This window comes from Acidimicrobiales bacterium (assembly GCA_036378675.1).
In the GTDB taxonomy this organism is placed as follows: Bacteria; Actinomycetota; Acidimicrobiia; order Acidimicrobiales; family Palsa-688; genus DASUWA01.
In genome coordinates, this window is record DASUWA010000014.1 from 1 (window position 1) to 46,575 (window position 46,575).

Sequence of the window (46,575 nt, forward strand, 5' to 3'; positions counted from 1 at the left end):
GACCCTCACAGGGATTGGGTCCTTCACGCCTACCGGCACTGTGTCGTACCAGCTTTTCGATAACGGCACCTGCACGGCTCCCGCCGACACAACCTACGGGACGTCCACGGTCACTATCGCTCAGGACGGGAGCGTGCCCAACTCGGCGACCACTCAGCAATTGGCTTCCGGGAACTACGGGTTCCTCGCCACCTACCATCCCGGCACCGACCCGAACTACACAGCCGGGACTCCCACATGCGAGCCGTTCTCCGTCGGTCGGGTCTCTACCACCACAGCGACCACTATCCGCAACGTCGCCGACAACTCGGTGATCAACAGCGGGTCGTCCGTTCCTCTTGGAACCTCGGTTGACGACACTGCGACGGTTACGCCGGTGGGCGGCCAGACAGCAGTGAGCCCACCCAGCGGAAACGTGGTCTTCAAGCTCTACTCCGGGGTCACCGTCGGTACCGACTGCACCAGTGGCACCCAGATAAATGACGCGACGGTCGGACTAAACGGCGGGTCAGCAACCTGGACGCCGTCGGGACAGCCTTTGAATGCAGGTACCTACGCTTTCCAGGCCACGTACGTGGATGACAGCTCTTATATCGGATCGACCGGTCCTTGCGAATTCTTCACGATCAACAAGGCGAATGCAGCTGCGACGACGACAGTGGTCGACGCATCTACCACTCAGCCTTGGAGCAGCAGTGGTGAGCTCGCCCCCGGATCGGCGTATGACACAGTCTCCGTCACCAAGGCCACCGGAACACTTGCCGGCGCCCCGGCGCCCGCTGGAGCTGTCGTCTTCCAGCTGTTCGCTAGTTCGGACTGCACGACAGGCTTGCTGTCCACAAGCAGCCCGGTGACGTTGGTGAACGGTGCGGCTAAATCGCCGACCACCAGTGGACTTCTCGCTGGCAGTTACGGCTACCTGGCGACCTACCAGGGCAACGTCAACTACAACTCTCAGCCGGCTAGCTGTGAGCCGTTCACGGTTACGCAGCCGAACGTGGCGGCCGTCAAGTCGGTAAGCCCGGATCCGAATCTGGGTCCCGTTTACACGGGTACGGTCCTCACCTACACCATCACGCTGACCAACACGGGCAACGGCCCCGCCAACAACGTCGTGGTCACCGACAAGATCCCCGCTGGTACGACGTACCACAGCGGAGGTACGCCAGTAGGGAGCAACCCGGTAACCGCCGTGACCTTCCATATCTCGTCGATTGCCGCTAACGGTGGCACGGCGAGCGTGAGCTACTCCGTGACGGTGAACAGCAACGACGCCGACGGGCAGACCATCCCCAACTTCGCGACGTTCACCGTTAACGAGGGCTGCGCCGCAATCATGGTCCCCTGCACAACCAACACAGTCATTACCGAGGTCGGCGTCCCGAACATCCAGGTGGGCAAGCAGAACAATCCGACCGGCTCAGTCACAGCCGGCAAGGACACCATCCTCTATACGCTCGTGGTAACCAACTCCGGGTTGCTCGACTCGCCTCCTGTGACTGTCAAGGACACGATCCCGGCCGGCACAACTTACGTCGCTGGCTCGGCAACACCCGCCAGCGAAGCGTCGTACGATGCCGTCACGAACACCATCACGTGGACCATCCCGGTCGTCCATGGGTTGTACCCGAGCGGCATCGCGACACCGGTATCCCTGTCCTTCACGGTGTCGGTGAACGCCAGCGACCCGAACGGATTCAACATTCCTAACTTCGGAGTGTTTGACGGTGCCAACTCGAGCGGTTGCACCCTGGACGTCCACGTCGAGGGCTTCTGCGACACGAACACGGTGAACAACCCGGTTGTGGCTCCGATCGTGTCGGCCCAGAAGTCTTCGAACCCGGCTGATGGATCCACGGTCCCGACGGGCACCGTCGTGACCTACACCATCGCACTGACCAACGCAGGTGGTGCAGCGGCTACCGAGACGGTGACCGATGCGGTTCCTGCAGGCACGACGTTCAAGTCCGCGGCCAACAGCGGTACTTACGACTCGGCGACCAACAGGGTGACGTGGAGCAACGTGACCGTTCCGGCGAACACGCCTGCATCCTCGGCGGTAACCGTGAGTTTCACGGTTACCGTCAACACCAGCGATGCGGGTGGAACGACGATCCCGAACCACGCGATCTTCGACAATGCCAACACGCCGCAGACCAACTGCGTCCAGTCGACGGACACCACGTCGGCAACCTGCGACACCAACACGGTGAGGTTGATCGTGGCGACCCCGCCGCCTGTCGTTACGCAGCCTGCTCCGCAGGTCGCCCCGACGACCACCACGACGGTGGCCAAGCACGCTCTTGCCTTCACCGGCCTGAACGCCAAGACCCTGGCAATCCTGGCCATGGCACTGGTCGGAGGAGGAACGATCCTGGTGCTGATCGGTAGGCGTCGCCGGCCGAACCAGAACTAACAACTAATCGCACGAGGGGGCTAATGACGGTCCGGGCCACGAGGCCCGGACCGTCTCTGTCACGGCGGATTAGTTTCTGGGTCGTGAGGATCCCGACGATCGGGGATGTCGTCAGGTACGGAACCGAACAGGTCGAGGCACTGGTTGCGCTTCCTGACTCCATAGCCTTGCTCAACCGGTCGCTGACCAGCTTCGCCCAGACCGTGGCGCGGCTCGACAAGTTGGTTCAGCGGCTCGACCGTCTCACAGAACCGCTCGAGGAGCCCCTGACCCAGCTGGCTCCGCGCTTGCAGGCGCTGGTACCCCTCCTCGATGAGGAGCTGATGAGCGAGCTGCCGGTCGTGCTCGACTCGGTGCGCCGGAACGCCGTGCCGGCGCTCGAAGTCATCGGCCAGACCCAAGCTCAGGTCGCATCGATCGCCACCTCGGTAGAGCGCCTCATGCACCTGATGGACGATGCGCTCACAAGGCTGCAGGAACTCCCGGGAGCCGCCTTGGTCAACCGGTTGAGAGGTGACCGAACCCCGAAGAAAGCGGCCTCTGCGCCAGAGGACCATTAGCTCAGATAACATTCATTATCTGACTGCGCAGACTCGGACCGCAGGTACCAGGGGGAACCCATGACCACGACGGAAAACGACCTCGTCCAGCCGTACGACCCGGAGGCCACGATCAGAGTCGTGCACGACCACGCCGATCGCCTCTTCAGCTGGCGATACGAACGGGAGCGCCAGCAGCTGGTCACCCTGTACAACAAGGCCGCCTCTTCGCAGTGGAACAGCGTCACCGATCTCGACTGGTCCACCGATGTCGACCCCGAGAAGGTCATCGAGGACGAGGCGCCGGCGCTCCGCCTCGCACGGGTCGCGGCAACGTTGCCGGGCTCACCCATGGCCAGCTGGAAGGACAAGGAGTTCACCGAGCTTGGCGTGGAGCTGTTCAAGGCTCAGCTCAGCCAGTTCATGCACGGCGAACAGGGGGCCATGATGACCGCGGCCAAGCTGGTCGAGACCGTCCCGTGGATCGACGCCAAGTACTACGCAGCCACCCAGACGATGGACGAGGCACGCCACACCGAGGTCTTCGCCCGCTACCTCCATGAGAAGGTCGGAGACCCCTATCCGATGGGGCCGTTCCTTCAAGGCCAGATATTCGGCCTATTAGAAGACAGCCGTTGGGACATCGCGTACCTCGGCATGCAGATCGTCATCGAGAGCCTCGCACTCGCCGCGTTCGGCGATCTGCTCCGCCGAACATCCGAGCCGCTGCTCACGAAGCTGCTCCGTTACGTCATGTCGGACGAGGCCCGCCACGTCGCCTTCGGGATCGTCAGCCTCGGCGAGTACTACCAGGGCCTCACCGCCGACGAACTGAAGGAACGCCAGGAGTTCCTTCTCGAGAACACGCTTCGCAACCGGCTCCGCTCGATCACTCCGGAGGTGTGGGAGAAGATGGGGCTGACGGTCGAGGAAGTTCTCCCCAACCTGTTCGAGGCAGCAGGAAAGATCGGGCACGGCCCGTTCGAAGCGTTCCAGAAGGCCTTCTTCTCCAAGCTGGTTCCGAACGTCCGCAAACTCGGTCTGCTCGACGCCAACAACGGCTACCTCCGCGAGAAGTGGGGCGAGGCCGGACTCCTTCAGTTCGAGCACGCCGACGACACCGCCAGCGACTTCGAGACTTACGACGCGGTCGCGGCCGACCGCGCTTCTGCGAGGCCTGCGTAACGGGCAACAGCTGTCGGGGTACCTACGTCCAGGTCGTCACCGTAGGCTCAGTTCACCATGCGCATAACCGGCAGGGAGTTCGAGGCGCTCGCGTCTCACGCCGGCGAGGCGTACCTGCGCTACTCGTTCACCAAGGGGACCGAACAGGAGGCGAGCTTCCTGGCTGCCGAGCTCGGTCTGGAGCCAGGGATGCGCTTGCTCGACGTCGGTTGCGGGCCCGGGCGCCACTCCCGCGCGCTGGCCGCCAGGGGAATTGATGTCGTGGGCATCGACATCGCCATGGCCTTCCTTCGGGCGGCGGGAGCCGGGATGTGGGTGCGCGCCGACGCGCGGCGGCTGCCTTTTTCCGCGGGGAGCTTCGACGCTGCGATATCCCTATGCCAGGGCGGGTTCGGCTTGCTCGGCGGCCAGGAAGACGCCGGGGTGATCAAAGAGATGGCGGAGGTGGTGAAAAAGGGCGGCCACATCGCGGTGTCCGCCTTCTCGGCATACTTCGCCGTCCGGCACCTCGAAGAGCGGGACACCTTCGACGCGGGCAGCGGCGTCAACCACGAGCTGGCGGAGGTGCTCGATCCGCAGGGGCGGGCCGAGCGGTTCGACCTCTGGACAACTTGCTTCACGCCGCGCGAGCTGCGACTGATGGCAGCCGGCGCGGGTCTGGAAGTTTGCGGTCTGTGGTCCGTCAGGCCAGGTCTGTATGAACGGCGGGTGACGGATCTGGATCACCCGGAGTTTCTGCTGGTAGGCCGGGTGTAGGATGTCTGCCCTGTAGCGAAGGGCTCGCTACGAGCTTCCCCCGCGACCCCCTCAATAATGGGCGGAAGTTTGTCCGGAAAGAAGGCTAACGAGTAGATGTCCGACACCACGACCAGCAGTACCCCTCCTCCGATCGATGCGGAACCGACGGAGATGGGGAGCTTCGACGAGGCGGGTGAGTACCACCCGAGGCAGGTTGTTGTCGACGACCTCGGCGGCACCTCGCTCGAAGATGCCATCGCGGGCACGATCGTGGAGTTCGAGGACGGGGACATCGTCAAGGGGACCGTGGTCAAGGTCGACAAGGACGAGGTCCTTCTCGACATCGGCTTCAAGTCGGAGGGCGTGATACCGGCCCGTGAGCTTTCGATCCGGCACGACGTCGACCCGCACGAGATCGTTTCGCTCGGCGAGCAGATCGAAGCCCTGGTGCTCCAGAAGGAGGACAAAGAAGGGCGACTGATCCTCTCCAAGAAGCGCGCACAATACGAGCGGGCATGGGGGACGATCGAGGGGATCAAGGAGCGCGACGGGGTCGTTACCGGTCCGGTCATCGAGGTGGTCAAGGGTGGCCTGATCCTCGACATCGGGCTGCGCGGCTTCCTGCCGGCGTCTTTGGTCGAGCTTCGCCGGGTGCGCGACCTCCAGCCTTACGTCGGGCGAACTCTCGACGCCAAGATCATCGAGCTCGACAAGAACCGGAACAACGTGGTCCTTTCGCGGCGGGCATGGTTGGAGGAGACCCAGCGCGAGCAGCGCGACGAGTTCCTGACCCACCTGAAGCCAGGCGAGATCCGCCATGGGGTCGTGTCCTCGGTCGTCAACTTCGGAGCCTTCGTCGACCTCGGTGGCATGGATGGTCTCATCCACGTGTCAGAGCTGTCGTGGAAGCACGTCGATCATCCGTCGCAGGTCGTGCAGGTCGGCGACGAGGTGGACGTGCGGGTGCTCGACGTCGATCTCGAGCGCGAGCGCATCAGCCTCTCGCTCAAGGCCACCCAATCGGACCCGTGGCAGGAGTTCGCCAACGCCCACCGCGTCGGCGAACTGGTCTACGGGCGGGTCACCAAACTGGTGCCGTTCGGTGCGTTCGTTCAGGTCGGAGAAGGCATCGAGGGACTGGTTCACATCTCCGAGATGGCCAACCACCACGTCGACCTTCCCGAGCAGGTCGTCACGCCGGGCGAAGAGCTGTGGGTCAAGATCATCGAGATCGACCTCCAGCGCCGGCGGATCAGCCTGTCGATCAAGCAGGCCGCCGAGGGTGGCGAAGTCGCGGCCGAGTACCGCGAGGCTTTCGGAGAGCACGCCTACGACGAGCACGGCAACTACATCGGCGGCGGCTACACCGACTTCGAACCGGAGTCGGAGGCTCAGGCCGCGTGGGCCGAGTACCTCGAAAGCGGCGGCTCGCCCGAGCCGGCAGCGACCGGCGCTCCCGAGCCCGGAACCGCCGAGGCCGGTGCCGCCCCAGCATCTGCGCCAGCGTCAGACGAGGCTGCTAAGGCCGAGTAGGCGTCAATCGCCCGCAGTCCGGGTGTGACTTTTGCGTTTGGGTGTAGGAATCGGCTCTGGAGTGCCGATTTTCACGCCCGAACGCTGAAACTCACACCACAAACGGACGGGGTGCTAGGGGGTAGTCGGCCCCGGACGCCGGAGTTGACCGCCGGCGCTAGACGCGCTTCCAGGCCTCCGTGAACACGTTGCGAAGGATTTCGCCGATCAGATCGAAATGCTCCTGCTCGCAGATCAGAGGCGGGGCCAACTGCACGACCGGGTCCCCGCGGTCGTCCGTGCGGCAGATGAGGCCGGCGTCGAACAGGGCGCCGGAGAGGTAGCCGCGCAGCAGCCGCTCCGACTCGTCGTGGTCGAAGCTCAGACGGGTCTCGCGGTCCTTCACCAATTCGATGCCGTAGAAGAACCCGTCGCCGCGAACGTCGCCGACGATCGGAAGGTCGCGCAACCCGTCGAGGACAGCCGCGAACGCAGCACAACGACGGGTCACCCCGCCGACGAGATCCTCCTTCTCGAACAGATCGAGGTTGGCCAGCGCCACAGCCGCCGACACGGGATGGCCGCCGAAAGTGAATCCGTGCGAGAACGAAGCCGGCCCGTTCCAGAAGGGTTCCATCAGCCTGTCGTCTACGAGCAACGCGCCAAGCGGCGAGTAGCCGCTCGTCAAGCCCTTGGCGCACGTGATCATGTCCGGGACGTAGCCGTAACGGTCCGCACCGAACCAGCTACCGAGACGGCCGAACGCACAGATCACCTCGTCGGACACGAGCAGAACGCCGTAGCGGTCGCATATCTCACGGACTCGCTGGAAGTAACCGGGCGGAGGAGGGAAGCAACCGCCGGCGTTCTGCACCGGCTCGAGGAACACCGCTGCAACCGACTCCGGTCCCTCCATCAGAATGTGACGCTCGATATCGTCCGCGGCCCACCGGCCGAACGCCTCCCAGTCGTCGCCGTGCTCGGACGTCCTGTAGAAGTTTGTGTTCGCGGCCCGGACCGAGCCGGGAACCAGCGGCTCGAACGGAGCCTTGATCGCGGGCAGGCCCGTGATCGACAACGCGCCCATCGTCGTGCCGTGATAGGCGATGTCCCGGGAGATCACCTTGTACCGTCCCGGTTGTCCGGTGAGACGGAAGTACTGGCGCGCGAGCTTCCACGCCGACTCGACCGCTTCACCGCCGCCGGTGGTGAAGAACACGCGGTTCAGGTTCCGCGGGCTTAGCGTCGCGACCCGTTCGGCAAGCTCGATTGCAGACGGGTGCGCGTAGCTCCAGATCGGGAAGTAGGCGAGTTCGCTCGCCTGGCGCGCCGCCGCCTCGGCAAGCTCGCGCCGGCCGTGACCGGCCTGCACGACGAACAAACCCGACAGCCCATCGAGATAACGGCGACCCTTCGAGTCCCAGACCCACGGCCCCTCTCCCCGGACCATGATCGGGACCTCGTGCTCGGCGTAAGAGCTCATCCGGGTGAAATGCATCCACAGATGTCGGTGCGCTGCCTCCTGCAGGTGCTCGTTGTCGAGACCGGTCATCGGGTTCCCCATTGGTAGTTCTCCTTCACGACTTTCAAGTACACGAACGTCTCGGTGTTGCGAACTCCGGGGATGGTGCGCACGCGCTCGTCGAGGGTGCGCAGGAGATGCTCGTCGTTTTCACAGATCAACTCGACGAGTAGGTCGAACTGCCCGGCGCAGATCACGACGTACTCGGCCTCATCGAGAGACCCCAGCTTGTCAGCGACCTGCCGGATGTCACCGTCCACCTTCACTCCGAGGAGGGCCATCCGGTGAAAACCGATCGCCGCCGCATCGGTCACCGTCGTTATCTGGATCACGCCCTCGTCGATCAGGCGCTGCACACGCTGCCGTGTGGCCGCCTCGGATAGACCGACCGCCCTTGCGATCGCAGCGTACGAGCGGCGTCCGTCCTGTTGCAGCTGCTCGATGATCGCCTTGGCCAAGGGATCGAGCCGCCCTCCAACGTCGCGGATAGACGTGTCCGAGAGGGCCATAGCCACGGATTCTATTGAGAAAGGGATCAAAGAGCAACGGATTCCCTTGCACGGAGGTTCCCGGAGGGGCAAGATAGGTCTGTGCCGAGTCGGCTCAGCCCAGCAAGAAGGGGGAGAGTCCAGTGACCGAGCGTTTTCGCAATTTCGTCAACGGCGAGCGGGTCGACGCCAAGAGCGGGAGGTTCAGCACGGTCGTCGATCCGAGCACAGGAGAGCCTTACGGGGAGGCCCCTTTGTCGGGCGCGGAGGACGTCGACGCGGCATGCAATGCCGCGAGGGTCGCGTTCGAGACTTGGCGGGACACCACTCCTTCCGACCGGAGCCTGATGCTGTGGAAGCTGGCCCAGGCAATCGAGGATCGAGCCAACGACTTCGTCCAGGTCGAAGGTCGCAACACTGGCAAACCCCTGGCGCTGACTGCGTCGGAGGAGATCCCCCCGATGCTCGATCAGATCCGTTTCTTCGCCGGCGCGGCCCGTGTCCTAGAAGGCAAGTCGGCCGGTGAGTACATGGCCGGCCACACCTCATGGATCCGTCGCGAGCCGATCGGCGTTGTCGCCCAGGTGACCCCCTGGAACTACCCGCTGATGATGGCGGTCTGGAAGATCGCGCCGGCGCTGGCCGCCGGCAACACCGTCGTGCTGAAGCCGTCGGAGACCACCCCGGTCACGACACTGATGCTGGCGGAGTTGGCCGGCGAGATCTTCCCTCCCGGGGTTCTGAACGTGATTTGCGGCGATCGCGACACCGGAAGGGAGCTCGTCAAGCATCCGGTCCCGCAGATGGTCGCGATTACAGGAAGCGTCCGGGCGGGCAAGGAGGTCGCCGCCGCGGGTGCCGATGACCTCAAGCGGCTTCACTTGGAGCTGGGTGGGAAGGCGCCGGTGCTGATATTCGACGACGCCGATCTTGCGAAGGCCGCGGAAACCATTGCGATCGCCGGCTTTTTCAACGCCGGCCAGGACTGCACGGCGGCGACGCGGGTGCTTGCCGGACCGCGCATATACGGCGATGCCGTGGACGCGCTCGCAGAGGAAGCGAGGAGGGCCACCTACGGAGGGATTGACCGGCCCGACGTCGACTTTGGTCCGCTCAACAACGCGAACCAGCTCGAGCGCGTGGCCGGCATGGTGTCCCGCGCACCCGGCCACGCGAAGGTTGTAGTCGGAGGGGACGCGCCCGGCGGGCGCGGGTTCTTTTATCCGCCGACGGTGATCGCTGGAGTTGAGCAGCAGGACGAGCTGGCCCAGACCGAGATCTTCGGGCCGGTCATCACCGTTCAGCGTTTCGATGACGAGGAAGAGGCATTGCGGTGGGCGAACGGTGTCGAGTACGGGCTCGCTTCCAGCGTCTGGACTACCGATCACTCCCGGGCGATGCGGATGTCGCGGCGGCTCGACTTCGGCTGCGTGTGGATCAACACCCATATCCCCTTGGTCGCCGAGATGCCCCATGGCGGCTTCAAGCACTCCGGGTACGGCAAGGACCTGTCGATGTACGGTCTCGAGGACTACACCCGAGTCAAGCACGTGATGAGCAGCATCGGCTGACGAGCCAGTCGGCAAGATGACCAAAGGCAACATGACCAAAGGCAACATGACCAACGCCAGATGACCAAGAAGAGAGTCGATCGATGAGGATTGGCGTTCCAGCCGAAGTCAAGAACAACGAGTACCGAGTAGCTTGCACACCCGCCGGCGCCCACGAGCTGGTGCGCCACGGTCACACCGTCTACGTCGAGCGGGGCGCGGGCCTCGGGTCGTCGGTGCCCGACGAGGACTTCGCCGGCGCCGGCGCCTTGCTGTTGAACGATGCCGACGACGTGTGGGCGGAAGCCGACATGGTCCTCAAGGTGAAGGAGCCGGTGCCCGAGGAGTACCACCGTCTGCGAAAGGACCTGATCCTCTTCACCTACTTGCATCTCGCCGCGTCACGCGAATGCACGATGGCGTTGCTCGACGCAGGTACCACTGCGATCGCGTACGAGACGGTCCAACTCCCGGACGGGTCGCTTCCTCTGCTTGCACCGATGTCGGAGGTCGCCGGCCGGATGGCCCCCCAAGCGGGTGCCCATCATCTTCAGCGCGACGGCGGTGGCCGGGGCGTCCTGATGGGCGGCGTGTCGGGCGTCTACGCGGCGAAGGTCGTCGTGATGGGCGCCGGCGTCGCTGGGATGAACTCGGCTGCGATCGCGCTCGGCATGCAAGCGGAAGTGCTGCTGCTCGACAAGAACATCGCCAAGCTGCGCGAAGCCGACCGCATCTACCAGGGCCACTGCCAGACGGTCGCTTCGAACGCTTACGAGATAGAGAGAGCGGTGATCGACGCCGACCTGGTTATCGGTGCAGTCCTGGTGCCCGGAGCGAAGGCACCGAAGTTGGTAACCAACTCCTTGGTTGCGCGCATGAAACCGGGATCCGTCCTCGTCGACATCGCCATAGACCAGGGTGGTTGCTTCGAGGATTCACGCCCGACGACTCACGCCGACCCGGTGTACAAGGTGCACGAGTCGTTGTTCTACTGCGTTACCAACATGCCAGGCGCGGTTCCACACACGTCGACCTACGCGCTGACCAACGTCACCTTGCCGTACGCGTTGGAGATCGCCGACAAAGGGTGGCGCGAGGCGATGCGGTCGGACACGGTCCTTGGGCTCGGCCTGAACACCCACGAGGGGCAGGTCGTGTACCCATCCGTCGCCGAGGCGCACGGCCTCGACGCGGTGGCTCTGAGCTCGGTTATTCGCTGAGCTCGATTGTTCGCTAAGCCGGGAATCGACGCTAACGGGCTGTCGCCGCGCCGCGGGTTTCCCGGTCGAGAAGCAGCCGGATCTGGCCCGCGGGGTACCTGCGGTGGCCTCCTGGCGTGCGGACCGACGGGATCTGGCCCCGTTTGGCCCACTCCGAGACAGTTCGTTCGGACACCTCGAACAGGGCCGCGACGTCGGACGTGCGCAGCAGGTGGCCATCGAGGGTCTCGGGGACGTCGGTGCCGAAGAGGATCGACAGAAGACGATGTCGGTTCTGGTCCTGAAGTTCGTCGGGGCCGTCCCGCACGTTTCGCGCCTTTCTTCGCTCTCTTTCAGCGTGTGGTAGGTGCCGTCGTGAAGCCTTTATGCACCCGGCCATTTGAGCAATGACGCGAATGGGTCATCTTTGTGGGAAAAAGGACTAGCCCGCATTCGCTCCATCCCCTTTCCTGACATGTGACTCAGATCTGAATTGGCCGGTGGCAGCGGATTTCTGCTGAGATCGCCGTCAATTCGGAAATTGCGCTTTTACCCAAATAGGGAGAAGCGGATATATGCGGCATCGCTGGCAATCAGGGCGACGCTGCTTTCCGGATTTGCGCGTTGTGCCGATCGGTGAGCCAAGTCCAGAGTGCGTCGAGCTGGGCGGAAAGTGCGTCGCGGTCGCCGCTGTTGTCAACGACGAAGTCCGCGAGACTCGCCCGCTCCTCTCGGCTGATCTGAGAGGCGATGCGAGCCCTGGCGTCAGCCTCGGTGAAGGACCGGTGCTCCACAAGGCGCGCCACCGCAGTCTCCTGAGGAGCGTCGACCACGATGACGGCGTCGAAGTTCATCCGCGCCTTCGTGGCGATGGTCATCAGCGGGATGTCGACCACGACGATCGGGTGGGTTTGCGACGCTTCCACGACACGTTCGGCCATGACCTCGCCGATCGCCGGGTGGGTGAGCTCGTTCAGCGCTGTCAGAGCATCGGGATCGTTGAACGCGATGTCAGCCATCTTCTGCCGGTCCAGTCGCCCGTCGGGGTGCAGCACGACGCTCCCGAATCGCTCGACGAGTCCGGCATAGGCGCGCCCGCCCGGCTCGACGATCTCCCGGGCGATCCGGTCCGCGTCGATCACCGCGGCGCCGCGCGCCTCTAGGTCGGCCGCCACGGTCGACTTCCCGGACCCGATCCCACCGGTTAACCCGACGAGGAACACGGCGGATCAAGCTAGCGGTCGAGTCGGACCGCCGTCGGCTGATGAAGACGGCCGCCGTGGGGTTGGGGTCCCCACGTTGCCTGAGAGGCGAGGGCCAACTGGATGTCACAGGGGCCCCGCCGGGCGATGTGACAGTCCCACCCTCCCGGTACCATCGCTTGAGTGCCCGATTTCAAGGTGGTGTCCGATTTTGACCCCGCCGGCGACCAGCCGACGGCGATCGCGCAGCTCTCCGAGGGGATCAAGCGCGGCGACCGGTTCCAGACCCTCCTTGGCATAACCGGGAGCGGCAAGAGTGCGACGATCGCTTGGACGGTCGAGGCGGTCCAAAAGCCGACCCTGCTCATCGCGCCCAACAAGTCGCTGGCCGCCCAGCTGGCCAGCGAGATGAGGGAGTTCTTCCCGAACAACCGGGTCGAGTACTTCGTCAGCTACTACGACTACTACCAGCCCGAGGCGTACCTACCTTCGAGCGACACTTATATCGAGAAGGACAGCTCGATCAACGACGAGATCGACCGGCTTCGTCATTCGGCCACCTCGGCGCTTCTCACCCGGCGGGACACGATCGTGGTCGCGTCGGTGAGTTGCATCTACGGCCTGGGTTCGCCCGAGGAGTACGCCGAGCGGATTCTGCACGTTCAGCGCGGCACGGAGCAGGACCAGCGGGCGATCCTTCGACGCCTGGTCGATATGCAGTACGAGCGCAACGACACCAACCTCACCAGAGGCAGGTTCCGCGTGCGGGGTGACACCATCGAGGTCCACCCGGCGTACGAAGAGAACGCGGTGCGTATCGAGCTTTTCGGCGACGAGATCGAGCGGATCACCACCGTCGACACCCTGACCGGTGAGCAGCTGGGTGACATCGACGAACTGGTGATCTTCCCTGCGACTCACTACGTGGCCGGCGACGAAAGGATGCAGCGCGCGATCGCCGGGATCGAGGCGGAGCTCCAAAAGCGTCTCGCTTGGTTCGAATCGCAGAACAAGCTTCTCGAGGCGCAGCGACTTCGGATGCGAACCTCGTATGACCTGGAGATGCTCGCAGAGGTAGGAGTGTGCTCCGGCATTGAGAACTACAGCCGCCACATCGACGGCAGGTCACCCGGCGAGCCCCCTTTCACGTTGCTCGACTTTTTCCCGAAGGACTTCCTGCTCGTCGTCGACGAGTCGCACCAGACGGTTCCTCAGCTCCACGGCCAGTACGAGGGCGACCGCTCTCGCAAGGAGACCTTGATCGAGCACGGGTTTCGGCTGCCGTCCGCGGCGGACAACCGACCCTTGCGGTTCGACGAGTTCTACGAGCGGGTCAACCAGTGTGTATTCATGTCGGCCACCCCGTCCCCGTACGAGATCCAGCAGTCGACCCAAGTGGTCGAGCAGATTGTTCGCCCGACCGGTCTTGTCGACCCGGAGGTGATCGTCAAGCCGACCAAGGGTCAGATCGACGATCTGATCAGTCAGATCAAGGAACGGACAGAACGGGGCGACCGAGTCCTGGTCACGACGCTCACCAAGAAAATGGCGGAGGACCTCACCGACTATCTGCTCGAGATGGGTCTCAAGGTCCGGTACCTGCACTCGAATATCGACACCATTCAGCGGATCGAGATTGTCCGGGACCTTCGGCTGGGGGAGTTCGACGTCCTCGTCGGTATCAACCTGTTGAGGGAAGGCCTGGACCTTCCCGAAGTGTCTCTGGTCGCGATCCTCGACGCGGACAAGGAAGGATTTCTGCGCGGAGAGACGTCCCTGATTCAAACGATCGGCCGAGCTGCGCGAAATGTCGACGGTCAGGTGATCATGTACGCGGACCGGATGACCGACTCGATGCAGAAGGCGATCACGGAGACTCATCGCCGGCGGGCTCGCCAGCAGGAGTACAACGAGGAGCACGGGATCAACCCGCAGACGATCCGCAAGGCGATCAGCGACATCCTCGTGCTGCTTGGCTCGCGGGACGGCACCTCTGTGGGCGCCCCGGTGCCGGGTCAGGATCGTCGTAACCGGCGGCGTGACCGGGCCCGCAGCGATCTTGCTGAGCTGCCGCAGTCCGAGCTGTCACGCCTCATCGCAACCCTCGAGGACGAGATGCGCGAGGCCGCCGCGGATCTGCGGTTCGAGTACGCCGCGCGACTTCGCGACGAGATCGCTGACCTGCGCGTCGAGCTGCGGGAGCTTGCTCCGCGCTAGAGCGCCCGGACGTGAGTCAGGCCCGGGGCTGCCCGGTTGGTGTGTGCGAACCGTCGTCGAGGATCACCCTCGACGCCCGGTCCCACGTCAGGTAGTTCCACGCCCAGTTCACCATCACGACCGCACGGTTCCGAAAACCGATGAGGAACACCAAGTGCACCCCCAACCATGCAAACCAGCCGAGGGTGCCTCTGAAACGTAGACCGCCGGGCAGTTCCGCCACCGCCGACCGGCGCCCGATCGTCGCCATGATCCCGTGATTGTGGTAGCGGAAGTGACGGGTGGGTCTGCGCTGGATCCGGCGTAGAACGTTGCCGGCGGCCCGCTTGCCGGCCTGGATCGCGACCTGCGCCAGCTGCGGCCACTGCACGCCGTCGGGACCGCGAGCAGCGGCAAGGTCCCCGATGACGAACACTTCTGGATGACCGACTAGGGAAAGGTCCGGCTCGACAGGGATCGTGCCGGCTTTCGCCTTCTCTCCCGGCAACACCGCTCCGAGCGGGTTGGCCTTGACGCCCGCGGTCCAGATCACCGTACGGGTGGCGATCTCGGTTCCATCCTCGAAGGCGACAGAGTCCTGCGTCACCTTGGCGAGTTTCGTGTTGAGCCTGATGTCGACCCCCTTGGCCAACAGAGTCTCGTAGGCGCGCTTCTGGGACACCTTGGAGAAACCAGGCAAGAGGTGGTCGGTCATCTCGACCAGGACGATGCGCGCCCGGCTCAGGTCCAGGTGCTTGAAGTCCGACGCCAAGTTGTGCGCGATCAACTCGGACAACGCTCCCGCCAGCTCCACCCCGGTGGGTCCTCCGCCGACGAGAACGATCGTCAACTCACCCGACTGCGCCTCGGGGGACTCTTGTGCATCGGCCCTCTCGAACGCGCACAGCACGTGATTGCGGAGTCGCACCGCGTCCGGGAGCGTCTTCAAAGGAAAGGTGTTCTCCGCTACTCCCGGTATGCCGAAGTCCGCACTGGAACTTCCGGCCGCGAGGATCAGGTAGTCGTATTCGAGTTCCGGCTCCCCATCGACCTCTACGGTCCGGCTATCGAGGTCCACGTTCGTCACCGTTCCGAGCCGGACGTCGATGTTCGGGAAGCCCGAGTAGATGGCCCGGATCGGTCGGGCGATGTCGTCAGGCCCGAGCCCCGCGGTCGCGACTTGATACAACAACGGCCAGAACCCGTGATAGTTGTCCCGGTCGACAACCGTGACGTCAACCGGCTTCCCGGCCAGGCGACGGGCCGCGTTCAGCCCCCCGAATCCGCTGCCCACGATGACAACCCGTGGCCGGACAGGCATAACCCCAGTAGTACCCCCGGCCGGTCAATAACACCACCCGAAAGCCTTTACCCGAACAAGTGTTCGCTGGTACCCTGGATTGGTGGCCGGATCAGAGGACAGCGGGCGGCTCATCGTCCGCGGTGCTCGAGAACACAATCTTCGGAATATCTCGCTGGATCTCCCGCGGGACAAGATCATCGTTTTCACCGGGCTTTCTGGCTCCGGGAAGAGCTCGCTCGCCTTCGACACCATTTATGCCGAAGGGCAGCGCCGTTACGTCGAATCGCTGTCTTCGTACGCGCGCCAGTTCCTCGGCCAGATGGACAAGCCGGACGTCGATTTCATCGAGGGCCTGTCCCCGGCTATCTCGATCGACCAGAAGTCGGCGAGCCGGAACCCCCGGTCGACGGTCGGGACGATCACCGAGATCTACGACTACCTCCGGCTTCTGTACGCCCGTGTCGGGGTGCCGCACTGTCCCGAGCACGGCGTGGTGGTCTCCAGGCAGACACCTCAGCAGATCGTGGACAGGGTGCTCGAGCTTCCCGAAGGGACGCGGTTTCAAGTTCTGGCGCCGGTGGTGCGTGGCCGGAAAGGCGAGTACCAAAGCCTCCTCGAGGAGCTCGCCGGCCAGGGGTATGCGCGAGCCCGTATCGACGGAGAGGTGTACGAGCTCTCCGATCCGCCCAAGCTCGCCCGCTACGAGATTCACACCATCGAGGTGATCGTCGACAGGCTCGTGAAACGGGAGGGGATCGAGCGCCGGCTGACCGACTCCCTCGAGACGGCACTGAAGCTCGCCGACGGCGTGGCTGAGGTTCAGATCGTCCCCCGCGAGGGCGAAGGCGAGCAGGAAGTCCTGACGTTCAGCCAGCACCTCGCTTGCCCGATCGACGGCCGCTCGTTCGACGAGCCGGCGCCCAGGAACTTCAGCTTCAACTCGCCCTACGGAGCATGCCCCCGATGCGATGGTCTCGGGACTCGGTTCGAGGTGGATCCGGAGCTGGTCGTGCGTGACCCTGATTTGTCGATCGACGAAGGCGCGATCGCTCCGTGGGCGGGCGCACGCGGCGAGTACTTCGGCCGCGTGCTCGAGGCGGTCGCGGACACTTGGGGTTTTTCAACCAAGACGCCTTGGAAGAAGCTCAAGAAGTCGGAACAGAAGGTCGTGCTGTTCGGCTCGGGCAGTCGCAAGGTGCACGTCCAGTACCGAAATCGTTATGGCAGGGTCCGCTCGTACGAGACGCATTACGAGGGCGTGGTCCCGTGGCTGAGCCGGCGGCATTCAGAGGCGGATTCCGACTATGCGCGGGAGACGATCGAGGGTTATATGCGGGAGGTCCCGTGCCCCGAGTGCGGCGGAGCGCGTCTCAAGCCGGAAAGCCTCGCGGTCACGGTCGCCGGCCGGAACATCTTCGAGCTGTGTGATCTTCCGCTCGGCGAGTCGACCGCTCTGATGTCGAGCCTGGAGCTTTCGGAGCGCGACCACCTGATCGCAGACCGGGTGCTGAAGGAGATCCAGGCCCGGATGAAGTTCTTGCTCGACGTTGGGCTCGACTATCTGAGCCTGAACCGTTCCGCGGCGACGCTCGCCGGCGGTGAGGCGCAGCGGATCCGTTTGGCGTCGCAGATCGGCAGCGGTTTGGTCGGCGTGCTCTACGTCCTCGACGAACCGTCCATCGGGTTGCACCAGCGCGACAACCACAAGCTCATCGAAACGCTGATCCGCCTCCGCGATCTCGGCAACACCGTGATCGTCGTGGAGCATGACGAGGACACCATCAGAGTTGCGGACCATGTTGTCGACATCGGTCCCGGCGCCGGCGAGCACGGCGGCAACATCGTGGTGTCGGGGCCGGTCTCGGACCTGCTCAAGTCGAAGGACTCGATCACCGGTCAGTATTTGACCCGCAAGCGCACCATTCCGGTTCCGGCGATGCGACGCGAACCGAAAGGCATCCTCACCGTCAAGGGCGCGAGGGAGCACAACCTCAAGGGCATCGACGTCGACTTCCCGCTCGGGTGCATGATCGCGGTCACCGGCGTGTCAGGGTCGGGCAAGTCGACCCTCGTCAACGACATCCTGCTTCGTGCGCTGATGCAGAAGATCTACCGGTCGAAAGAGGTCCCCGGCCGTCACACCCGCGTTGAGGGAATCGATCAGCTGGACAAGGTGATCAGCATCGACCAGTCGCCGATCGGCCGGACACCGCGGTCCAATCCCGCGACCTACACCGGTGTCTTCGACCACATCCGCCGGCTGTTCGCGACTGCAACCGAAGCGAAGGTACGCGGGTACCAACCGGGTCGATTCTCCTTCAACGTCAAGGGCGGACGCTGCGAGGCGTGCGCCGGTGACGGAACCATCAAGATCGAGATGCACTTCTTGCCGGACGTCTACGTTCCTTGCGAGGTGTGTAAGGGAGCTCGCTACAACCGCGACACACTTGACATCACATTCAAGGGAAAAAATATTGCCGAGGTGCTCGACATGCCTTGCGAGGAGGCTCTCGTGTTCTTCGCCAACCAGCCGTCGATCGCCCGTCACATGCAAACCCTTGTAGATGTCGGCTTGGGTTATGTGCGTTTGGGCCAACCGGCCCCGACGTTGTCGGGTGGTGAGGCTCAGCGGATCAAGCTGTCCAGCGAGCTTGCCAAGCGTTCGACGGGTCATACGATCTACGTTTTGGACGAGCCGACCACGGGCCTGCACTTCGAGGACATCCGCAAGTTGTTGGCGGTCTTGTCCCGGCTCGTGGATCAGGGGAACACAGTCATCGTTATTGAGCACAACCTTGACGTGATCAAGACGGCTGACTGGATCATCGATCTCGGCCCTGAAGGCGGGAACCGGGGTGGAACGGTTGTAGTCGAGGGGACGCCCGAAACCGTGGCGAAAACCCCTGAGAGCTATACGGGACGATTTCTGGAACCGCTCCTGGAAAAGCCGGCGCCAGCAGCCAGTTCTTCCGCCCGCCGAAAGAGCTAGCCGCCGGCTGCCGGCCGGCTGGAAGTTCTAGGCCGCGGGCCGGCTGGGCCGTGCGACCTGTTGCGCGTTCATCGAAGGCGTGATCGCCGGCGGCAGAGTTTCGGGGACGTCGCCGGCTTCCTCGCGTTCGCCCCGCTCGAGGAGATAGCGCTCGAAACGCCCAATGCCGAGCAGGACGCCCAGTCCCGCCAGCGGGGTCATCGACCATAACACCAGCCCGAGAACCGACATGAAGTGCTCCCTTTTACGACGCCTTGCGCCGGAAGGCCTTCTCGGGGATCAGCCGCACTGCCTGCTGCGCGGGCGGCTCTGTGTCGCCTTGGAACCCGTGGCGGGCGCGCGGCAGGTTCTCCAACTCGGCTATCTCATGCATGACCCTGAGTCCCCACCCCACGAGCAGGACGAGGGTCGCCACACACAGAACAGCGACTACAGCTACCACTTGCTGACCCTCCGAACAGTCTCCGCACTCCGGCACCCCATCCGTGTGGGCTTGTTCGCCGGTTGCGAAGGGATCTACCCCGGAGCGGGGCATTCCTCACGACCGAGGGCATCAAATTTGGCGCCGGGCCGGCCCCCTGCGGCAAGTGTTAACGGCCGTCGTGGGGTTGGGGCCCGACGTTGGGGAGGAGGCCGGGGTTGGGGCCCCGGCCGGGCCAGTGTTAACGGCCGCCGTGGGGTTGGCGCCCCACGTTGCGGAGGAGGCCGGGTTGGGCCCCCGGCCGGGCAGTGTTAACGGCCGCCGTGGGGTCGGGGCCCCACGTTGGGGAGGAGGCCGGGGTTGGGCCCCCGGCCGGGCAGTGTGATAGCTCTAGCTGATGTCGAGCATGCGCTGCAGGGCGACCCTCGCCCAGCCGGCGACGTCGTCATCCACAGTGATTCGGTTCACAATCCGGCCGGCCGCCAGCTCCTCCAGCACCCAGCACAGGTGGGCGGCGTCGATTCGGAACATCGTCGAGCACGGACAGACCAGTGGGTCGAGGGACTTCACGGTCAGGTGCGGGTTCTCGGCCGCCAGACGCTGCACCAGGTGGATCTCGGTCCCGATCGCGAGAACCGACCCCGCCGGTGCCCTCCCGACCGCGCCGATTATGTAATCGGTGCTGCCGACCTCGTCGGCCAGTTGGACGACCTCGTGTGCGCACTCGGGGTGAACAATCACCCGGCCTTCGGGATGCTCGGCCCGAAAAGCCTCAATCTGCTCAGGCCGGAACCGCTGGTGAACCGAGCAATGACCCTTCCAGAGCAGGAACGTGGCCTCCTTCAGCTCGGACTCTTCCAATCCGCCGAGCTCCTTGCGGGGGTCCCACACCCTCATGTCGGAGGCATCGAACCCCAACTGGTAGGCAGTGTTCCGGCCCAGGTGCTGGTCCGGGAAGAACAGCAGCTTGGTGTGAGGCCCGTGCTGGTCGAGCGCCCAGGTGATCACCTTTCGGGCGTTTGACGATGTGCACACCGCTCCGCCGTGCTGTCCGACGAAAGCCTTGAGTGCGGCGGACGAGTTCATGTACGTGATCGGCACTACCGCGTCGACGTCGGTCACGGCGGCGATCGAATCCCACGCCTCCTCGACCGACTCGAGATCGGCCATGTCCGCCATTGAGCAGCCGGCGTTCAGGTCGGGCAGGATCACCTGTTGGGCGGGCGACGTGAGCACGTCAGCCGACTCGGCCATGAAATGGACGCCGCAGAACACTACGAACTCGGCTTCCGTGGTGGCCGCCGCAGTCCTCGAAAGGCCGAATGAGTCGCCCCTCGCGTCGGCCCACCGCATCACCTCGTCACGTTGGTAGTGGTGGCCCAGGATGATCAGGCGCGGACCAAGGGCCTCCTTGGCGGCGGCGATTCGGCGCGCAAGATCATCGCTCGTTGCAGTTACGTAGCCCTCAGGGAGGGGAGTTTGGAGCCGAAACATCGACGAAACCTCCGGACGGAGAACCTCGATATGGTCGGCGGGGACAGCCCGGTCGCCCGTCCGCGGGGATGTCGACCTCGAGGGGATATGTGCCGGATACCGGGCCGGCTTGAGCTCAGTTTACGCGCCCGGACCTGGTTAGGGGAGTGCCGGGTACGGATCGCCGGCCGCTTCTCCCCAACTGTGCGGCAAACTCGAAAACAACATGCTTCACCGGCCTCCCACCTCCTCCATCCCCGACGCTCCCGGCTCGTACCAGTTCCGGGACCGGGACGGCCGGGTCATCTACGTGGGCAAGGCCAAGTCGCTTCGGAGCCGGCTGTCGAACTACTTCCAGAACCCGGCCAACCTGCCGGTCCGCACCGCCCAGATGGTCAACCAGGCGGAGACCGTCGAGTGGATCCAGGTCCGCAACGACGTCGAGGCGCTCATGCTCGAGTACTCCCTCATCAAGCAGCACAAGCCCCGCTTCAACGTCCGGCTGCGGGACGACAAGAGCTACCCGTTCCTGGCCGTCACCGTCTCCGACGAGTGGCCACGCGCGATGGTCCGCAGGGGCGCGAAGGACAAGGGTTCGCTCTACTTCGGTCCCTACGCCCACGCTTACGCGATCCGAGAGACGCTGGATTCCCTCCTGCGTACCTTTCCGATTCGAACTTGCAGCGACAACAAGTTCGAACGGCACAAGAAGCTGGGCCGACCGTGCCTCCTCTTCCACATCGAGAAGTGCTCAGGACCGTGCGTTGCGGCGATCGACGCGGAGCCCTATAAGGGGCTTGTCCACGAGTTGGTCAACTTCCTCGACGGCGACACGCAGCCGGTGATGAAGCGACTCGAGACTGAGATGAGTGACGCAGCCGAGAGGCTCGAGTTCGAACGAGCTGCTCGATTGCGCGACCGGCTCACCGCGGTCCGCAAGGCGGTGGAGAAGCAGCAGATGGTCACCGAACGGGCAGAGGACCTTGACTGCTTCGGGATGGTCGAGGACGAGCTCGAAGCCGCGATCCAGGTCTTCTATGTGCGCAGGGGACGGGTCGTAGGCCGCAAGGGGTTCATTGTCGACAAGGTCGAGGACCTCACGCCGGCACAGCTTGTCGCTCAAATCGTCGAGCAGCACTACGACGACCCGCCGCTCGGCGTGCCACCGTTAGTCCTTGTACCAAGCGAGCCCGACAACACCGACACCCTCGAGTCCTGGCTCGCAGCCGCCCGCTCGGCCGTGGACACGGAATCACCCAACGGAGCAGTGGGCGCCGGCGAGTGGTGGGCCGCCAACCAGCGATACCGGGTCGAACGAAGCGTCAACCCCGAAGCCCGCGCGGGCGCGCACGTAGAAATCCGGGTCCCCCAGCGCGGCGACAAGAAGGCACTGCTCGAGACGGTCACGCGCAACGCGGGGGAGCAGTTCACGCAGCACCGCCTCAGGCGAGCCTCCGATCACAACGCGCGAGCCAAGGCATTGAACGCGCTCCAGGACGCGTTGGGCCTGCCCGAAGCACCGCTCCGCATCGAGTGCTACGACATGAGCCACCTGCAGGGGACCGACTACGTCGGAAGCATGGTGGTGATGGAGGACGGTCTTCCCCGACCGCAGGAGTACCGACGCTTCAAGATTCGCACCGTCGCGCAGAACGACGACTACGCCGCGATGGAGGAGGTCCTCACCAGGCGGTTGCAGGCCTACCTCGCCGAGCGCGACCGGCCGATCGAGGAGCGCCGCCGGCGGTTCGCCTACCCGCCCCAGCTGCTGCTCGTCGATGGCGGGAAGGGACAGCTCTCGGTCGCTGAGCGGGTGGTCGAGGAGCTCGGCCTCGAGGACGAGATTCCGGTCGCGGCCCTCGCCAAGCAGTTCGAGGAGGTCTACGTGCCCGGCCAGGCGGACCCGATTCGCATCCCGCGCACCTCGGAGGCGCTTTACCTCCTTCAGCAGGTCAGGGACGAGGCGCACCGGTTCGCCATCACCTATCACCGCACTCTCCGAGGAAAAAGGATGACTTCGTCGGTTCTCGACGACATCCCCGGACTCGGCCCGGCGCGCAAGAAGCGGTTGGTCAAGGAGTTGGGTGGCATCAAGGCCATCAAGGCCGCTTCACGCGAGTCGCTGGCGGAGCTGTCCTGGCTGCCCGAGTCTGTGGCGGACGCGGTGTTCGAGAAATTGCACGGCTAGGGTCCGGACATGCCTTCCGTCATCGCCAACGGGATAACCCTCGAATACGAGACCGCCGGCGAGCTCTCCGACCCGCCGCTCCTGCTGATCATGGGGTTGGGGGGTCAGCTCATTACTTGGGACGACGCGTTCGTCGCCGAGCTCGCCCAACGAGGGTTCTTCGTCATTCGCTTCGACAACCGCGACGTCGGCCTTTCAACCTGGTTCGACGATGCGGGAGTCCCGGACGTCGGCGAGGTGATGGTGGCTCGGCAGTCGGGCGGCTCGCCCAAGGCGCCGTACCTCCTTGCCGACATGGCTGCCGACGCTTCCGGACTGCTCGACGCCCTCGGGATCGCCTCCGCTCACGTCCTCGGGGTGTCGATGGGAGGGATGATCGCCCAGTCGCTCGCGATAGCCCATCCCGCCAAGCTGCGTTCTCTGATCTCGATCATGTCGACCACCGGCGACTCGTCCGTTGGGAATCCCCACCCCGATGCGATGGCCGCGTTAATGGCATCTCCCCCCGGAAACCGCGACGAAGCCATCGAAGCTGCGGTCAAGGCGTGGAGCGTCTTCGGGTCACCTGGATACGAGTTCGACGAAAAGCGCATCCGTGACAACGCCGCCCGGGCCTACGACCGCGCCTTCCACCCGGAAGGCATCGCGCGCCAGCTCGCCGCCGTCATCGCATCGCCCGATCGCACGCCGGCACTGCATTCTGTGAAGGCCCCGACTCTTGTGATACACGGTGAGGCGGATCCGCTGGTCGACCCTTCCGGCGGCAAGGCGACCGCAGCCGCAGTGCCCGGCGCATCTCTGTGGCTGGTGCCAGGGATGGGGCACGATCTCCCGCCGGCGCTGTTTTCCGAGATCGCCGACCGGGTTGCGGCTCACTCTCTGGGGGCTTGAACGGGCACCGAATTAGCCGATGGTTTGATCCCCTTGTCGGGCTTTGTTCGAGGTGTTACACACGCCACGCGCAGCTGGGTGCGCTCAAAAGGGGAGGGGAACATTGCAACGCATCGGACGTCGAGAAGTGCTGATGGGGGCTGGAGCAGGAGCGGTGGGGCTCGCCGCGATGGAAATAGGCCTTCCAGCCGCGACCGCCTCCGCATCGGAGGACTCTCAAGGTAACTCTGGATCGGGTGTCGAGGGCGCGTGGCGCATCGTCCACACGGACACCACTCCTGATACTGATTCGGCGGAGGCGATCGTGACGTTTGCCGACGGTGGCGGTCTGGTCGCCCGCGACATCAACCCGCCGGGTGACGCTCAACTCGGGGCGTGGAGGGCAACGGGTGATCGCCGTTTCGTCGCCACATTCTTCGACTCGTTCAGCGAGGGACCTAGCGGCCCCGTCCACATTGTCAAAGTGATCGTGAAGGGCACCGTGGACGACGACAACGACAAGATCTCCGGAACCTACACGTTCACCATCACCCCTCCACCACCCGAATTTCCGGCCTCCGGAGGGACCGGCACGTTCGAAGGCAGTCGACTCGTAGCTGGCTCCTGACGGTCGCCCGGCTGGACCCGGGGTCCGGCCGGTCGAGCGCCCTAGCCTGCCGTCGTGGCTAACAAGGCCGACAACGGCATCTGGGAAGCAGCGGCGCCCTGGTGGCAGGAAGGATTCACCGAGGGAGCCGACGTCGAATACGTCGAGCAGATCCTCCCGTGGATCAGGTCGCAGCTGAAAGGATCAGAGCGGGTGCTCGACGTCGGCTGCGGAGACGGCCAGGTCGGGCGCATGGCCAAGCGGCTGCGGAGCGTTCGCTTCGTGGCTGGCATCGACCCGACCTGGGCCCAGATAGCCGTCGCCCGCAAACGCGGCGGGGGAGTGCGATTCGGACGAGCGGAGGCCGCAGCGCTTCCGTTTCGAAGCGGCAGCTTTGACACGGTGATCGCGTGTCTCGTCTTCGAGCACGTCGAGGACATGGACACCGCTATCGAAGAGGTTGCCCGTCTTCTTGTCCCAGGCGGACGCTTCCTCTTCCTCCTGAACCATCCGCTTCTCCAGACTCCGGGCTCGGGGTGGATCGACGACACAATTCTCGAGGAGCAGTACTGGCGGATCGGGCCCTATCTGACCGAAGACAACACCCTCGAGGAAGTCGAGAAGGGAGTACTCATTCCCTTCATCCATCGCCCGCTGTCCCGCTACGTGAACGCGATGGCGGCAAACGGTCTGTTCCTGACCCTGATGGACGAGCCGGCGCCTCCACCCGGGTTCCTTGCCAAGGCGATCGAGTACACCGAGGCTGCTTCCATTCCCCGCCTGCTTGCCCTCCGTGCCGAGAAGCTCGAGCGATAGCTCCTCAGAGCCGCCTCGCTCATTGGCATCTATGGCGCGCGAGGCCCGCACGATTCCCCGTTTAGCAACCCGCCTCCAGCGGGTTGCTGCCCGCCGGCCTCTTGCCGGCGGCGAACCGACCTATGCCGCGAGCTTGAAGTACGTCTCCGCGATCTCTCTGGCCACCCGCTCCGCCTCGTAGGTCACCTCCCACCAGTCGTAGTGGAGGACCGTCCAGCCCGCCCGGGCCATGGTGTTAGACCGCCGGCGGTCCCACCTCTGCTGTTCCGGCGTGAAGTGAGCAGTCCAACCGTTCACCTCGATGGCCAACCGGAGCTGCGGGTAGGCGAAGTCCAGCCGGTACCGGCGCTGGGGGCCCCACTCGACCTCCGCCCTCGGGACCGGAAGTCCGTGGTCGACGAAGAGCCGAGCCATCCGGCTCTCCAGCACGCTCGGCGACGGCGAGCCGGTCACCCCCCGCCGTGCCAGCCGTTCCTCCAGCTGTCGCCGGCCCGGGTGGCCTCTGAACTCCGGCTTCGCGACAGCGCCTACGACGTCCTGGATCCGGACCGCTCGCCTTGCGACTGCCCGATCCAGCAGGTCGTCGAGCTGTTTCGTGCCGGCCACGGCGGCGCAGTCGAGGATCGTCCGCAACACGTCGGTGCAGGGGATCCGGTTCTGCACCATCACCCTGAAAGGGATCCGGGTCCGGACCAGGTCTGCATTCCTAACGGTCCGGACCCGATGGTGGGGGATCGTCACCGTGGTCGTCGTCGGAAGCTCGGCAAGCCCATGGATCCACGCGGCCGACCAGTGCGATGCGGCCGACCCCTCGCCGGCGGCGAGCACCACCGCCCTCAGCTGAGCCGCCGGCGTCAGGGGCGCCCCGGCCAGCCGGTACACGCCTCGCGCCACCCGTTCCCACTCGCCCCGCTTAACCCGGCCTTTCACGGCTCCTGGTCCCAACCCAAGCAGCATCGCCTCTCGCGCGCTTATGACGCCGTGGTGGACCTTCAACCATCCGATGATACCTCTGTCCACATCAGAATCCATGAAAACACACTAACGCACCGTATGTTTCATGTCTACTGGGTAGACTTAAGGAACTATAGTTCCCTTTCTCTACCCAGATCGCAGCTCCCGCGTCCCGCCATCCCCTCGACGACCTCGACGACACCGCCCCGGCCTCCCCGACACCCCCTCCCACCCGCAACTCCCGCCGCCGCGCCACAATTGCCCCGTGGCCGAGTTCCTGATCATCACCGGGCTGTCCGGCGCCGGCCGGTCCCAAGCCGGCGCCACGCTCGAGGACCTCGGCTGGTTCGTGATCGACAACATCCCCACCGCCCTGATCACCAAGGTCGCCGACCTCATCGAGTCCCCGGGCTCAGCCATACACCGGGTGGCCCTCGTGGTGGGCCGGGACGCCCAGCAGCTGCACGAGGTCGAAGCAGCGATCATTCAGCTTCGGGCGGGAGGATCCTCGGTGACCACCCTGTTCCTGGAGGCCTCCGACGACGTGCTCGTCCGCCGCTTCGAGGGAACCCGCCGCCGCCACCCGATCGGCCAGGAAGGCGTCACAGACGCCATCGCTCTGGAAAGGGAGCGCCTCCAGCCGGTTCGCGCCCTCGCGGACGTGGTGATCGACACCTCCGACCTGAACGTCAACCAGCTCCGAGACCGGCTGATCGACCTTTTCACGGCCGACCGGTCGGACCGGCTCCAGATCCTGGTGATGTCCTTCGGCTTCAAGCACGGCGTCCCGCTGGACGTCGACAACGTGTTCGACGTCCGGTTCCTCCCGAACCCTCACTGGGTCGACGAGCTGAGACCTCTCACCGGCCTGGATCGCCCCGTCCGCGAGTATGTCCTTCGCCACGCGGAGGCAAAGGAGTTCGTTGACCGGATCGATGACCTGCTCGCCTTCCTCCTACCCGGGTACATCAAGGAGGGGAAGTCGTATCTGACCCTGGCGATCGGGTGCACAGGAGGACGCCACCGCTCGGTTGCTCTGGCCGAGGAGATTGCGATGCGCCTCCGGGCACGGGGGTATGAGCCTTCCGTGAACCACCGGGACATCGAAAGGTGATGAAGGACGCCCCCGACCTCTCCGGGAACGAGCAACACATGCGAGGCCCCCAACCCGCCCCCCGCGTCGTAGCCCTGGGCGGTGGCCACGGCCTGGCCTCCACCCTGCGCGCCGCGCGTCTCTATGCCGGCGAGGTGACAGCAGTCGTGTCCGTCGCCGACGACGGAGGATCCAGCGGCCGCCTCCGACAGATTGCGGGGATCCCCGCGCCCGGGGACCTTCGAAGGTGTCTCGTCGCGATGGCGGAGGACGGCTCGCTCTGGTCCAGCGCCTTCGAGTACCGCTTCCCGTCAGGTGACCTCGAAGGCCACGCCCTGGGCAACCTGATCATCGCCGGCCTGGCCAACGTCACGGGCGACTTCGGTCGCGCCCTGCACGTTGCCGCCTCGTTGCTCGGGTCCGTCGGAAGAGTGCTCCCTGCCACAGAGGTGCCGGTGGTCCTCAAGGCCGATGTCGCCGGCACCGAAGTGGTCGGGCAGGTCAACGTCGCCGAGTCACACGGAGCGATCTCCTCCGTTTCGATCGTGCCCCCGGACGCGCCGGTGCCCGACGAGGTGGTGAGCGCAATCGCCGGCGCCGATCAGGTCGTAGTCGGACCGGGCTCATTGTTCACGAGCGTTCTGGCGGTCTGCGCGGTGCCCGGCATAAGGCGGGCGCTGATCGAGCGAACGAAGGGACAGACCATCTACGTCTGCAACCTTCGGCCCCAGCTGCCGGAGACGGCGAACTTCACCGCCGCAGATCATCTCCGGGCGGTCCTCGACCACGGCGTGCCCGTTGACGTGATGATCGCCCACGCCCCTGACCCTGACAACTCAGTGCCATCCCACGAAAGAATTCACGATGTCACGACGCTCCACGCGCCCGTGAGTAATGCCGACGGAACCGCTCACGACCCGGGACTTTTGGCCCTGGCGCTTCGTACCCTGACATAGTGAGCCTTTGCGGACGAGGCCTCTGCAGCACACCCAAGGAGTCGACAACATGGCCATTCGAGTAGGTATCAACGGTTTCGGCAGGATCGGCCGGAACTTCGTGCGCTCGGCCCTCGAGCAGTCCGCGCGCAAGGGAGCCGGCGTTTCGGGTGGCGAAGACGTCGTAGTGGTCGGAGTCAACGACCTCGTGCCAACCGCGACGAACGCTCATCTCCTCAAGTACGACTCAACCCAGGGAACGCTCGCACAGGGGGTCACTAACACCGACGACTCCATAACGGTTGGCGGGCAGACGTTCAAGGTCTTCTCCGAGCGTGACCCCAAGGCCCTCCCGTGGGCAGACCTCGGCGTTGACGTCGTCATCGAGTCGACCGGCCTTTTCACCTCCCGCGAAAAGGCGGGAGCGCACATAGACGCCGGCGCACCCCGCGTCATCATCTCGGCCCCCGGCACCGACGTCGACGCAACGTTCGTGATCGGGGTCAATGACGACACCTTCGACCCGGCCAAGCACACCGTCGTGTCCAACGCCTCGTGCACGACCAACTGCTTCGTTCCGATGATGAAAGTCCTCGATGACGCCTTCGGAATCGAGAAGGGCCTCATGACGACGGTCCACGCCTACACCAACGACCAGAACCTCCTGGATCTGGCCCACAAGGACCTCAGACGCGCCCGCTCTGCCCCGGTGAACATAGTTCCCGCGTCGACGGGGGCTGCCCGGGCTACCAGCCTCGTTTTGGCTTCGATGAAGGGCAAGCTGGATGGCACCGCTCTTCGTGTCCCCGTCTCAGACGGTTCGATCACCGACTTCACCGGAATCCTGAATCGCGAGACCACGGTGGAGGAGATCAACGAGGCATTCCGGGCGGCCGCCGAGTCCGGCCCGCTGTCGAAGGTGCTCGTGTACACGGAGGATCCGATTGTCTCCTCGGACATCGTCGGCTCGCCGGCGTCTTGCACCTTCGACTCGTTGCTGACGATGACGATGGGCTCGTTGGTCAAGGTGTTCGGCTGGTACGACAACGAGTGGGGCTATTCCAACCGACTCGTCGACCTGGCGAGGATCGTCGGCGCAGGATGAAAAAGGTCCCCACGTTGGAGGATCTCCCCCCGGTGGAGGGCAAGGGCCTCCTGATGCGGACGGACTTTAACGTGCCGATCGTGGATGGGCGTATAACCGACGACCTCAGGATCCGCTTGCCGATCGCGACGATCTCCTGGCTCCTGGACCACGGCGCGTCCCGCATCACCACGGCGAGTCACCTAGGGCGCCCCAAAGGCAAACCGGACCCGCGCTACAGCATGGAGCCGGTCAGGCGTCACCTCAAAACGCTCCTTGAGCAGGACGGGCTGGACGCGTCGAGAGTGGAGCTGCTGGAGAACCTGCGATTCGACCCTCGCGAGGAGGCCGGGGACCTGTCCTTTGCAAAGGAACTTGTGGACGGGCATGACCTATTCGTGAACGACGCTTTCGGAGCAGCGCATCGCGCTCACGCGTCGGTCGTTGGCCCGCCTCTATTCATCCCGAGCGCCGCGGGGCGCGTAATGGCGCGCGAGGTGGAGGTGCTGAACGGGCTGCTCGAACGCCCCAAGCGTCCTTTCGTCGCGGTGCTCGGTGGATCCAAGGTCAGCGACAAGCTCGGTGTCATCGACGCGCTCCTCGATCGGGTCGACACTCTCCTTGTCGGCGGAGGAATGTGCTTCACCTTCCTTGCCGCGCGCGGGCACCCGATCGGCGCATCGCTCTTCGAACCGGATCAAGTAGAGACATGTCGCAAGCTGCTCGACTCCGGGAGGGACATCCGGATCCCGACCGACCTCACCGTCCTCAGCCCGGGAGGTGTCTTCGGCGGGGGAGTCGAACCGACCGGGGAAACCCGTCAGATCGGAGTCAACATCCCTGATGGTTGGATCGGCTTGGACATCGGACCGGGGACCGCAGCCGAGTTCTCGGACGTCATAACCGAAGCGGCGACCGTGCTTTGGAATGGCCCGATGGGTGTGTTCGAGGATGTCCGCTTCGAAGCCGGAACACGAACCGTCGCCGAGGCGGTCGCGGACACCAGAGGTTTCACGGTGGTCGGAGGCGGTGACAGCGCTGCCGCTCTGGCCCAGTTCGGCCTTGCCGACCGTGTGGACCACCTCTCTACCGGGGGCGGTGCGTCACTCGAGTTTCTCGAACAGGGAGACCTGCCCGGGGTGGCTGCGTTGCGCGACGGGGTCCACGGTTGACCTCTAGGCGACGGCCTCTTATATCCGGCAACTGGAAGATGAACTTGAGCCATCTTGAGGCGATCAACGTCGTCCAGAAGCTTGCATACAGCCTTGACAAGGAAGACCACTCCAAGACCGATGTATCAGTCCATCCACCGTTCACCGCTCTCCGCTCGGTACAGACGGTTATCGATGCCGACGACATTCCGATAGCCCTCGGCGCTCAGAACGCCCATTGGGAGACCAGCGGCGCGTACACAGGCGAGGTGAGCCCGACCATGCTCGCCAAGCTCAACGTTCGCTACGTCATCGTCGGGCACTCCGAACGGCGTCAGCTGTTCGGCGAGACCGACGAGATGGTCAACAAGAAGGTGAAGGCCGTCTTGTCGGCAGGAATGACTCCGATTCTGTGCATCGGTGAGACGTTCGAAGAGCGGGAAGCCGGGCAAACCGAGGACATCGTGCTCGGGCAGCTCCGGGCCGGGCTGGCAGGTGTGGCAGCCGAGTCGGTGGCATCCATGGTCCTCGCCTACGAGCCCGTCTGGGCGATCGGCACCGGACGGACCGCCACATCCGGGGATTGCCAGTCGATGTGCTCAACCATCCGGACCGCCATCAAGGGTGACCACGGGACCGTCGCGGGGGATGGTCTGCGTATCCAGTACGGCGGGTCTGTGAAAGCCTCGAACATCGCCGAGATAATGGCCCAGCCCGACGTTGACGGCGCCCTGGTCGGTGGAGCGAGCCTCGATCCCACCGAGTTCGCCCAAATCGTCGGCTTTGACGCCAAGTGAAGCTGTGAAATCCCTGAAACATTCGTTGCAGGATTTGCGCGTTGCCAACACAGGTATCTCGCAACCTGAGAGACTGTGCTGCTATGTTGCGACCGCCGCCTGAAGAGGAACAGGCGACAGTCCACGAGGAGGAGGCGCTAGCGCCTTGCTGACAGCGGTCATCGTCGTCATCCACATCGCCGTCTCCCTAATGCTGATCGGGATGGTGCTGCTGCACAGCGGCAAGGGAGGCGGGCTGTCGGAGATGTTCGGTGGCGGTCTGGGCCAGGCGGCTGCCGGGTCCACCGTTGCCGAGCGGAACCTGGACAGGGCGACGATCGCCTGTGCCGTCTGTTTCTTCTTCACGACCATCATCCTCGCCATACGCCTTCAGTAATGGTCATGGTCCGGGGGGAGTGGTCAGAGGAAGGGCAACGAGGAAAACCGGAGCACAAGCGACGGTCGAGAGACGAGGAGGGTCTCGAGAGTGCAACGTTTGAAGCAAAGGAGTCTGCAGCTTGGCGCGGGGGTTTTGTCCCTAGCCCTGCTTGCTGCAGCTTGCGGTAGTTCCGGAAGCAAGAGCTCTGGGGGACCGTCGGGTGGTACCACCGGAAATACGACCGGCTCGTGCTCCTGGGCCCCCGGGCTGCAGTTGTACGGGGGCGAGAACAACGCTGGTACGCCTAAGAGGGGCGGAACGCTTACGGCGCTCGGGCGTGCCGACGTCGACAACGCCCTCGACCTGAACATCGGCTACCTCACCTACGACTACTCCATGTACCAGCTGTACAACCGGAGCCTCTACACATTCCCGTCGGTGCACTGCCAGCAGGTCGTCCCGACCCCGGACCTCGCCACAGCCATGCCCAAGGTAAGCCCGGACGGGCTGCACGTGTCCGTCACCATCCGCAAAGGCGCGATGTGGAATACCAACCCGCCCCGGCAGGTCAGCGCGGCCGATGTGATCCTCGGTCTGAAGAGAGCCTGCAACCCGACCGACCCGTTCGGCGGCACCGTAGACTTCAGTGATTTCCTCGTCGGTTACAACGACTTCTGCGACCCCTTCGCCAAGGTGTCGTCTACCAGCGCGTCCGATCAGGCGGCTTACATCAACAGCCACCAGATCTCAGGGGTGCAGGTAGCGCCCAACGATCCGTTGACCGTCAACTTCACTCTCAGCAAGCCCGCCTCGTACTTCGCGGGCGTCATGACGCTGCCGCCCTTCAATCCCGCTCCGCAGGAGATCCTCCAGGCCGTGCCGGACAGCAACAACGTGTGGCAGTACGTGCAGTCGGACGGTCCCTACAAGATCCAGTCCTACGACCCCGGCAAGTCGATCAACTTCGTGCGTAACTCATCCTGGAGCGCGTCGACCGACCCGATCCGTAAGGCATACGTCGACCAGATCCAGATCACCGAGACCAGCACTAACGCGACCGCCTACCAGCAGGTGACCACCAACTCGCCTCAGGCGGACATCATGTGGGACACCGACGTGCCCCCGACCCAGACTCCCGGACTGATCCAGACCAAGGACCCGCGCTTCACCATGGTGAGCTCGGCCGGACCCACCTACATCGTCTGGAACACCGTCTCGCCCAACAACAACAACGCGCTCCAGAACGTCGCCGTTCGCCAGGCGCTGAACGAAGCCATCGACCGCACGCTGCTGATCCAAGATGCTGGCGGGCCTGAGATTTCTCCTCCAGCCACGCACGTCCTGACCGCACCGACGATCGGGTACACCCCCAACTTCGACCCGTACCCCTACGACCAGGCCAAGGCCAAGGCGGCGCTCGCAGCTGCCGGCGCCCCGAACTTGACTCTGAAGTTCTTGTACTACTCGACCTCCGACACGCTGTCGAAGGACTTCCAGACCCTGCAGAACAACCTCGGGGCGATCGGTGTCAAGGTCGTACCTGTCGTGATTAACCAGAGCCAGTTCTACTCCAAGTACCTCTACAAGCCCAACCAGGCGAAGACCGGCGTCTGGGACTTCGCCATTGCCGGGTGGACCCCGGACTGGTTCTCCAACGGAGCAAAGACTTACTTCTTGCCGCTGTTCACCGGGACGACGCCGACCACCAGCAACTTCGGCCTGTTCAACGATCCGAAGCTGAACACTTTGATCGACAATGCGCTGAGCGCTCCGACCGACTCGGCGTCCGCCCCCTTGTGGCACCAGGCCGATCAGGAGGTCATGGCTCAGGCCGCATGGGACCCGATCCGCATCCTGAACTACAACAAGATCCAGGGATCCCAGGTGCACAACTGCGTCGTGAGCCCGGCATGGGAAACCTGCAGCTTCGCCAACGTCTGGCTCTCTAGCTAGACCTCAGTCAACCCCTATCCGGCCCGGCGGGCAACCGCCGGGCCGGACTGACAAACCCATGAAGGAGCCAACCCTCCAGCCGGAAGCTCTCCCAGACAAGGTGTGAGGAATGGCGCTACTAGAGATCAAAGACCTTCAGGTTTCGTTCCCGACAGACGACGGGGTTGTGAAGGCTGTCCGTGGGGTGTCCTTCTCGGTTGACCAGGGCAAGACTCTCGGGATCGTGGGAGAGTCTGGGTCCGGCAAAAGCGTTTCGACGCAAACGATCATGGGCCTCACCCGAGGTGCCGAGATCAGCGGGCAGGCACTGTTCAGGGGCGCCGACCTGCTGACCATGACCCAGCACGAGCTCGAGCAGGTCCGGGGTCGGGAGATCGCGATGATCTTCCAGGATCCGCTCTCCAGCCTGCATCCGTACTACAGGGTCGGCTGGCAGATCTCCGAGATGATCCGGGCACACGACAAGGGCGTCTCGAAGAAGGTCGCTCGCGCCCGGTCGATCGATCTGCTCCGCCTGGTGGGCATACCGCGACCGGATATCAGGGTCGACGACTTTCCGCACCAGTTCTCCGGCGGCATGCGCCAGAGGGCGATGATAGCCATGGCGATGGCTCTCAACCCTGCCGTCCTCATAGCCGATGAACCAACCACAGCACTGGACGTCACCGTTCAAGCCCAAGTACTGCAGGTGATCGAACGCCTCCAGGAGGAGTTCGGCATGGCGGTGATCATCATCACCCACGACCTCGGAGTCATTGCCGAGATGGCGGACGATGTGATCGTTATGTACGCGGGTGCAGTCATGGAATCGGGCAGGCGCGACGAGATCTTCTACGAGAACCATCATCCCTACACTGAGGGTCTCCTTCGGTCTCTCCCGGCCTACGGCGACGACCGATCGCGCCTGCTCCCGATCAGCGGTCAACCCCCCAGCCTCATAACTCTGCCGACTGGTTGCAAGTTCCACCCGCGCTGCCCATACGCGTTCGACCGCTGCTTCCGCGAGGAACCCCCGCTGACGCCGGTTGGTGAATCGCCAGAACACAAATCGTCATGCTGGTTGTCGCACGATCTGGCCGAGCGGGAGCAGATAAGGCGAAGAGCCGTGGCGCCGGAGCTCGCGTCGTGACCGCGGTTGCCAACTCAGACGTTCTGCTGCGCGTCACTGATGTGGTCAAACACTTCCCTGTGCAGTCGAGCGGGCTCAGGCGGAGCCGCGAGGTGGTACACGCGGTAGACGGGGTGACCTTTGAGGTCAAGCAAGGCGAGACGGTAGGTCTAGTCGGGGAGACCGGCTCCGGAAAATCAACCCTCGCTCGTTGCGTCGCCAGGTTGTTCGACCTGACTTCCGGGCGCGTCGAGTTCGAAGGTCAGGACATCTCGAGGCTGAAACCACGGCATCTCGGCAAGGTGCGGCGTGAGATGCAGATGATCTTCCAAGATCCCTATGGCTCCTTGAACCCGAAGCGGCGGGTAGGGGCGATCATCGGCGACCCGTTCGCAATCCACGGGATCGCGAGTGGCGAGGACCGGAAGCGGAAGGTCCAGGAGCTGATGGAGCTCGTCGGGCTGAACCCCGAGCACTACAACCGTTTCCCGGCCGAGTTCTCCGGGGGCCAGCGCCAACGAATTGGTATCGCCAGGGCCCTGGCACTCAATCCGAAGCTGGTGATCTGCGACGAGCCGGTGTCGGCGCTGGACGTGTCGATACAAGCGCAGATTCTCAACCTTCTCGCCGACTTGCAGGAGCAACTGAAGCTCACCTACATCTTCATTTCTCACGATCTCTCGGTCGTTCGCCATGTCAGCGACCGGCTCATGATCATGTATCTGGGAAAAGTCGTCGAAACAGGGCCGTCGGCCGGCCTCTACATGCATCCCCGGCACCCTTACTCCAACGCCCTGCTCTCGGCCGTTCCGCTTCCAGACCCGAACTCGGTGCAACAACGGCAAAGGATTGTTCTGGTTGGCGACGTCCCCTCACCAATCAACCCCCCGAGTGGCTGCCGATTCCATCCGCGCTGCCCCAAGGCCCAGCCCAAATGTGTCACAGAAGACCCGCTGTTGGAGCCTCGCCTGCGCGACGGTCCTGACCACAAGGCCGCGTGCCATTTCTCTGTCGCCGACGGCGAGAACCTCGAAGAGGCTCGGCCCAACCTCGCCCCGGACCAACGCGTCATCGAGCCTGAGCCGGTTGTGGAGGGACTCGAAGCGGTCGAGGGAGTAGGGGAAAGGACGATGCCATGACCCTGCCGGGCGCGCTCACCCCGGAGGTGAGCGAGGTACCGCTTGACGCCGGTGGTGAGCTTTCCCCTGAAGTGGCAGCCAAAATCGAAGGCAGGAGCACGTGGCAGCTCGCGTGGCGCCGCCTCCGCAAGGATCGGGCCGCGGTTATTTCAGCAGTCGTGATTGTCCTGATCGGTTTGATGGCCATCTTTGCGCCCGTGTTCGCCACCATCACCGGTCACGGAGTGAATCAACAGTTCCGGACCACGGGGCTGAACGGTTTCGGGCAACCGGTCGCGCCGAACAGCGCGTTCTGGTTGGGAACCGACGATCTCGGAAGGGACATTCTCGTCCGGATCGCGTACGGCGCCCGCGTATCCCTGTTGGTCGGCGTCGTCGCGACGCTTCTTACGGTCGCCATCGGTGCGGTGATGGGCTTGATCGCCGGATACTTCAGCGGGATCCCCGACTCGATCATCGCCAGGCTGATAGACCTCGTGCTCTCCCTGCCGTTCCTGCTGTTTGCCATATCACTCGTGTCGGTCAGCCACCCGGGCCTGTCGATTGTGATCATCGTGATCGCGGTGTTCGGTTGGGCGGCGGTAGCCAGGATCGTCCGGGGGCAGGTGCTGTCGATCAGGGAGAAGGAATACATAGAGGCTGCTAGGTCCCTCGGGGCCAGCTCCTGGCGAATTATGTTCGTGGACGTCCTGCCGAACGTGCTGACCCAGCTGATCGTCTACGCCACGCTCCTGATACCGGTCACGATCGTCCTCGAGGCGACCCTGTCCTTCCTCGGACTCGGCATACCCCCTCCGACGGCCGACTGGGGACAGATGATCGCCGAGTCAGAGAGCGTCTACCAGCAGGCCTGGTGGTTCCTGGTGTTTCCCGGGCTCGCACTGCTCGCAACGACGATTGCGTTCAACATCCTCGGCGACGGGGTTCGTGACGCGCTCGATCCTCGCCTCGAGCGGCTGTAGGGAGCTCCGATGGCCAGGTTCCTCATTCGCCGTATTGGGCTCGGGATCATTGTCATGTGGATGGTGACTGTCCTGGTATTCGGCATCTTCTTCATCGGAGGGAACGGGCAGGACGTCGCACGAAGGCTTGCAGGCCGTAACGCAAGCCCGCAGACGCTCCAGAACATCACCCATCGACTCCACCTCGACCAACCGCTGATCAACCAGTACTGGAACTTCCTCGATCAGCTGGTATGGCACCACAACCTGGGTTACTCCTACTACCACGGGCAACCGGTTTCGACGGTGATCAAGGAGGCCTTCCCGATAACTTTGTCGCTCGCCCTCGGGGCGGCCGTCATCTGGCTGACCCTAGGGATCGTCTCCGGAGTGGTTTCGGCGGTCCGAAGGGGTTCGATACTCGACCGTAGCCTCACGTTCATTGCCCTCTTCTTCTATTCGATGCCGACCTTCGTGCTCGGCCTCCTCCTTCTGTTCCTCGTCTACTACCAGCTGGCAAAACGGGGTATTCGTTGGTTCCCAGGCTCGGGTTATGTCCCGCTGACCGAGGATCCATTGAAATGGCTCCAGAGCCTGATCTTGCCGTGGCTCACGCTCGCGCTTGTGTCCGCCGCGACGTATACGCGACTAACCCGCGGGTCGCTCCTCGAGGTGCTCAGCGAGGATTACATCAGGACCGCCCGGTCCAAGGGTCTGCGAGAGAGACGGGTGATCTTTCGCCACGGTCTCCGATCGGCTCTCACCCCGGTTACCAGCCAGTTCGGTATTGATCTGGGAACCCTCGTGGGTGGTGCGATCGTGACGGAAACAGTCTTCGGGCTGCCCGGGCTGGGTTACACCGCGGTCAAGTCGATCACCAATCAGGACCTCCCGGTGATCATTGGGATCGTTATCGTCGCGAGCGCCGCCGTGATCATCGCCAACATACTGGTCGACATGGCGTACGCCGTCCTCGATCCGCGAGTTCGACTTCACTAGCCTTGCCGGGGCGCACCGGACGGTCCGTCGCGGCCGCGCTCATCGCTGTCGGTCTGGCCTCCTGCTCGACCTCTCATCACGGCCGGAGTTCTCCGGCTCCTCGCCCCGCTTCAGGAGAGCCAGGGTTACCCACGACAGAGCTCAGCTTCGCGTTCAACAGCGCCCCGCCCGCCAACTGGAATCCACTAGCTGCCGGCGGCACCGGCGATGGGTTGACCGCCGTCGCCGATCAGGTCCTGCCCTCAGTGTTCACGTTTGGGCCTTCGTTCAACCCGATCTTGAACATTGTCCTGATGGAGTCGGTAAACGAGACTTCGGCGTCTCCGCAGACCCTCGTGTACAAAATCAACCCCAAGGCGGTGTGGGCTGACGGCGTCCCAATAACCGGGGCGGACTTCGTGTACAACTGGCAGGCACAAGCAGGCAAGGGAACGGACGTTGGTGGCCGGCCGTTCAGCCCGGCAACTCAGTCCGGCTACAGCCTCGTGCAGTCGGTCACCGTTTCGCCGGCGTCGCCAGACGAGGTGACTGTCGTCTTTTCCAGTCCGTATCCGGACTGGCCCGTGTTGTTCCGTCACATGGTCCCAGCTCACGAGGCCGAGAAGATCGGTTTCAACTCCGGATTCACCGACCCGGTCAACGACTTGATCTCTGGCGGCCCCTATACGGTCGTAGGTTTTGACCGTTCTGGCTTTCTCCGGCTTGCCCGCAACCCTTCATACTGGGGACCGCCTGCCTCGACGCTCGAACTCGACTTCCGGTTCGTTCCGGACATCCAGCAGCTGGTCTCGGCTCTCGTACTCGGCCAGATCGGGTGCGCCGACATACCGGCGACCGAGGCTGCCATCTCACCCCTCCGGTCCGCAAAGAACTTGAACGTGATGGTCGCACCTGGACCGCTTTACCTCGACCTGGAGTTCCAGCAAGGTGCGGGACTGCTGCAGGCCTCGACGCTCCGGTCTGCAGTGACGGCAGCCATCTCGAGGCCAGCCGTGATCACGACAGCAATTGGGGCGATTGCGCCAACAGACCCGCCTGTCGCTAACCGTTTCCTGGTTCCAGGAGAGACCGGGTACGCGCCGCACGGGCCACCTTCGGCGGCGCCGCTCTCCCACCCTTCTGGAGCTTTGTCGCTGAGTGTTGACCCTGCCGATCCAGTGGCGTCAGCCGCCGCACAGTCGATCGTCCAACAGCTTGACGCGGCGGGGTTCTCCGTCAGCGTCACCGGGCTGTCTGGTCATTGGGACCTGGCGCTTCGGGTGCGAGCCTTGTCCCCGTTCCCGGGTGACCTACTGCAGACGTACGTCACCGGCAGCTCGTCCAACGCAACCGGGGTGTCGGACGCCGCATTCGACTCGTTGGTCGCTGCCGGCACAACCGCGCAGGACGGTCAGCGGTTCGCACTAGTGAATCAGGCCGACCAGGAGGCGTGGGCCGATTACGCCGATCTGCCGATCGTCGCGTTGCCTCAGGCGGTCGTTTGCCAGCCGGATGTCACAGGGGTCTCCCCAAATGCCGCCCCGGATGGACCTGCATACGACGCGACCGGTTGGGGTCTCGCCGCCGGGACCCCATAGTCTCCAGCTCATGGTCTCCGAGATCTTCGATTCGTCGGCGTGGCAAAACGTTGAAGGCTTTGATTTCACCGACATCACCTACCACCGGGCGGTCGATCGAGGCACCGTAAGGGTTGCATTTGACCGACCGGACGTGCGGAACGCGTTCCGTCCCCACACCGTCGATGAGCTTTACCGGGCGCTCGACCACGCCCGGCAAACCCCAGACGTCGGGTGCATCCTGCTGACCGGTAACGGGCCCTCACCGCGTGACGGTGTCTGGGCATTCTGCTCCGGTGGAGACCAGAGGATCCGAGGTCGCGACGGATACCAGTATGCAAGTGGAGACGATCAGAGGAGTGTTGACCCGGCTCGGACCGGCCGGCTTCACATCCTTGAGGTGCAGCGCCTCATTCGGTTCATGCCGAAGGTTGTCATTTGTGTCGTCCCCGGTTGGGCCGCCGGGGGTGGGCATAGCCTTCACGTCGTATGCGACCTCACCATCGCCAGCTTCGAACACGCTCGTTTCAAGCAGACCGACACCGACGTTGCAAGCTTCGACGGGGGGTTCGGATCGGCGTACCTGGCCCGGCAGGTCGGACAGAAGTTCGCGAGGGAGATCTTTTTCCTGGGCCGCACGTACACGGCTGAGGAGATGCACGCGATGGGTGCGGTCAACGCGGTTGTTCCACACGTCGAGCTGGAATCCACCGCGCTTCAATGGGCTAGAGAGGTGAACAGCAAGAGTCCAACGGCTCAGCGTATGGTGAAGTTCGCGTTCAACCTTGTGGATGACGGTCTTGTCGGGCAGCAGATATTCGCCGGCGAGGCGACCCGTCTGGCCTATGCCACGGATGAGGCCGTCGAAGGGCGTGATGCATTCCTGGAGAAAAGGCCGCCCGACTGGTCTAGGTTTCCCTGGCATTACTAGAGGTCGGAGCTGCGTATGCCGCATTTGCAGATCCTGGATGGGCGCCGAATCCACTACGAAGCCTCAACTCGGTCCGCCGGCGCCAATACAACGGCCCTTGTGTTCCACCACGGACAGCCTGGCGCAGCGGTTTTGTGGGAACCGATGGTTGAGCATGCGGCTCGATACGGTTGGGGACTGGTCACGTTGTCCCGACCGGGATATGCCTCGTCCGACAGAATGCCGGGACGCATGGTTGCCGACGTCGCTTCGGATGTCGGCGCTGTTCTCGATCACCTGGGCTACCGGAGATTCGTGACGGCGGGATGGTCAGGAGGAGGCCCGCACGCCTTGGCATGCAGCGCTTTGCTTGACACCCGGTGTGCCGCCGCCGCAACCATCGCAGGAGTGGCCCCCTACGAGGGTGTGGACGACCTCGATTGGACGGCCGGGATGGGGCCCGAGAACGTGGAGGAGTTCCAGGCGCTGATCGCTGGGGATCCTGGTCTGGAAGGGAGGGTAGGGGAGCTGATGTCCTCCTTGCGGCACATCCAACCGTCGCAGCTCGTGGATGCCTTAGGGGGCCTGTTGTCGCCCCCTGACAAACAAGCCCTGGTAGGTGACGTGGCTGAGTTCTTAGCTGCCTGGATGCGTCTGGCAGCTTCGAGCGGATCAGCGGGTTACTGGGACGACGACGTGGCGTTCATCCGATATTGGGGATTCGATCTCGGTGACATAGCCATTCCAGTAACGGTCTGGCGGGCCGGTCAGGACCTGATGGTTCCGCCCGCGCACGGTGAGTGGCTTGCGGCGCACATACCCGGATCCACCGCTCGGTTCGAGCCGGACGAGGGCCACATCTCGTTGTTTTCCCAGCGATTCGGAGAGATCGTCGACCAACTCGCCGCTGACGCGGGAGTCTCATGACCGCACCTACTTCTGAACGTCGGCGGGAGGTCGGTCGTGTGGAGGCGTTCAGTGACGGCGTCATGGCCGTGATCATCACAATCACCGCGTTCGGAATAGCGGTACCGGCAGGTCCGAGGCTGAGCGATCTGAACAAAGACCTTTCACACGTCCTCGTGTACGTGCTCAGTTTCATCTATATCGGGATCTATTGGAACAACCATCACCATCTGTTCAGGGTCACCGATCGGCTGAATGGTGCGGTGATGTGGGCGAACCTTCACCTTCTATTTTGGCTTTCGCTCGTTCCCGTACTCACTGGCTGGGTCGCCAAGTACTACCGGGCTCATCTTCCTGCATCGATATACGGATGCAGCTTTGCGGGAGCCGCCGTGGCGTACGGCATCTTGGTGAGAACCATCGTTCGGGCGAACGGGCCCGATTCCACCGTCGCTCGCGGACTAGGTTCCGACTTCAAGGGCAACATCTCGATCGTGATGTATTTGCTAGCAATCGGCCTGGCATGGGTCTCGCCGTGGATCTCGTACGGGCTGTATGTGGGCGTTGCGGTTATCTGGTTTGTCCCCGACCGGCGCTTCAGCAGGCAGCCGGAACCCTTCGAGCCGTAGGCGAGGCCAGCGGGTTCTTACTCCCACTATGATCTACGCCTTGCCATCTTCGGGTGGCGCCACGTCGGAGTGGCGGAATAGGCAGACGCGCTAGCTTGAGGGGCTAGTGCCCGCAAGGGCGTGGGGGTTCAAGTCCCCCCTCCGACACCAGCGCTGACCAGCCAAAACGCACGATAAGAGTTCGGAGCGACAAGGCCGGCGAGGTGCCTTGTCAACGGATTGTCAACGGGGCAGGTGGAGATGAGACGCATTCCAGTATCCGAACCTCTGGGTAGGCGGTGACCCAGCATGACCTTGGCGGCCGTATCCGATTTCAAGCCGACCGATGCTCTGGTCGCGCTTCTGACGGTCGAGTCGCTAGTGTTCGCTGTACTCGGAATCGCGATCGCGCTCGTCATCCCGACGGATCGCAATCGCGACTTCTTCATCTCGAAGAAGTGGGTGCTTGTGGTTATCAACGGCGTCCTGGCCGTGGTAGCCGTGGGCGCGGTGTTCGCCTGGGCGGAGTTGTTCGGACCCGACTTCCCGCGACAGTTTGCTCAGCGTGTGGTCGCGTGTGTTCTGATTTTGGCCATCACGCTGCAGCCAGCGGTCGCGATACTTCTCAGCTCAGGCGTTTGGGACTGAGCCGTGCGCATTCCAAGCGAGCTTCAAGGAACCGCAAAGAAGTATGCCCTGAAGAAATGGGTGGACTCCAACAAGTTCCCCTGCGAGAAGGTCTTCCAGTGCATTGATGGCGTCCAGCCCATTTTGCGGCAACTACGTCCTGAGGGCGACAACGACGAATTAACAGATGCGGAGATAGCAGGAGCTACTGCCAAGCTGATGCTGGCAGTCGGCTCGATCACCCAGCACGTATTGAGTGGGCAGGCAACGCCCGAGTCCACGGAGGAGTGGGAGCTGGTTTATCTAACTGTGGCTTACTATGCCATGGCCCGACAGGAGCGGGAGCGGAAAAATGGGTGAAGCATGAGTCCGAAGCGCGAGACAAAAAGGGTGATCCATTCAGAACTGATCGAGGATGTGATCCAACAGCTGAATGACTACATCGCTGCCATGGTGCCGGAGGTACGGCGAGAGCACGAGAGGCTCGCAAAGAACATCGTATTTCGGACATTGCCTGATGCTGACCACATAGACGCCGGCTTAGATGGCTTTCTCCGCGCTGCACTGGAGGATGAGATCGTTCCTGCAGTCCCGGTGGAAAGGGTCGACGAGCAGCCCCGAATCATGGAATACGAGCTCCGTCAGGAGGTCATTAAGAAGGCGCTGGTTGGCCTGAAATTACCTGCACTCCGCGAGATTGCTCGACAGAGCGGCATCCCCCAGAGCGGTGGTAGTGAAGATCTAGCCACACGCATAGCTCGGTATTACAAGTGGAATGACGAGGAAATCGCTCGGCTCGTACTCGAAACCGAGAGTGAACCCGTCCCCGAACGCGGTTGGATCGACCGGTTGTTCGCGATGGAGGGGCCTCCGGATCTCCAACTCACCGCCGAGCGGCTGGGGTATGTCATTGGCCGCTATATCCGTATTGGTGTTGCGAGATGGTTTGTGTTCGAGCGGATCATCGGTGAACCTAGCGATGGCCAGCTGGAACTCGTTGGGACAGTGCGGGCTTATCAGGCAGTAGTCGATGAAGAGGTGGTTGAGCACCCCCATCTTCGACCCAACCAGCAATCTGATCGCCAGGTATCAGTCGTGCTCACTGAAGGTCTAAGTGTCGTAAGGGTCGTCAGGGCTCCGGCGTCAGATAGTCGAGCGGCGATGGTCGCGCTGCGGATGGTTACGGGTTGGTCGCAGCTTGGTTATGTGCCAGTCCGTATTGGGGTTCTGTCAGATGAAACCCGCCAGCGATTCGAATCCAGCAGCCTCATCATGCTTGACCTGATAACGACCCGCTTCCGTTCGGCGGGAATAGCACGTCTCAACTTGACAATGGCGCGGTTTAGCATTGGTCAGACTCAGAGCCGAGATGCAGCTGAACCTGATGAGGAGAGCGACCGTCCGCGCCTGAAGGCTGTCCGTTTTGAGGGCGACTATCTGTTGGACTCCATTGAAGCCTGTCGCCTCATTGCTGTCGAACGCCGAGCGCTGGTGGACATTTCGGCCACAGCCGTTTCAGAGCCACGTCCGGACGGAGAGGTCGGTGTGTATCCCATCCGAGTAGCGCTCGAGCGAGACCACATCGTTGTATTCACTGGTTTCACGGCCCATGGGCCTCTCACTGCGCCTGCTGTTCACCGACAACTGTGGTCTGCCGCTGTCCAGGAAATGCAAGAGGGTATTGCAAACCCTGAGGCCTTGGAAACACTGCTCGAGAAGATCTCAACCAGGGCCAAGAGTGAGATACCACCTGAACATGCCGACATCATGAACCCTGAGGCCCCGTAGGGACCGCGCCGACAAAGGGACCTAGGTGGCGGCTAGGAGCCCCGTCAGTCGTTCGCCGGCAGCATCTGTTTGCCCCGGCATGAGGTGTTGGTAGACGACCTGGGTGATGATGGGGGAGGAGTGGCCGAGGATCTCGGCGACCACCTTTGGTGACTCACCCGCCGCCAACATCAGCGATGCCGCGGTGTGGCGTAGGTCGTGTAGTCGGATCGGGCGAAGGCCCGTCGTCCTGGCTAGTCGGGTGAAGTTTCGGGAGATCAATTCTGGCCGGTACGGCTGACCGAGTTGGTCGACAAATACGTATCCGGTGTCCGTCCATGCCTCGCCGGCGACGTGCCGTTCCAGGTCGACGATCTGACGGTGCCGCCGCAACTCGGCCACCAACACGGCATCGAGCTTGACGGCCCTTCGTCCGGCGTCCGTCTTTGGGGTCGACGCGGTCGCCTTTGACTTCACGACGACCCGGGTTTCGATGATCCGGATGACGCCGGCATCGAGATCCACCGCCGACCATTTGAGCCCGGCGAGCTCGCCGCGGCGTAGGCCCCTACCGAGGAGCAGCCACCAAGCGGCCCGCATCCTGTCCGTCTCGACCGATGCCAGGAACCTGCGGGCTTCGCCAACGATCCATGCGCCGGTGGCCGCTGGCGACCCGCTGGCGCGGGGTCGCCTGAACCCGACCAGCGGGTCGCGGCCAACAAGTCCGGTCTCGAGGGCCCACCGCGTGGCTGCCTTGAGAACCTGGACGGCGAGCTGTACCGAACGAGACGAGAGCGCACCCCGGTTAAGTCGGCTCCCATCGTCGGTTTTCAAGGTTTCGACGAGCCGCTGACCACTAGCCGGCGTTAACTGGTCGAGCTTGAGTTTCCCGACATGTGGGAGAAGCCAGCCGTCTATAACGTTGCCGTACATCGCGGTCGTATTCTCTCTCAGCCCCTCGGACCGCTTGGCGGCAAGCCATTCCGCCAGAAGCTGCTCCACTGTCATCTTTTTGTCGGGTTTCCACTCACCGCGCTCGACCTTGTCGATGATCCCGTTCAGGTGGCGTTGTGCGTCGTTCTTGGTTCGGAAGCCCCCTTTTGAGTGTTGTCGGCGCTTACCGGTGGCCGGGTCGGTCGTGAACCAGTAGGCGGTCCATGTGTTGCCGCGCTTGATCGTGCTGCCCTTCATCGTGTTAGCCTCCTCGACCTGGGAAGGAGCCCATTGGTTCGGGCTTTCATGATTCGCTTGCCTGCTGTTGATTTTGAGATCCCGAAATAGTCGGCAACTGCTTGGGTCACTGACTCCCCTGCTTGGTACGCCGATACATAGACGGTGGCGAGAATCTCTAACTCCTGGGCGCTCGTGGCCACACCCCGGTGAGCACCTGACTTCTCCAACGCGGCCAAAAGATGATCGACCTCGGGGAGGGCAGGTCTATTGTTCGGAACCATCTTCGTGATGCCCGCAGCTACCTGCCTGGCTCTTTGATGCAAAGAACCGATGGGCAGCCGTCGCAGCACCTCGGCTGACACGGGAGCCGAGTCTGGATCGGGAGACGTGACTGTTACGGAGAGGGGCTCGAGACGTATGCCGTCCTGCGACCAGATGGTCTCAACAAGCCATTGCACTCCCAAAAACTCCGGCCACTGGCGGGAGCGAGGCTTGCCATCCACTTCATCAACCACCACTCGAGAGGAAGGGCCATCGAAGAACGCTTCGGGTGTGCGCCGCGCCTTGGCCAAATTCCTGGACCGTCAGCTATTAGGAATGTGCATGTATGGCATATACCCTTGAGCATAGTCCATACTTCTCTCGTCCGTCTATTGAGGAGATGTTTTGATGTCGATTAGGACGCCGATCAGGCTGGACCCCGACATCCGGCCGACCGTCAACGTCGATGAGGCGGCGGTTGCGCTTGGGGTAGCCAAGACGACCCTGTACGGCGCAATTCATGATGGCTCCCTCCCGTTCATCCGGGTGAGGGGCCGGATCCGTATTCCAACTGCAGCATTGCGCCGGATGCTTCAACTCGATCCGCCGTCAGCCGGTTGAATGAGCCTCACCTACAACGCGGAGGAAATGGCAAAGCTGCTCGCTACGTCCACTTGGGCGGTGTACGAGCATTGCCGGCGAGGGGACTTTCCATTTGAACCGATCCGGGTGGGACGTCTTCTGAGGTGGCCGAAATCCGCTGTCAATCGAGCTCTCGGTATCGACCTTGACTCAGCTTCGGAAGCGGGCGACAGAGATATGCACAACGGAATGGACTCATGACCGTACCGGCCGGCGGCCGAAGCTAGCGGCTGTATTCGCACTCGACGCCACGATCGCGAACCCTAAGCAGCCACTGCCTCGGCCCTGTATGGACAAGCTTGGTCACTCCCTGCTCGAGGCACGCCGGAGGTATCCATAGCCCTCTGGTTAGCAGCTTGGAAGCGAGCGCACTTGTACTCCTTGACGCACCCATTGATC

General features: G+C 63.5%; 42 protein-coding genes and 1 tRNA gene. 33 read left to right on the forward strand and 10 right to left on the reverse strand.

What is annotated here, in order from left to right; genetic code table 11:
* From VFZ97_05800 to rpsA, 5 genes are all read left to right on the forward strand, one after another.
* A partial coding sequence (locus tag VFZ97_05800; GenBank protein HEX6392935.1) for a hypothetical protein occupies nucleotides 1–2,416 on the forward strand: 2,416 nt, incomplete at its 5' end.
* An 83-nt stretch (nucleotides 2,417–2,499) separates the two neighbouring features.
* A complete protein-coding gene (locus tag VFZ97_05805) occupies nucleotides 2,500–2,976 on the forward strand; it encodes a hypothetical protein (GenBank protein ID HEX6392936.1) in 477 nt (158 codons plus the stop codon).
* Nucleotides 2,977–3,036: 60 nt separating this feature from the next.
* Entirely contained in the window at nucleotides 3,037–4,140 is a 1,104-nt protein-coding gene (locus VFZ97_05810) for a ferritin-like domain-containing protein (GenBank protein ID HEX6392937.1), read from the forward strand.
* 57 nt (nucleotides 4,141–4,197) lie between these two features.
* A complete protein-coding gene (locus VFZ97_05815) occupies nucleotides 4,198–4,896 on the forward strand; it encodes a class I SAM-dependent methyltransferase (protein HEX6392938.1) in 699 nt (232 codons plus the stop codon).
* Between the two features lie 96 nt (nucleotides 4,897–4,992).
* Nucleotides 4,993–6,411 (forward strand): 30S ribosomal protein S1, encoded by a 1,419-nt coding sequence (rpsA, locus tag VFZ97_05820; GenBank protein ID HEX6392939.1) that lies wholly within the window; start codon nucleotides 4,993–4,995, stop codon nucleotides 6,409–6,411.
* A 157-nt stretch (nucleotides 6,412–6,568) separates the two neighbouring features.
* Here the strand turns inward: rpsA and VFZ97_05825 are convergent, their stop codons facing one another.
* Nucleotides 6,569–7,954, reverse strand: a complete 1,386-nt coding sequence (locus VFZ97_05825) for an aspartate aminotransferase family protein (GenBank protein ID HEX6392940.1) — start codon at nucleotides 7,952–7,954, stop codon at nucleotides 6,569–6,571.
* Nucleotides 7,939–8,421, reverse strand: a complete 483-nt coding sequence (locus VFZ97_05830; protein ID HEX6392941.1) for an Lrp/AsnC family transcriptional regulator — start codon at nucleotides 8,419–8,421, stop codon at nucleotides 7,939–7,941. The genes VFZ97_05825 and VFZ97_05830 overlap by 16 nt, the downstream gene beginning before the upstream one ends.
* Nucleotides 8,422–8,543: 122 nt before the next feature.
* Between VFZ97_05830 and VFZ97_05835 the strand changes: the two genes are divergently transcribed.
* Entirely contained in the window at nucleotides 8,544–9,971 is a 1,428-nt protein-coding gene (locus tag VFZ97_05835) for a gamma-aminobutyraldehyde dehydrogenase (GenBank protein ID HEX6392942.1), read from the forward strand.
* Between the two features lie 83 nt (nucleotides 9,972–10,054).
* Nucleotides 10,055–11,170, forward strand: coding sequence for an alanine dehydrogenase (gene ald, locus VFZ97_05840; protein HEX6392943.1), 1,116 nt, complete (start codon nucleotides 10,055–10,057; stop codon nucleotides 11,168–11,170).
* A gap of 31 nt (nucleotides 11,171–11,201) precedes the next feature.
* Here the strand turns inward: ald and VFZ97_05845 are convergent, their stop codons facing one another.
* Both VFZ97_05845 and coaE read right to left on the reverse strand, forming a co-directional pair.
* The gene (locus VFZ97_05845) at nucleotides 11,202–11,477 is read right to left on the reverse strand and encodes a helix-turn-helix domain-containing protein (protein HEX6392944.1); all 276 of its coding nucleotides are present in this window, start codon (nucleotides 11,475–11,477) and stop codon (nucleotides 11,202–11,204) included.
* 265 nt (nucleotides 11,478–11,742) lie between these two features.
* On the reverse strand, nucleotides 11,743–12,372 hold the full coding sequence (gene coaE, locus VFZ97_05850) for a dephospho-CoA kinase (protein HEX6392945.1): 630 nt from the start codon (nucleotides 12,370–12,372) through the stop codon (nucleotides 11,743–11,745).
* Nucleotides 12,373–12,534: 162 nt separating this feature from the next.
* On the opposite strand from coaE, the gene uvrB reads away from it, so the two are divergent.
* Entirely contained in the window at nucleotides 12,535–14,568 is a 2,034-nt protein-coding gene (gene uvrB / locus VFZ97_05855) for an excinuclease ABC subunit UvrB (protein ID HEX6392946.1), read from the forward strand.
* A 16-nt stretch (nucleotides 14,569–14,584) separates the two neighbouring features.
* Here the strand turns inward: uvrB and VFZ97_05860 are convergent, their stop codons facing one another.
* Nucleotides 14,585–15,868: an NAD(P)/FAD-dependent oxidoreductase gene (locus VFZ97_05860; protein HEX6392947.1), complete on the reverse strand. Its 1,284-nt coding sequence runs from the start codon at nucleotides 15,866–15,868 to the stop codon at nucleotides 14,585–14,587.
* Between the two features lie 82 nt (nucleotides 15,869–15,950).
* Here VFZ97_05860 and uvrA point away from each other — a divergent pair, with 82 nt between their 5' ends.
* Nucleotides 15,951–18,839, forward strand: coding sequence for an excinuclease ABC subunit UvrA (gene uvrA / locus VFZ97_05865; protein ID HEX6392948.1), 2,889 nt, complete (start codon nucleotides 15,951–15,953; stop codon nucleotides 18,837–18,839).
* Nucleotides 18,840–18,866: 27 nt separating this feature from the next.
* Here the strand turns inward: uvrA and VFZ97_05870 are convergent, their stop codons facing one another.
* The 3 genes from VFZ97_05870 to nadA all read right to left on the reverse strand — a co-directional run bounded on the left by VFZ97_05870 (nucleotide 18,867) and on the right by nadA (nucleotide 20,754).
* A complete protein-coding gene (locus VFZ97_05870) occupies nucleotides 18,867–19,070 on the reverse strand; it encodes a hypothetical protein (GenBank protein ID HEX6392949.1) in 204 nt (67 codons plus the stop codon).
* A 13-nt stretch (nucleotides 19,071–19,083) separates the two neighbouring features.
* Nucleotides 19,084–19,281, reverse strand: coding sequence for a hypothetical protein (locus VFZ97_05875; protein ID HEX6392950.1), 198 nt, complete (start codon nucleotides 19,279–19,281; stop codon nucleotides 19,084–19,086).
* Between the two features lie 369 nt (nucleotides 19,282–19,650).
* Nucleotides 19,651–20,754, reverse strand: coding sequence for a quinolinate synthase NadA (nadA, locus tag VFZ97_05880; protein HEX6392951.1), 1,104 nt, complete (start codon nucleotides 20,752–20,754; stop codon nucleotides 19,651–19,653).
* Between the two features lie 205 nt (nucleotides 20,755–20,959).
* On the opposite strand from nadA, the gene uvrC reads away from it, so the two are divergent.
* The 4 genes from uvrC (at nucleotide 20,960) to VFZ97_05900 (ending at nucleotide 25,214) form a co-directional block, all read left to right on the forward strand.
* Nucleotides 20,960–22,921 carry an excinuclease ABC subunit UvrC gene (gene uvrC / locus VFZ97_05885; GenBank protein ID HEX6392952.1) on the forward strand — a complete coding sequence of 654 codons (1,962 nt, stop codon included), beginning with the start codon at nucleotides 20,960–20,962 and terminating at the stop codon, nucleotides 22,919–22,921.
* 9 nt (nucleotides 22,922–22,930) lie between these two features.
* Nucleotides 22,931–23,812 (forward strand): alpha/beta fold hydrolase, encoded by an 882-nt coding sequence (locus tag VFZ97_05890; protein HEX6392953.1) that lies wholly within the window; start codon nucleotides 22,931–22,933, stop codon nucleotides 23,810–23,812.
* A 133-nt stretch (nucleotides 23,813–23,945) separates the two neighbouring features.
* Entirely contained in the window at nucleotides 23,946–24,419 is a 474-nt protein-coding gene (locus VFZ97_05895; protein ID HEX6392954.1) for a hypothetical protein, read from the forward strand.
* A gap of 54 nt (nucleotides 24,420–24,473) precedes the next feature.
* Nucleotides 24,474–25,214, forward strand: a complete 741-nt coding sequence (locus VFZ97_05900) for a class I SAM-dependent methyltransferase (protein ID HEX6392955.1) — start codon at nucleotides 24,474–24,476, stop codon at nucleotides 25,212–25,214.
* Nucleotides 25,215–25,334: 120 nt separating this feature from the next.
* On the opposite strand, the gene VFZ97_05905 is transcribed toward VFZ97_05900, so the two are convergent.
* On the reverse strand, nucleotides 25,335–26,246 hold the full coding sequence (locus VFZ97_05905) for a type IV toxin-antitoxin system AbiEi family antitoxin domain-containing protein (protein HEX6392956.1): 912 nt from the start codon (nucleotides 26,244–26,246) through the stop codon (nucleotides 25,335–25,337).
* 187 nt (nucleotides 26,247–26,433) lie between these two features.
* Between VFZ97_05905 and rapZ the strand changes: the two genes are divergently transcribed.
* The 19 genes from rapZ to VFZ97_06000 all read left to right on the forward strand — a co-directional run bounded on the left by rapZ (nucleotide 26,434) and on the right by VFZ97_06000 (nucleotide 44,121).
* A complete protein-coding gene (rapZ, locus tag VFZ97_05910; protein HEX6392957.1) occupies nucleotides 26,434–27,282 on the forward strand; it encodes an RNase adapter RapZ in 849 nt (282 codons plus the stop codon).
* On the forward strand, nucleotides 27,282–28,217 hold the full coding sequence (locus tag VFZ97_05915; GenBank protein ID HEX6392958.1) for a gluconeogenesis factor YvcK family protein: 936 nt from the start codon (nucleotides 27,282–27,284) through the stop codon (nucleotides 28,215–28,217). Before rapZ ends, VFZ97_05915 begins: the two co-directional genes overlap by 1 nt.
* Nucleotides 28,218–28,266: 49 nt before the next feature.
* Nucleotides 28,267–29,301 (forward strand): type I glyceraldehyde-3-phosphate dehydrogenase, encoded by a 1,035-nt coding sequence (gene gap / locus VFZ97_05920; GenBank protein HEX6392959.1) that lies wholly within the window; start codon nucleotides 28,267–28,269, stop codon nucleotides 29,299–29,301.
* Nucleotides 29,298–30,452, forward strand: a complete 1,155-nt coding sequence (locus tag VFZ97_05925) for a phosphoglycerate kinase (GenBank protein HEX6392960.1) — start codon at nucleotides 29,298–29,300, stop codon at nucleotides 30,450–30,452. Before gap ends, VFZ97_05925 begins: the two co-directional genes overlap by 4 nt.
* Complete coding sequence (gene tpiA, locus VFZ97_05930; GenBank protein ID HEX6392961.1) at nucleotides 30,449–31,228, forward strand: triose-phosphate isomerase; 780 nt, start codon at nucleotides 30,449–30,451, stop codon at nucleotides 31,226–31,228. The genes VFZ97_05925 and tpiA overlap by 4 nt, the downstream gene beginning before the upstream one ends.
* A gap of 145 nt (nucleotides 31,229–31,373) precedes the next feature.
* Complete coding sequence (secG, locus tag VFZ97_05935) at nucleotides 31,374–31,604, forward strand: preprotein translocase subunit SecG (protein HEX6392962.1); 231 nt, start codon at nucleotides 31,374–31,376, stop codon at nucleotides 31,602–31,604.
* Between the two features lie 99 nt (nucleotides 31,605–31,703).
* Entirely contained in the window at nucleotides 31,704–33,539 is a 1,836-nt protein-coding gene (locus tag VFZ97_05940) for an ABC transporter substrate-binding protein (protein ID HEX6392963.1), read from the forward strand.
* A 109-nt stretch (nucleotides 33,540–33,648) separates the two neighbouring features.
* On the forward strand, nucleotides 33,649–34,668 hold the full coding sequence (locus VFZ97_05945; protein HEX6392964.1) for an ABC transporter ATP-binding protein: 1,020 nt from the start codon (nucleotides 33,649–33,651) through the stop codon (nucleotides 34,666–34,668).
* The gene (locus tag VFZ97_05950; protein ID HEX6392965.1) at nucleotides 34,665–35,786 is read left to right on the forward strand and encodes a dipeptide ABC transporter ATP-binding protein; all 1,122 of its coding nucleotides are present in this window, start codon (nucleotides 34,665–34,667) and stop codon (nucleotides 35,784–35,786) included. Before VFZ97_05945 ends, VFZ97_05950 begins: the two co-directional genes overlap by 4 nt.
* A complete protein-coding gene (locus VFZ97_05955; protein ID HEX6392966.1) occupies nucleotides 35,783–36,748 on the forward strand; it encodes an ABC transporter permease in 966 nt (321 codons plus the stop codon). The genes VFZ97_05950 and VFZ97_05955 overlap by 4 nt, the downstream gene beginning before the upstream one ends.
* A 9-nt stretch (nucleotides 36,749–36,757) precedes the next feature.
* On the forward strand, nucleotides 36,758–37,726 hold the full coding sequence (locus VFZ97_05960; protein ID HEX6392967.1) for an ABC transporter permease: 969 nt from the start codon (nucleotides 36,758–36,760) through the stop codon (nucleotides 37,724–37,726).
* Nucleotides 37,727–37,728: 2 nt separating this feature from the next.
* Nucleotides 37,729–39,303 (forward strand): ABC transporter substrate-binding protein, encoded by a 1,575-nt coding sequence (locus tag VFZ97_05965; protein HEX6392968.1) that lies wholly within the window; start codon nucleotides 37,729–37,731, stop codon nucleotides 39,301–39,303.
* A gap of 10 nt (nucleotides 39,304–39,313) precedes the next feature.
* Nucleotides 39,314–40,213 (forward strand): 1,4-dihydroxy-2-naphthoyl-CoA synthase, encoded by a 900-nt coding sequence (locus VFZ97_05970; protein HEX6392969.1) that lies wholly within the window; start codon nucleotides 39,314–39,316, stop codon nucleotides 40,211–40,213.
* Between the two features lie 15 nt (nucleotides 40,214–40,228).
* Nucleotides 40,229–41,119 carry an alpha/beta fold hydrolase gene (locus tag VFZ97_05975; GenBank protein ID HEX6392970.1) on the forward strand — a complete coding sequence of 297 codons (891 nt, stop codon included), beginning with the start codon at nucleotides 40,229–40,231 and terminating at the stop codon, nucleotides 41,117–41,119.
* Nucleotides 41,116–41,727: a TMEM175 family protein gene (locus VFZ97_05980; protein HEX6392971.1), complete on the forward strand. Its 612-nt coding sequence runs from the start codon at nucleotides 41,116–41,118 to the stop codon at nucleotides 41,725–41,727. Before VFZ97_05975 ends, VFZ97_05980 begins: the two co-directional genes overlap by 4 nt.
* Before the next feature lie 63 nt (nucleotides 41,728–41,790).
* Nucleotides 41,791–41,877 (forward strand) — tRNA-Leu (locus tag VFZ97_05985).
* Between the two features lie 138 nt (nucleotides 41,878–42,015).
* A complete protein-coding gene (locus VFZ97_05990; GenBank protein ID HEX6392972.1) occupies nucleotides 42,016–42,354 on the forward strand; it encodes a hypothetical protein in 339 nt (112 codons plus the stop codon).
* Between the two features lie 3 nt (nucleotides 42,355–42,357).
* Nucleotides 42,358–42,693, forward strand: a complete 336-nt coding sequence (locus VFZ97_05995) for a hypothetical protein (protein HEX6392973.1) — start codon at nucleotides 42,358–42,360, stop codon at nucleotides 42,691–42,693.
* 3 nt (nucleotides 42,694–42,696) lie between these two features.
* Nucleotides 42,697–44,121 carry a hypothetical protein gene (locus VFZ97_06000; GenBank protein HEX6392974.1) on the forward strand — a complete coding sequence of 475 codons (1,425 nt, stop codon included), beginning with the start codon at nucleotides 42,697–42,699 and terminating at the stop codon, nucleotides 44,119–44,121.
* A gap of 21 nt (nucleotides 44,122–44,142) precedes the next feature.
* Here the strand turns inward: VFZ97_06000 and VFZ97_06005 are convergent, their stop codons facing one another.
* The gene (locus tag VFZ97_06005) at nucleotides 44,143–45,291 is read right to left on the reverse strand and encodes a tyrosine-type recombinase/integrase (GenBank protein HEX6392975.1); all 1,149 of its coding nucleotides are present in this window, start codon (nucleotides 45,289–45,291) and stop codon (nucleotides 44,143–44,145) included.
* A 651-nt stretch (nucleotides 45,292–45,942) separates the two neighbouring features.
* Between VFZ97_06005 and VFZ97_06010 the strand changes: the two genes are divergently transcribed.
* Nucleotides 45,943–46,155, forward strand: coding sequence for a helix-turn-helix domain-containing protein (locus VFZ97_06010; protein HEX6392976.1), 213 nt, complete (start codon nucleotides 45,943–45,945; stop codon nucleotides 46,153–46,155).
* Nucleotides 46,156–46,575: the final 420 nt, after the last annotated feature.

What these genes read in the sequence shown, in the direction of transcription:
- VFZ97_05810 (HEX6392937.1), top strand. Translation starts at nt 3,037, where the DNA reads ATGACCACGACGGAAAACGACCTCGTCCAGCCGTACGACCCGGAGGCC.
- VFZ97_05815 (HEX6392938.1), top strand. Translation starts at nt 4,198, where the DNA reads ATGCGCATAACCGGCAGGGAGTTCGAGGCGCTCGCGTCTCACGCCGGC.
- rpsA (HEX6392939.1), top strand. Translation starts at nt 4,993, where the DNA reads ATGTCCGACACCACGACCAGCAGTACCCCTCCTCCGATCGATGCGGAA.
- VFZ97_05825 (HEX6392940.1), bottom strand. Translation starts at nt 7,954, where the DNA reads ATGGGGAACCCGATGACCGGTCTCGACAACGAGCACCTGCAGGAGGCA.
- VFZ97_05830 (HEX6392941.1), bottom strand. Translation starts at nt 8,421, where the DNA reads ATGGCCCTCTCGGACACGTCTATCCGCGACGTTGGAGGGCGGCTCGAT.
- ald (HEX6392943.1), top strand. Translation starts at nt 10,055, where the DNA reads ATGAGGATTGGCGTTCCAGCCGAAGTCAAGAACAACGAGTACCGAGTA.
- VFZ97_05860 (HEX6392947.1), bottom strand. Translation starts at nt 15,868, where the DNA reads ATGCCTGTCCGGCCACGGGTTGTCATCGTGGGCAGCGGATTCGGGGGG.
- VFZ97_05870 (HEX6392949.1), bottom strand. Translation starts at nt 19,070, where the DNA reads ATGTCGGTTCTCGGGCTGGTGTTATGGTCGATGACCCCGCTGGCGGGA.
- nadA (HEX6392951.1), bottom strand. Translation starts at nt 20,754, where the DNA reads ATGTTTCGGCTCCAAACTCCCCTCCCTGAGGGCTACGTAACTGCAACG.
- uvrC (HEX6392952.1), top strand. Translation starts at nt 20,960, where the DNA reads ATGCTTCACCGGCCTCCCACCTCCTCCATCCCCGACGCTCCCGGCTCG.
- VFZ97_05890 (HEX6392953.1), top strand. Translation starts at nt 22,931, where the DNA reads ATGCCTTCCGTCATCGCCAACGGGATAACCCTCGAATACGAGACCGCC.
- VFZ97_05895 (HEX6392954.1), top strand. Translation starts at nt 23,946, where the DNA reads ATGGGGGCTGGAGCAGGAGCGGTGGGGCTCGCCGCGATGGAAATAGGC.
- VFZ97_05905 (HEX6392956.1), bottom strand. Translation starts at nt 26,246, where the DNA reads ATGGATTCTGATGTGGACAGAGGTATCATCGGATGGTTGAAGGTCCAC.
- VFZ97_05915 (HEX6392958.1), top strand. Translation starts at nt 27,282, where the DNA reads ATGAAGGACGCCCCCGACCTCTCCGGGAACGAGCAACACATGCGAGGC.
- gap (HEX6392959.1), top strand. Translation starts at nt 28,267, where the DNA reads ATGGCCATTCGAGTAGGTATCAACGGTTTCGGCAGGATCGGCCGGAAC.
- VFZ97_05925 (HEX6392960.1), top strand. Translation starts at nt 29,298, where the DNA reads ATGAAAAAGGTCCCCACGTTGGAGGATCTCCCCCCGGTGGAGGGCAAG.
- VFZ97_05945 (HEX6392964.1), top strand. Translation starts at nt 33,649, where the DNA reads ATGGCGCTACTAGAGATCAAAGACCTTCAGGTTTCGTTCCCGACAGAC.
- VFZ97_05955 (HEX6392966.1), top strand. Translation starts at nt 35,783, where the DNA reads ATGACCCTGCCGGGCGCGCTCACCCCGGAGGTGAGCGAGGTACCGCTT.
- VFZ97_05960 (HEX6392967.1), top strand. Translation starts at nt 36,758, where the DNA reads ATGGCCAGGTTCCTCATTCGCCGTATTGGGCTCGGGATCATTGTCATG.
- VFZ97_05970 (HEX6392969.1), top strand. Translation starts at nt 39,314, where the DNA reads ATGGTCTCCGAGATCTTCGATTCGTCGGCGTGGCAAAACGTTGAAGGC.
- VFZ97_05975 (HEX6392970.1), top strand. Translation starts at nt 40,229, where the DNA reads ATGCCGCATTTGCAGATCCTGGATGGGCGCCGAATCCACTACGAAGCC.
- VFZ97_05980 (HEX6392971.1), top strand. Translation starts at nt 41,116, where the DNA reads ATGACCGCACCTACTTCTGAACGTCGGCGGGAGGTCGGTCGTGTGGAG.
- VFZ97_05990 (HEX6392972.1), top strand. Translation starts at nt 42,016, where the DNA reads ATGACCTTGGCGGCCGTATCCGATTTCAAGCCGACCGATGCTCTGGTC.
- VFZ97_06000 (HEX6392974.1), top strand. Translation starts at nt 42,697, where the DNA reads ATGAGTCCGAAGCGCGAGACAAAAAGGGTGATCCATTCAGAACTGATC.
- VFZ97_06005 (HEX6392975.1), bottom strand. Translation starts at nt 45,291, where the DNA reads ATGAAGGGCAGCACGATCAAGCGCGGCAACACATGGACCGCCTACTGG.
- VFZ97_06010 (HEX6392976.1), top strand. Translation starts at nt 45,943, where the DNA reads ATGTCGATTAGGACGCCGATCAGGCTGGACCCCGACATCCGGCCGACC.